The organism is Pseudomonas sp. PD9R (genome assembly GCF_019200975.1).
Classification (GTDB): domain Bacteria; phylum Pseudomonadota; class Gammaproteobacteria; order Pseudomonadales; family Pseudomonadaceae; genus Aquipseudomonas.
Genome location: NZ_JAHTMR010000005.1, coordinates 197501 through 253329 on the forward strand (window position 1 = coordinate 197501; position 55829 = coordinate 253329).

The 55829-nt window shown below is 57.7% G+C and carries 57 protein-coding genes, 2 tRNA genes, 2 rRNA genes and 2 pseudogenes (2 of these 63 running past the window's edge); 33 read left to right on the top strand and 30 right to left on the bottom strand.

The features are described 5' to 3' along the window. The 5 genes from KUF73_RS12865 to KUF73_RS12885 all read left to right on the top strand — a co-directional run. Window positions 1-2054 (top strand): 23S ribosomal RNA (locus KUF73_RS12865); it begins 838 nt to the left of the window's first position. Between the two features lie 159 nt (window positions 2055-2213). Further along, window positions 2214-2329 (top strand): 5S ribosomal RNA (gene rrf / locus KUF73_RS12870). 146 nt (window positions 2330-2475) lie between these two features. After that, window positions 2476-3135 carry a paraquat-inducible protein A gene (locus tag KUF73_RS12875; RefSeq protein WP_218438410.1) on the top strand — a complete coding sequence of 220 codons (660 nt, stop codon included), beginning with the start codon at window positions 2476-2478 and terminating at the stop codon, window positions 3133-3135. Then, entirely contained in the window at window positions 3122-3745 is a 624-nt protein-coding gene (locus KUF73_RS12880) for a paraquat-inducible protein A (protein ID WP_218438411.1), read from the top strand. The genes KUF73_RS12875 and KUF73_RS12880 overlap by 14 nt, the downstream gene beginning before the upstream one ends. After that, a complete protein-coding gene (locus KUF73_RS12885) occupies window positions 3738-6041 on the top strand; it encodes an intermembrane transport protein PqiB (protein ID WP_218438412.1) in 2304 nt (767 codons plus the stop codon). The genes KUF73_RS12880 and KUF73_RS12885 overlap by 8 nt, the downstream gene beginning before the upstream one ends. Window positions 6042-6156: 115 nt before the next feature. Here KUF73_RS12885 and mksF read toward each other — a convergent pair whose 3' ends face one another. From mksF to mksB, 3 genes are read right to left on the bottom strand one after another with little or no spacing between them, the layout of a single operon-like run. Continuing rightward, a complete protein-coding gene (gene mksF / locus KUF73_RS12890; protein ID WP_218438413.1) occupies window positions 6157-8997 on the bottom strand; it encodes an Mks condensin complex protein MksF in 2841 nt (946 codons plus the stop codon). After that, window positions 8994-9695, bottom strand: coding sequence for an Mks condensin complex protein MksE (mksE, locus tag KUF73_RS12895; protein ID WP_218438414.1), 702 nt, complete (start codon window positions 9693-9695; stop codon window positions 8994-8996). Before mksE ends, mksF begins: the two co-directional genes overlap by 4 nt. Further along, window positions 9685-10962 carry an Mks condensin complex protein MksB gene (mksB, locus tag KUF73_RS12900; RefSeq protein WP_218438415.1) on the bottom strand — a complete coding sequence of 426 codons (1278 nt, stop codon included), beginning with the start codon at window positions 10960-10962 and terminating at the stop codon, window positions 9685-9687. The genes mksE and mksB overlap by 11 nt, the downstream gene beginning before the upstream one ends. A 236-nt stretch (window positions 10963-11198) precedes the next feature. Between mksB and KUF73_RS12905 the strand changes: the two genes are divergently transcribed. After that, the gene (locus KUF73_RS12905) at window positions 11199-11945 is read left to right on the top strand and encodes an energy transducer TonB (protein WP_218438552.1); all 747 of its coding nucleotides are present in this window, start codon (window positions 11199-11201) and stop codon (window positions 11943-11945) included. Next, window positions 11938-12390, top strand: a complete 453-nt coding sequence (gene rimI, locus KUF73_RS12910; RefSeq protein WP_218438416.1) for a ribosomal protein S18-alanine N-acetyltransferase — start codon at window positions 11938-11940, stop codon at window positions 12388-12390. Before KUF73_RS12905 ends, rimI begins: the two co-directional genes overlap by 8 nt. 101 nt (window positions 12391-12491) lie before the next feature. Here rimI and KUF73_RS12915 read toward each other — a convergent pair whose 3' ends face one another. Further along, window positions 12492-12896 (bottom strand): serine kinase/phosphatase, encoded by a 405-nt coding sequence (locus KUF73_RS12915; protein ID WP_218438417.1) that lies wholly within the window; start codon window positions 12894-12896, stop codon window positions 12492-12494. Between the two features lie 170 nt (window positions 12897-13066). On the opposite strand from KUF73_RS12915, the gene can reads away from it, so the two are divergent. Next, the gene (gene can, locus KUF73_RS12920) at window positions 13067-13711 is read left to right on the top strand and encodes a carbonate dehydratase (protein ID WP_218438418.1); all 645 of its coding nucleotides are present in this window, start codon (window positions 13067-13069) and stop codon (window positions 13709-13711) included. A 105-nt stretch (window positions 13712-13816) separates the two neighbouring features. Here can and KUF73_RS12925 read toward each other — a convergent pair whose 3' ends face one another. From KUF73_RS12925 to KUF73_RS12935, 3 genes are all read right to left on the bottom strand, one after another. After that, window positions 13817-15493, bottom strand: coding sequence for a J domain-containing protein (locus KUF73_RS12925; RefSeq protein WP_218438419.1), 1677 nt, complete (start codon window positions 15491-15493; stop codon window positions 13817-13819). 11 nt (window positions 15494-15504) lie between these two features. Further along, window positions 15505-17202 (bottom strand): molecular chaperone HscC, encoded by a 1698-nt coding sequence (locus tag KUF73_RS12930; RefSeq protein WP_218438420.1) that lies wholly within the window; start codon window positions 17200-17202, stop codon window positions 15505-15507. 229 nt (window positions 17203-17431) lie between these two features. Continuing rightward, window positions 17432-18850 carry a short-chain fatty acid transporter gene (locus tag KUF73_RS12935; RefSeq protein WP_218438421.1) on the bottom strand — a complete coding sequence of 473 codons (1419 nt, stop codon included), beginning with the start codon at window positions 18848-18850 and terminating at the stop codon, window positions 17432-17434. A 199-nt stretch (window positions 18851-19049) separates the two neighbouring features. Here KUF73_RS12935 and KUF73_RS12940 point away from each other — a divergent pair, with 199 nt between their 5' ends. The 4 genes and pseudogenes from KUF73_RS12940 (at window position 19050) to KUF73_RS12950 (ending at window position 22533) form a co-directional block, all read left to right on the top strand. Further along, window positions 19050-20363 carry an MFS transporter gene (locus tag KUF73_RS12940; protein ID WP_218438422.1) on the top strand — a complete coding sequence of 438 codons (1314 nt, stop codon included), beginning with the start codon at window positions 19050-19052 and terminating at the stop codon, window positions 20361-20363. A 219-nt stretch (window positions 20364-20582) separates the two neighbouring features. Next, a pseudogene (locus KUF73_RS31700) lies at window positions 20583-21221 on the top strand (PAS domain-containing protein); the annotation flags it as partial. Between the two features lie 150 nt (window positions 21222-21371). Beyond that, window positions 21372-21809, top strand: a pseudogene (locus KUF73_RS31705) (methyl-accepting chemotaxis protein); the annotation flags it as partial. A 124-nt stretch (window positions 21810-21933) separates the two neighbouring features. Continuing rightward, entirely contained in the window at window positions 21934-22533 is a 600-nt protein-coding gene (locus tag KUF73_RS12950) for a flavin reductase family protein (RefSeq protein WP_218438424.1), read from the top strand. Window positions 22534-22544: 11 nt separating this feature from the next. Here the strand turns inward: KUF73_RS12950 and KUF73_RS12955 are convergent, their stop codons facing one another. Together KUF73_RS12955 and KUF73_RS12960 are read right to left on the bottom strand one after the other, a co-directional pair. After that, entirely contained in the window at window positions 22545-22913 is a 369-nt protein-coding gene (locus KUF73_RS12955; protein WP_218438425.1) for a cupin domain-containing protein, read from the bottom strand. Between the two features lie 76 nt (window positions 22914-22989). Next, window positions 22990-23799: an AraC family transcriptional regulator gene (locus KUF73_RS12960; RefSeq protein WP_218438426.1), complete on the bottom strand. Its 810-nt coding sequence runs from the start codon at window positions 23797-23799 to the stop codon at window positions 22990-22992. Between the two features lie 141 nt (window positions 23800-23940). On the opposite strand from KUF73_RS12960, the gene ddlA reads away from it, so the two are divergent. Beyond that, complete coding sequence (gene ddlA, locus KUF73_RS12965) at window positions 23941-25035, top strand: D-alanine--D-alanine ligase (RefSeq protein WP_218438427.1); 1095 nt, start codon at window positions 23941-23943, stop codon at window positions 25033-25035. Window positions 25036-25121: 86 nt separating this feature from the next. Continuing rightward, window positions 25122-25550 (top strand): molybdopterin-binding protein, encoded by a 429-nt coding sequence (locus KUF73_RS12970; protein ID WP_218438428.1) that lies wholly within the window; start codon window positions 25122-25124, stop codon window positions 25548-25550. A gap of 24 nt (window positions 25551-25574) precedes the next feature. Here the strand turns inward: KUF73_RS12970 and KUF73_RS12975 are convergent, their stop codons facing one another. Then, window positions 25575-25946: a type II toxin-antitoxin system HigA family antitoxin gene (locus tag KUF73_RS12975; RefSeq protein ID WP_218438429.1), complete on the bottom strand. Its 372-nt coding sequence runs from the start codon at window positions 25944-25946 to the stop codon at window positions 25575-25577. A 162-nt stretch (window positions 25947-26108) separates the two neighbouring features. Next, the gene (gene ggt, locus KUF73_RS12980) at window positions 26109-27941 is read right to left on the bottom strand and encodes a gamma-glutamyltransferase (protein WP_218438430.1); all 1833 of its coding nucleotides are present in this window, start codon (window positions 27939-27941) and stop codon (window positions 26109-26111) included. 166 nt (window positions 27942-28107) lie between these two features. Here ggt and KUF73_RS12985 point away from each other — a divergent pair, with 166 nt between their 5' ends. The 5 genes from KUF73_RS12985 to KUF73_RS13005 all read left to right on the top strand — a co-directional run bounded on the left by KUF73_RS12985 (window position 28108) and on the right by KUF73_RS13005 (window position 31413). After that, window positions 28108-29238, top strand: coding sequence for a DUF2817 domain-containing protein (locus KUF73_RS12985; protein WP_218438431.1), 1131 nt, complete (start codon window positions 28108-28110; stop codon window positions 29236-29238). Between the two features lie 387 nt (window positions 29239-29625). Then, window positions 29626-29886, top strand: coding sequence for an AlpA family transcriptional regulator (locus KUF73_RS12990; protein ID WP_256345641.1), 261 nt, complete (start codon window positions 29626-29628; stop codon window positions 29884-29886). Between the two features lie 16 nt (window positions 29887-29902). After that, window positions 29903-30196 (top strand): helix-turn-helix domain-containing protein, encoded by a 294-nt coding sequence (locus KUF73_RS12995; RefSeq protein WP_371135467.1) that lies wholly within the window; start codon window positions 29903-29905, stop codon window positions 30194-30196. 72 nt (window positions 30197-30268) lie between these two features. Then, complete coding sequence (locus KUF73_RS13000) at window positions 30269-30436, top strand: hypothetical protein (protein WP_187602413.1); 168 nt, start codon at window positions 30269-30271, stop codon at window positions 30434-30436. Then, the gene (locus tag KUF73_RS13005) at window positions 30433-31413 is read left to right on the top strand and encodes a hypothetical protein (protein WP_218438433.1); all 981 of its coding nucleotides are present in this window, start codon (window positions 30433-30435) and stop codon (window positions 31411-31413) included. Before KUF73_RS13000 ends, KUF73_RS13005 begins: the two co-directional genes overlap by 4 nt. A 498-nt stretch (window positions 31414-31911) precedes the next feature. On the opposite strand, the gene KUF73_RS13010 is transcribed toward KUF73_RS13005, so the two are convergent. The 6 genes from KUF73_RS13010 to KUF73_RS13035 all read right to left on the bottom strand — a co-directional run bounded on the left by KUF73_RS13010 (window position 31912) and on the right by KUF73_RS13035 (window position 33794). Further along, window positions 31912-32181 (bottom strand): hypothetical protein, encoded by a 270-nt coding sequence (locus KUF73_RS13010; protein WP_218438434.1) that lies wholly within the window; start codon window positions 32179-32181, stop codon window positions 31912-31914. Beyond that, window positions 32178-32696, bottom strand: a complete 519-nt coding sequence (locus KUF73_RS13015; protein ID WP_218438435.1) for a hypothetical protein — start codon at window positions 32694-32696, stop codon at window positions 32178-32180. The genes KUF73_RS13010 and KUF73_RS13015 overlap by 4 nt, the downstream gene beginning before the upstream one ends. Continuing rightward, on the bottom strand, window positions 32693-32989 hold the full coding sequence (locus KUF73_RS13020; RefSeq protein ID WP_218438436.1) for a hypothetical protein: 297 nt from the start codon (window positions 32987-32989) through the stop codon (window positions 32693-32695). Before KUF73_RS13020 ends, KUF73_RS13015 begins: the two co-directional genes overlap by 4 nt. Continuing rightward, entirely contained in the window at window positions 32986-33171 is a 186-nt protein-coding gene (locus tag KUF73_RS13025; protein WP_218438437.1) for a hypothetical protein, read from the bottom strand. Before KUF73_RS13025 ends, KUF73_RS13020 begins: the two co-directional genes overlap by 4 nt. A 98-nt stretch (window positions 33172-33269) precedes the next feature. Continuing rightward, window positions 33270-33440, bottom strand: a complete 171-nt coding sequence (locus tag KUF73_RS13030) for a hypothetical protein (protein ID WP_218438438.1) — start codon at window positions 33438-33440, stop codon at window positions 33270-33272. Between the two features lie 153 nt (window positions 33441-33593). Further along, the gene (locus KUF73_RS13035) at window positions 33594-33794 is read right to left on the bottom strand and encodes a hypothetical protein (protein ID WP_218438439.1); all 201 of its coding nucleotides are present in this window, start codon (window positions 33792-33794) and stop codon (window positions 33594-33596) included. Window positions 33795-33985: 191 nt separating this feature from the next. Between KUF73_RS13035 and KUF73_RS13040 the strand changes: the two genes are divergently transcribed. The 10 genes from KUF73_RS13040 to KUF73_RS13085 all read left to right on the top strand — a co-directional run bounded on the left by KUF73_RS13040 (window position 33986) and on the right by KUF73_RS13085 (window position 38476). Beyond that, window positions 33986-34435, top strand: a complete 450-nt coding sequence (locus tag KUF73_RS13040) for a DUF2280 domain-containing protein (protein WP_218438440.1) — start codon at window positions 33986-33988, stop codon at window positions 34433-34435. Window positions 34436-34888: 453 nt separating this feature from the next. Then, window positions 34889-35083: a hypothetical protein gene (locus KUF73_RS13045; protein ID WP_218438441.1), complete on the top strand. Its 195-nt coding sequence runs from the start codon at window positions 34889-34891 to the stop codon at window positions 35081-35083. Window positions 35084-35092: 9 nt separating this feature from the next. After that, window positions 35093-35284: a hypothetical protein gene (locus tag KUF73_RS13050; RefSeq protein ID WP_218438442.1), complete on the top strand. Its 192-nt coding sequence runs from the start codon at window positions 35093-35095 to the stop codon at window positions 35282-35284. After that, entirely contained in the window at window positions 35269-35457 is a 189-nt protein-coding gene (locus tag KUF73_RS13055; RefSeq protein WP_218438443.1) for a hypothetical protein, read from the top strand. The genes KUF73_RS13050 and KUF73_RS13055 overlap by 16 nt, the downstream gene beginning before the upstream one ends. Window positions 35458-35478: 21 nt before the next feature. Beyond that, on the top strand, window positions 35479-36306 hold the full coding sequence (locus KUF73_RS13060) for a hypothetical protein (protein ID WP_218438444.1): 828 nt from the start codon (window positions 35479-35481) through the stop codon (window positions 36304-36306). 3 nt (window positions 36307-36309) lie between these two features. After that, a complete protein-coding gene (locus KUF73_RS13065; RefSeq protein ID WP_256345643.1) occupies window positions 36310-36753 on the top strand; it encodes a DUF5681 domain-containing protein in 444 nt (147 codons plus the stop codon). Then, window positions 36750-36977, top strand: a complete 228-nt coding sequence (locus KUF73_RS13070; RefSeq protein ID WP_218438445.1) for a hypothetical protein — start codon at window positions 36750-36752, stop codon at window positions 36975-36977. Before KUF73_RS13065 ends, KUF73_RS13070 begins: the two co-directional genes overlap by 4 nt. Before the next feature lie 17 nt (window positions 36978-36994). Continuing rightward, a complete protein-coding gene (locus tag KUF73_RS13075; protein WP_218438446.1) occupies window positions 36995-37342 on the top strand; it encodes a hypothetical protein in 348 nt (115 codons plus the stop codon). A gap of 19 nt (window positions 37343-37361) precedes the next feature. Beyond that, entirely contained in the window at window positions 37362-37985 is a 624-nt protein-coding gene (locus KUF73_RS13080; protein WP_218438447.1) for a tail assembly protein, read from the top strand. A 62-nt stretch (window positions 37986-38047) separates the two neighbouring features. After that, window positions 38048-38476 carry a hypothetical protein gene (locus KUF73_RS13085; RefSeq protein WP_218438448.1) on the top strand — a complete coding sequence of 143 codons (429 nt, stop codon included), beginning with the start codon at window positions 38048-38050 and terminating at the stop codon, window positions 38474-38476. Window positions 38477-38568: 92 nt separating this feature from the next. On the opposite strand, the gene KUF73_RS13090 is transcribed toward KUF73_RS13085, so the two are convergent. Next, window positions 38569-39771, bottom strand: a complete 1203-nt coding sequence (locus tag KUF73_RS13090; RefSeq protein WP_218438449.1) for a hypothetical protein — start codon at window positions 39769-39771, stop codon at window positions 38569-38571. Window positions 39772-39970: 199 nt separating this feature from the next. On the opposite strand from KUF73_RS13090, the gene KUF73_RS13095 reads away from it, so the two are divergent. Continuing rightward, window positions 39971-40588, top strand: a complete 618-nt coding sequence (locus KUF73_RS13095) for a recombinase family protein (RefSeq protein ID WP_218438450.1) — start codon at window positions 39971-39973, stop codon at window positions 40586-40588. Here KUF73_RS13095 and KUF73_RS13100 read toward each other — a convergent pair. From KUF73_RS13100 to KUF73_RS13115, 4 genes are all read right to left on the bottom strand, one after another. Then, a complete protein-coding gene (locus tag KUF73_RS13100) occupies window positions 40574-41500 on the bottom strand; it encodes a hypothetical protein (RefSeq protein WP_218438451.1) in 927 nt (308 codons plus the stop codon). The two genes, KUF73_RS13095 and KUF73_RS13100, sit on opposite strands and share 15 nt — an antisense overlap. Further along, complete coding sequence (locus KUF73_RS13105; RefSeq protein ID WP_218438452.1) at window positions 41497-42729, bottom strand: tyrosine-type recombinase/integrase; 1233 nt, start codon at window positions 42727-42729, stop codon at window positions 41497-41499. The genes KUF73_RS13100 and KUF73_RS13105 overlap by 4 nt, the downstream gene beginning before the upstream one ends. 167 nt (window positions 42730-42896) lie before the next feature. Then, window positions 42897-42973 (bottom strand) — tRNA-Met (locus KUF73_RS13110). Between the two features lie 116 nt (window positions 42974-43089). After that, a complete protein-coding gene (locus KUF73_RS13115) occupies window positions 43090-45147 on the bottom strand; it encodes a methyl-accepting chemotaxis protein (RefSeq protein WP_218438453.1) in 2058 nt (685 codons plus the stop codon). A 333-nt stretch (window positions 45148-45480) separates the two neighbouring features. Between KUF73_RS13115 and KUF73_RS13120 the strand changes: the two genes are divergently transcribed. Further along, window positions 45481-46698, top strand: coding sequence for an MFS transporter (locus KUF73_RS13120; RefSeq protein ID WP_218438454.1), 1218 nt, complete (start codon window positions 45481-45483; stop codon window positions 46696-46698). 156 nt (window positions 46699-46854) lie between these two features. Here the strand turns inward: KUF73_RS13120 and ychF are convergent, their stop codons facing one another. The 8 genes from ychF to KUF73_RS13160 form a co-directional block, all read right to left on the bottom strand. After that, window positions 46855-47955, bottom strand: coding sequence for a redox-regulated ATPase YchF (ychF, locus tag KUF73_RS13125; RefSeq protein WP_218438455.1), 1101 nt, complete (start codon window positions 47953-47955; stop codon window positions 46855-46857). Between the two features lie 22 nt (window positions 47956-47977). Continuing rightward, window positions 47978-48562: an aminoacyl-tRNA hydrolase gene (gene pth, locus KUF73_RS13130; protein WP_054045702.1), complete on the bottom strand. Its 585-nt coding sequence runs from the start codon at window positions 48560-48562 to the stop codon at window positions 47978-47980. A gap of 169 nt (window positions 48563-48731) precedes the next feature. Then, window positions 48732-49334 carry a 50S ribosomal protein L25/general stress protein Ctc gene (locus KUF73_RS13135; RefSeq protein WP_218438456.1) on the bottom strand — a complete coding sequence of 201 codons (603 nt, stop codon included), beginning with the start codon at window positions 49332-49334 and terminating at the stop codon, window positions 48732-48734. Window positions 49335-49476: 142 nt separating this feature from the next. Beyond that, complete coding sequence (locus KUF73_RS13140; RefSeq protein ID WP_003171603.1) at window positions 49477-50418, bottom strand: ribose-phosphate pyrophosphokinase; 942 nt, start codon at window positions 50416-50418, stop codon at window positions 49477-49479. Window positions 50419-50464: 46 nt separating this feature from the next. Beyond that, window positions 50465-50539, bottom strand: a tRNA-Gln gene (locus KUF73_RS13145). Between the two features lie 36 nt (window positions 50540-50575). Further along, entirely contained in the window at window positions 50576-51427 is an 852-nt protein-coding gene (ispE, locus tag KUF73_RS13150) for a 4-(cytidine 5'-diphospho)-2-C-methyl-D-erythritol kinase (RefSeq protein ID WP_218438457.1), read from the bottom strand. 1 nt (window position 51428) lies between these two features. Continuing rightward, window positions 51429-52046, bottom strand: a complete 618-nt coding sequence (gene lolB, locus KUF73_RS13155; protein WP_218438458.1) for a lipoprotein insertase outer membrane protein LolB — start codon at window positions 52044-52046, stop codon at window positions 51429-51431. Window positions 52047-52050: 4 nt separating this feature from the next. After that, window positions 52051-53775 carry a tetratricopeptide repeat protein gene (locus KUF73_RS13160; RefSeq protein WP_218438459.1) on the bottom strand — a complete coding sequence of 575 codons (1725 nt, stop codon included), beginning with the start codon at window positions 53773-53775 and terminating at the stop codon, window positions 52051-52053. Window positions 53776-54077: 302 nt separating this feature from the next. On the opposite strand from KUF73_RS13160, the gene hemA reads away from it, so the two are divergent. Continuing rightward, window positions 54078-55367: a glutamyl-tRNA reductase gene (gene hemA / locus KUF73_RS13165; RefSeq protein WP_218438460.1), complete on the top strand. Its 1290-nt coding sequence runs from the start codon at window positions 54078-54080 to the stop codon at window positions 55365-55367. Further along, window positions 55364-55829: the 5' end (the start) of a peptide chain release factor 1 gene (gene prfA, locus KUF73_RS13170; protein ID WP_218438461.1), read on the top strand. Its footprint extends 617 nt past the window's final position; the window shows 466 of its 1083 coding nt (coding positions 1-466); the start codon lies at window positions 55364-55366; its stop codon lies beyond the right edge, outside the window. The genes hemA and prfA overlap by 4 nt, the downstream gene beginning before the upstream one ends.

Sequence of the window (55829 nt, forward strand, 5' to 3'; positions counted from 1 at the left end):
ACTGTAGGGGGTAGAGCACTGTTTCGGCTAGGGGGTCATCCCGACTTACCAAACCGATGCAAACTCCGAATACCTACAAGTGCCGAGCATGGGAGACACACGGCGGGTGCTAACGTCCGTCGTGAAAAGGGAAACAACCCAGACCGTCAGCTAAGGTCCCAAAGTTATGGTTAAGTGGGAAACGATGTGGGAAGGCTTAGACAGCTAGGAGGTTGGCTTAGAAGCAGCCACCCTTTAAAGAAAGCGTAATAGCTCACTAGTCGAGTCGGCCTGCGCGGAAGATGTAACGGGGCTCAAACCATACACCGAAGCTACGGGTATCACTTAGGTGATGCGGTAGAGGAGCGTTCTGTAAGCCTGTGAAGGTGAGTTGAGAAGCTTGCTGGAGGTATCAGAAGTGCGAATGCTGACATGAGTAACGACAATGGGTGTGAAAAACACCCACGCCGAAAGACCAAGGTTTCCTGCGCAACGTTAATCGACGCAGGGTTAGTCGGTCCCTAAGGCGAGGCTGAAAAGCGTAGTCGATGGAAAACAGGTTAATATTCCTGTACTTCTGGTTATTGCGATGGAGGGACGGAGAAGGCTAGGCCAGCTTGGCGTTGGTTGTCCAAGTTTAAGGTGGTAGGCTGGAATCTTAGGTAAATCCGGGATTCTAAGGCCGAGAGCTGATGACGAGTTACCCTTTGGGTGACGAAGTGGTTGATGCCATGCTTCCAAGAAAAGCTTCTAAGCTTCAGGTAACCAGGAACCGTACCCCAAACCGACACAGGTGGTTGGGTAGAGAATACCAAGGCGCTTGAGAGAACTCGGGTGAAGGAACTAGGCAAAATGGCACCGTAACTTCGGGAGAAGGTGCGCCGGTGAGGGTGAAGCATTTACTGCGTAAGCCCACGCCGGTCGAAGATACCAGGCCGCTGCGACTGTTTATTAAAAACACAGCACTCTGCAAACACGAAAGTGGACGTATAGGGTGTGACGCCTGCCCGGTGCCGGAAGGTTAATTGATGGGGTTAGCTAACGCGAAGCTCTTGATCGAAGCCCCGGTAAACGGCGGCCGTAACTATAACGGTCCTAAGGTAGCGAAATTCCTTGTCGGGTAAGTTCCGACCTGCACGAATGGCGTAACGATGGCGGCGCTGTCTCCACCCGAGACTCAGTGAAATTGAAATCGCTGTGAAGATGCAGTGTATCCGCGGCTAGACGGAAAGACCCCGTGAACCTTTACTATAGCTTTGCACTGGACTTTGAATTTGCTTGTGTAGGATAGGTGGGAGGCTTTGAAGCGTGGACGCCAGTTCGCGTGGAGCCAACCTTGAAATACCACCCTGGCAACTTTGAGGTTCTAACTCAGGTCCGTTATCCGGATCGAGGACAGTGTATGGTGGGTAGTTTGACTGGGGCGGTCTCCTCCTAAAGAGTAACGGAGGAGTACGAAGGTGCGCTCAGACCGGTCGGAAATCGGTCGTAGAGTATAAAGGCAAAAGCGCGCTTGACTGCGAGACAGACACGTCGAGCAGGTACGAAAGTAGGTCTTAGTGATCCGGTGGTTCTGTATGGAAGGGCCATCGCTCAACGGATAAAAGGTACTCCGGGGATAACAGGCTGATACCGCCCAAGAGTTCATATCGACGGCGGTGTTTGGCACCTCGATGTCGGCTCATCACATCCTGGGGCTGAAGCCGGTCCCAAGGGTATGGCTGTTCGCCATTTAAAGTGGTACGCGAGCTGGGTTTAGAACGTCGTGAGACAGTTCGGTCCCTATCTGCCGTGGACGTTTGAGATTTGAGAGGGGCTGCTCCTAGTACGAGAGGACCGGAGTGGACGAACCTCTGGTGTTCCGGTTGTCACGCCAGTGGCATTGCCGGGTAGCTATGTTCGGAATAGATAACCGCTGAAAGCATCTAAGCGGGAAACTAGCCTCAAGATGAGATCTCACTGGGACCTTGAGTCCCCTGAAGGGCCGTCGAAGACTACGACGTTGATAGGTTGGGTGTGTAAGCGCTGTGAGGCGTTGAGCTAACCAATACTAATTGCCCGTGAGGCTTGACCATATAACACCCAAGCAATTTGCTTGCTTCGAGCCCAAAAGCGAAAGAGCACCAGATTGCGGTGTGTGAAGACGCAATGAACCGAAAGTTCGAGAGCAACACACAAATCTATTACATACCCAATTTGCTGAAACGTTGAAAGACGCTTCAGTACCCGAATTTCTTGACGACCATAGAGCCTTGGAACCACCTGATCCCATCCCGAACTCAGTAGTGAAACGATGCATCGCCGATGGTAGTGTGGGGTTTCCCCATGTGAGAGTAGGTCATCGTCAAGATTAAATTCCGAAACCCCAATTGCGAAAGCAGTTGGGGTTTTGTTTTGTCCGCAGGAAAAGCAAGATGAACCTGCGCACAAATTTGCAAAGTTATTTTCGACTCAGGACACTAGAATAGGTCTAACTTTTTCGGAGTCAGAGCCTTTATGCCAGATCCGGTTGACGCCTCCGGGCTGTCAGAATTACCACTGGACGATTTGGTGGCGTGTCATGAGTGCGATCTGCTGATGCGCAAACCCAAGCTCGCTCATGGCGAGAAAGCGCTGTGTCCGCGCTGTGGCTATGAGCTCTACGCCCATCGGTACAATGTCGTGCAGCGCAGCCTTGCCTTGGTCATCGCGGCGCTATTGTTATATGTGCCGGCGAACTTTTTACCCATCATGCAGCTCAATCTACTCGGGCAGTCATCGCAAGATACTGTCTGGAGCGGCGTTGTCGGCCTGTTCAACACGGGGATGCAGGGCGTTTCCGTGATTGTGTTCCTGTGCAGTATGGGTATCCCGCTGCTTAAGTTGCTTTGCCAACTGGTCGTCTTGCTGAGTATTCGTTTCGATATCGGACGCAGTTACGGCTTGCTGCTCTACCGGATTTATCACCATTTGCGAGATTGGGGAATGCTCGAGGTTTACCTCATGGGCGTGCTGGTGGCGATCGTCAAGCTGGCAGATATGGCAGCAATGACCATAGGTCTTGGGTTGGCGTGTTTCGTTGGGTTGTTATTGATTCAGGTGTGGTTGGAGGTCGTGATGTCGCCTCACCAGATCTGGCAGGCATTATCAGGAGAGGATGCCCATGCGGGCGATTGATGCAGGCATTCTGATTTGCGCTGAATGCCATGAATTGAACAAGCAGGAAGCTGACACCGACGAGCAGGTCTGCACCCGCTGTGGAGCACTGGTGCACGCCCGGCGGCCGAACAGCCTGCTACGCACCTGGGCGTTACTGATCACCGCCGCGATTCTCTACATACCGGCCAATGTGCTGCCCATCATGACGGTGAGCTCTCTGGGTAAGGGCGACCCCAGCACCATCATGTCCGGTGTGATCCAACTGGTTCAGCACGGCATGATCCCCATTGCAGCTGTGGTTTTTATCGCCAGCATCCTGGTGCCCACCTTCAAACTGGTGGGTATCGCATTGCTACTGTTTTCAGTACAGCGGCGCCAGCCACTCTCGGCCCGTCAGCGGATATGGATGTATCGCTTTATCGAGTTCATTGGCCGCTGGTCGATGCTCGACATCTTTGTGATCGCCATTCTGGTGGCGGTCGTGAATTTTGGACGGCTTGCCAGCGTCGAAGCCAATCTCGGCGCCATCGCCTTCGCCAGTGTGGTGATTTTGACCATGCTGGCCGCAGTAACTTTCGATCCCCGACTGATTTGGGATAACACGGAGTCGGACGACGACCATGACTGATTTGCCTGTAGCGAAAACCCGACCTGCTTCGAACTGGTCTGCCATTTGGGTGTTACCCCTGATCGCCTTGATCATCGGCGGATGGCTGGGCTGGCGTGCCTATAACGAGACCGGCATCGAGATCGAGGTGCGCTTTGAAAGTGGCGAAGGCATCCAGGCCAACAAAACCGAAGTCGTCTACAAAGGCATGCCAGTCGGTAAGGTGAAGACTTTAAAGCTCGATGACGAAGGTGCCTCCAAAGGAGTAATCGCGACCGTTGAGATGAACAAGGACGTAGAGCAATACCTGCGGACCAGCACCCGTTTCTGGCTGGTTAAACCGAGTGTTACCCTGGCCGGGATCACTGGCCTGGAGACGCTGGTCTCGGGCAACTATGTCGCGATCAGCCCCGGTGAGGGCGAGCCCACCCGCAAGTTCAAGGCGCTGGCCGCAGAGCCGCCGCTATCCGACGCGCAACCGGGGCTGCACCTGACGATCAAGGCTGATCGCCTGGGCTCACTGAACCGTGGCAGCCCGGTGTTCTACAAGCAAATCAAAGTTGGTCAGATCAAAAGCTACGTATTGTCCGAGGACCAGAGTACCGTTGAGCTCAAAGTGTTCATTGAGCCAACCTACGCAAAACTGGTGCGCAAACACACACGGTTTTGGAACGCCAGCGGCATCAGCATCGACGCCAACTTGTCAGGCGTGAAGGTGCGCAGCGAATCCCTGGCCAGCATCGTCGCGGGCGGTATCGCATTCGCCACGCCGGAAAACCGCAAGGACAGCCCGCCTACCGATCCGAGCCTGCCATTCCGCCTCTATGAAGACTTCGATGCCGCTGCGGCGGGTATCAAGATCAAGGTCAAACTCAGCGACTTCGAAGGCTTGCAGGCCGGTCGCACGCCGGTGATGTACAAAGGCATCCAGGTCGGCACGTTAAAAGCACTTAAGGTCGATCCGGACCTGTCCGGCGCTACCGCGGAGCTGACGCTCGATCCGCTGGCCGAGGATTACCTGGTGGACGGCACCCAGTTCTGGGTGGTCAAACCGTCGATCTCCCTCGCGGGCATCACTGGCCTGGAGGCGTTGGTAAAAGGTAACTACATCGCCGTGCGCCCAGGGGACAAAGGTGCGGCGCCTCAACGGGAGTTCGTTGCGCGACCCAAGGCGCCGCCGCTCGACCTTCGTTCACCGGGCCTGCACCTGGTGTTGTTCACCGAGAATCTTGGTTCGCTGGAAGTCGGCAGTCCGGTGCTCTACAAGCAGGTCAAGGTCGGTTCGGTACAGAGCTACCAGTTTTCCCGCAAAACGAACCAATTGGTGATCGGTGTCCATATCGAGAAGGAATACGAAAACCTGGTCAATGCCTCGACACGGTTCTGGAATGCCAGCGGCATTACGCTGACAGGCGGATTGACCGGCGGGATTCAAGTCAAAAGTGAGTCGCTGCAAAGCCTGATGGCTGGCGGTATTGCCTTTGAAACGCCGCAGGCCAAAGCGCCGCTGCAGAAGCGGATTCCACGGTTCCGCTTGTTTGCCAGCCATGATGACGCGACGCAAAAAGGCGAGGTGATCACGATCAGGCTCGACCGCGCCGATGGCTTGCGTGCCGGTACACCGATTCGGTTCAAAGGCCTGGATGTCGGCAAGATTGAGGGCGTTGACCTCACGGATGATCTGCAATCGGTGCTGCTGACTGCGCGGATTACTGAAGTCCCGGAGCGCATTGCGCGGGTTGGCAGTCAGTTCTGGGTGGTCAAGCCAGAACTCGGGCTGATCAAGACTTCCAACCTTGAAACGCTGGTGACCGGCCAATACATCGAAGTACAACCGGCAGCGAAAAACCAGGGGCCGCAGAAAAACTTCGTAGCCCTGGCCAGCCCACCGGAAACGGCCAAACCGGAAGCCGGTTTGAGTCTGGTGTTGAGTGCGGCGCGACGTGGTTCGTTGAAGACCGGTGTGCCGGTCACGTATCGCGAGGTCACCGTAGGCAAGGTGACCGGGTATGAACTGGGTCAGACCGCGGATCGTGTATTGATCCACATCTTGATCGAGCCCAAATACGCGCCGCTGGTGCGCAACGGTACTCGCTTCTGGAACACCAGCGGTTTTAACCTGGATGTCGGCCTGTTCAAAGGCGCGACGGTGCGGACAGAGTCGCTGGAAACCATCATTCAAGGCGGTGTTGCGTTTGCCACACCGGATGGGGACCGCATGGGCATTGCTGCGCGGGCCGAACAGACATTCCCGTTGTTCGACAAGTTTGAAGAGGAATGGCTGACCTGGGCGCCGAAAATTTCGCTCGGCAGATGACGGCGTTTGGTTAAACGTCTTCGCGGGCAAGCCTCGCTCCTACAAGAGGCACGAAGACAAAAAAGGCCGCGATCCATTGGATCGCGGCCTTTTTGTTGCCATCAACTAAAGCGCATTAAACGGCATCCAGCTCTGGTTCATCCGCTTCGACATTGACGGTCGCCTTCACCTGATCGTGACGACGGATGTACTTCCAGTCCGCCTCGTCGATGTAGATGCCGGCCGGGCCGCTGCCGCCTTCCAGGTCGATGGCGACACTGGCACAAACCTGCGGTTTCACACTCGCCAGAATCGGCACGAAGCCCAGTTGCAGGCTGGTTTCCAGCAGTGCTGCCTGGTTCTTCTCGTCGATGTCCGCCGCTTCGTCGAGGTAGTACGGCAAGCGCACACGCCCGGCCAGGTCGCGATCCATCAAGTGCAGCAACAAGTACATGTTGGTCAGTGCCTTGATGGTCATCGTGGTGCCGTTGGACGCGGCGCCGTCGATGTCGGTGTGGATCACCGGCTGACCGTTGACCTTGGTGATCTCGAACGCCAGTTCGAACAAGTCCTTGAGACCGAGTTGGTTGTGATTCGCCGCCACCAACCGCGCCAGATATTCCTTGGCCTCTTCGTTCTTGTTGTCCTGCTCGGCGCTTTGGCTCAGGTCGAATACCGACAGGGTTTCGCCTTCTTCGTACTGACCGGCGCTGTGGATGATTTGATCAATGTGCTTGAGCGCTTCCTTGTTCGGCGCCAGCACGATGCGGAAGCTTTGCAGGTTGGACACCTGACGCTTGTTGATCTCGCGGTTGAACAGCGCCAGTTGATGTTCGAGGCTGTCGTAGTCGCTGCGGATGTTGCGCAGGGTCCGCGCGATGTCCGTCACGGCGGCGCGACGTGCCTTACCGAGGGTCAGAGCCTCATCGGTACGGTGCGCATACGCGTTGATCAGCAGTTGCAGGCGACGCTCCACGTCGTCCTCGCTGTCGAACTTGGCCACGCCCTTGAGGCGTACCTGAGCGTACAACGCCTCGATCTGACCGTCTGCGCGCAACAGACCTTGCCAGCTGTCCTGGTAGTCGTTGAGCAGCGGCAGCAGGTTGTCCATGGAATCGTCGACCGGGTCCATGAATGGCGTGCCGAACGGCAAGTCGGCGGGCAACAACTGACGACGGCGCAAAGCGTCGTCGAGCGTGCGTTGCTTGGCTTCCATGTCGCCGATCTGCCGGCCGACCAGTTGCAGCTTTGCCGACAGTTGCTGGACGCGTTCGGTGAAAGCATCGCTGGAGCGCTTCAATTCGTCCTGTGCGGCTTCCATTTGGGCCAGCTGTTCGAGCTTGTCGCCTTCTTCTGCGCTCAGGGTCTGCGAGCGACGGAAATCTTCCAGCGCCTTTTGCGCATCCAGCACTTGCTGGTACAGCGCTTCGGTCTGGGTCTTGCTCGCGGCGCGGTCCGCGGCCACGGCAGCTTGAGTTTTCAGTTGCTTGAGTTCTTTTTCCAGACGCTCTTTCTGGTCGCGCAGTGCCGCACGGTCGGCCAGGGCTTGCAGGGCAGGCGGTTCGATGTGCGAGATGTCGATGGACAGCCCCGGCACTTCGAATCGCTCGCCCTTGAAGCCGTCGAGGATCAGCTCCACGGACTTCACCCACTCGCCGTCGTCGTCGAGGGTGATGCCGTGCTCGCCCAATGGCAGGCTGAACAGTGCGCTGTTGAACAGGCGCATCAGGCGTTCGACGTCCTGTTGCGAGAACTCTTCGCGCAGGCGGGCGTAGCTGTTGTTGTCGGCGTGATCGAGTTGCTGCTTGACCGACTTCAGGCGTTTTTCCAGATCCCGCAGGCGTTCTTCCAGGTCTTCGGCGCTGAACTGGCGCGACTGCGCGAGGGCACCGGCCAATTCATCGTGAGCGTCCTTGGCTGCGAGCAATTGTTGCTCCAGCACTTTGACGTCGTCGACCAAGGCAAAACGATGCTTGAGCACCGACAACTCGCCGAGCCAGCGCTGGATACCGGTGATTTCCCGTTCCAGACGCATCAGCTCCTGAGTGCCGCCGCGCTGATCGTTTTGCAGGGTGTCCTGCTCATTGCGGTAGTGCTCGGCCTGAAGGGTCAGCTCTTCCTTGCGCGCACCGGCATAATCCGACCAAGTGCCGAGCAGCGAGTCGAGCAGCGGTGACAGGCGATGCAGTTTGCCACGCAGGATGTCGCGTTGCTTCACGCCATTGGCCAACGCTTCGACCAATGGACCCGCGGCGACCAGCGAGTTGTAGTCCTGCTCCATGCGTCGTACATCGCGGAAAGCTTCTTCGCACGCGGCAATGTAGTCCACGCTACCGGAGCGCAGGCTGTGCTCGAAGGCATCGAGGAACAACTGCTTGAGCTTGGCCGCAGTGATTTCGCGCATGTGCAGCAGGTTGATGAACAGGGCCCGGAAAGTCTTCAGGCTCTGTTCACTGGTGGAGCGCAGCGGGATCAGCGTCAGGTCCAGCGGAATCGACGTATGACCACCGACCAGCAAACGACGCAGTTCGTCCGGCTTGAGTTCATAGGCTTTCAGGCCTTCGCGCTCAAGGTTGGTGAACAGTTCTTTCTGGCGCAGGCAGGTGTCGTTTTTTTGGTAATGGGCCAGGTCCAGTTTGCCGGCATAGGCAAAGAACTGGTGGCCGAAGCCGCCACCCGGACCGCGACCGACCACGCCGATCACATGCGGGCCGTGGGGCAAGTTCACTTCGACCAAGATGTAACTGGTGTCCGAGGCGAAGTAGAAACGCCGTGATTGCTCCAGGCTGTACTTGCCGAAGCTCATGTCCGACATGCGTGCCAGGATCGGGAACTGCAAGGCGTTGATCGAGGCGGATTTACCGAGGTTGTTCGCGCCGTAGACCGACAGCGGCTCTTCCAGCGGGAACAGGCCAAGGCTGTAACCGGCGGTGTTCAAAAGGGCAAAGCGGCGGATGCCGTAACGTTCCTTGCTCATGCGTCGAGCTCCTGTTCTTCGGCAATAGCGCGGGCCATGGCGTCTTCTTCGCTTTCTTCCTCGAAGTCACTGAGGTCTAGCGGGTCATCGGTTTCCAAGAGCTTTTCGTCGCTGTCGTCATCGATCAATACCGGCACCGGCAACGGCAGCACGCTGTGCAGGCTGGCCGCCAAGTCACGGTCCTGCTGAACCGACAGGCAAACATCAAGGAAACGGTGCATCGGCGGCAGGAAACGGTAGATGCCGTTTTCTTCGCCAGCGAAGCCGAGTTGAGTCATGCGCCGCATGATTTTTTCTTCGAGCTCTTCGACGGTCTGCACTTCGGCCTGGATAAACAGGTCGCGATACTTTTCCAGCAGCGACGGCAGTTCATCGCGGCCGAGGCTGCCACCATCAAGCACGGCGATCGGGTCGCGGCCCTGATCGGCCAGGTGCTCTACAAGGATGAAGGTAAACAGTGCCAGACGCTGTGCGGTTTTGTTTACCGCCGCAGCAGCAAGGTCCGGCACGAAGTAGTAGAAGCCACGGGTGTCGCACACCAGTTCAAAACCCAGCGCCTTGAACAGCGTTCGGTACTGATCCTGAAAGTTCGACAGCTGGGCGTACAGTTCCGGATCGCGGCGGCTGACGTGGTAACCCTTGAACAGCTCGCGAAAGATCGGCGCCAGCTGGGACAGTTCGGAAAGATCAAGATGCATATGGGGTGCTCGCAGAATTCTCGGGGGCGTCATCACCGGCCGAGAGCAGGGCGAAGGAGCGCAGGCTGACCTGGTGCTCGTGTGTGTGGTAATCGCGGCGCTCCAGACGCTCGCGTTTGAAGCGTTTTTCCCGGGACAGGCGCGAGAACCAGTACAACAATTCGTCGGTGGCACCGTCCGGTTCCTGTTCCAGCAGCCAGGTCATCAGGTCCGGCATCGGCAGTGCGTCTTCGCAGCGGTCAAGCATTTCCCTGACGGTGCGTGGTGCGCGTGGGGCTTCGCCTTTCTGAGTCTTGTGCGCCTTGGGGAATCGCGCCGGTTTCGGCTCGAAGCGGGCCAGGGCGTAAACGTAGGCTTCGACCTGACTGGCGCTGCCAAGGAAGGTGCTCTGCGGGCGGGTAAACATCGGCATGGCGGCTTGTGGCACGGCGTCGATGCCTTTTCGGCGGATCATCGACAGCGCCAGCGCCGCGCCACGGGTCACGGCGTTATGGCGTCGCGCTTCTTCACGCAGCGGCAGCAGCAGCTCGCGGGCGTGGCGCAAGGTCAGCTGGGCGCTGGTCTGCATTTCGAGGATGCGTGCGTGGGTGCGCAGCAGCATGTCATCGTCAACCAGATGGCCGAGGCGCTGCTGTTCACTGAGCATCTTCAGCAGCACGGTTTCGACCTTGCGTACGCCTTGTTCGAAGGCGCCGTCGGCGTTCACCAGATCGATCATCGGCTCGACGTATTCGTCCCAGGTCGCCAGGACTTCCGCATAACGCTGACGCAGCGGAATCTGCCGGTCGCTGGTCTTGGCCCGTTCGGCCACGGCCACCAGCGCCTGTTCGTCGTTATCGAGTTTTTTCAGCACGTCACGCACGCGCATGTCGAGCAGGCGCAACTGGCGAGCCAGGTCATTGCCGTCGCGGATGTCGAAGGCGTCCTGGATGTAGCCGGCCAGGCGTTCGAGATGGCGCAAATAGGCTTCGATCTCCAGGCACAGGCCCAGACGGTGTTCACGGCGCAGATAGGCGAGAAAATCGTGGATCTGCGCATTGAGCTCGAAACGGTTCGGGCTTTTCGCCACGGGAACCAGAATGTCGAGGCGAATCCACACGTCAAGCAGGCTGGTGATGTCCTGCGGCGTACTGTCGAGTTGCTGGGCGGCCAACTGTGAACGCAGTTCGTTGAGGCTCAATGTGCCTTGGTCGAAGTGCTCGCACAGTGGCTCCAGAAGTGCCCAGTGTTCAGCGAGGGCGCGCAAGACGCGCTTGGGTTCGATCATCGGAATGGCCGGCTGGTTGGCGATTAAAAGCGGCGATTGTACTGCATCGGGGGCGATGCGATTCACTCTCGGGACGGGCTGTCGCCATTTTTCGCAGGTGGAAAGACTATCGGTGAAGTCTTTCGATCAACAGCAGGCGATCTTGAGCGAAGGGCGGTAGAATCCCTCCACTTTTGTTATCCACAAGTGGCCGACCCTTGCTAATCGAGTCCCGTCGCCGCGCTTATTTGACCGCCATGCAGGTGGTCAACTGGCTGCCGCGCACCGAATTGCCCTTTGCTGCGCCGTCACGGCCCGAACTGTTGGCGCCGCTGGAACCGTTGGTCGCCGTCCCGGTAGCGCCGGCTCCGGTGGCCGATGCGCCAGCGGAACCGCTGGTCAAACCGGCCGAGCGGATGAAAATCGAAGTGCCGCGACCATCGCTGTCGAGCATGCGTACCGGGGCCAAACCGGTGGAAGAGGTCGAAGAAGCACCGGTCGTCGCCAAAGTTGCTCCAGTACCGCCACCCCGTTTCGCCCTGCAATTGCTGCGGGCCGGGCGTTGCCTGCTGCTGGTGGAGTTACCCACAGGCGAAGCCTTCCAGACCCGCGATCCTGCTTATTTGCTGCTCAAAGACATGTTGCGCGCCGCCGGTCTGCCGGACAGCCCGCAGATCGTCGGCGAACCGGTACGCTGGCCATTGCTGGCCCGGGGCACCATGGATCAAGGCCCGGAAGCGGCGCGTGACTTCGTGCAGGGCTTTCTTTCGGCCCGATTGGAGGATGCGCCGTGCGTCTGCCTGTGGCTGATCGGCCTGCCAGCGGTGCGTTTTGCCGGTGAGGCGAACGCCGAATCGTTCAATCGCGAACTCCAGGTCGAAGGCCTGGGCTCGGTCTGGGCCTTGCCGGGCCTGGAATTATTAATGGAAGAGCCACAGCGTAAGGCTGATGTCTGGCAAGCCATGCGTCGGCTGATGGCGCGCTGGAAAGAATCGAATGAGTGACGCTGTAACGTTTCGCCCGATGACCGAGGCGGACCTGGAACCTGTGCTGAAAATCGAATACGCGGCCTACAGCCATCCCTGGACCCGCGGGATTTTTCTCGATGGCCTGGGCAAATACCAGATCTGGTTGATGTTCGAAGGCCAGCAGCAGGTGGGGCACGGTGTGGTGCAGATCATTCTTGATGAGGCGCATCTGCTGAACATCACCGTCAAACCGGAAAACCAGGGCCGTGGCCTGGGTTTGACGTTGCTGGAGCATTTGATGTCGATTGCCTACAAAGCAGAGGCCAGGGAATGTTTTCTGGAAGTGCGCGACAGTAATCGGTCAGCGTTTCGGTTGTATGAACGGTATGGCTTTAACGAGATTGGCCGTCGGCGGGATTACTACCCGGCGGTGGGGGGGCGCGAAGACGCGGTGGTCATGGCCTGTACCCTGGTGGATTGATGATCATGTAGGAGCTGCCGAAGAATACGATCCTTTGATTTTGTTTTTTATAAGCAAGATCAAAAGATCGCATTCTTCGCCAGCTCCTGCATGAAGACTGATCAACGCTTGCGGTCCAACGGATCGCGCTGCGCCATCTCGGCCTCATCCAGGCCATCGCCACCGCCAATGTCGTCTTCATCGACGACACTCAAGTCCCAATCCGACGGGTCACCGTCACCGGCCTCCTGGGCATCCCGCGCACCGTCTTCACGGATCAGGGTTTCCGGGCTCATATCATCGTCGGTAGACTGATGGTCATCGGTCGAAGCGCCGGTCATGCCTGCTTCACGCACGCGCCGACGGGACATCAACTGCTCGCGCTCCTTGTCCGGCAATTCGTCACCGATTTTTGCGCTGGGTTCATCATCATCAAAATCCAGCTCATGCATCGAGCCCATGCGGTCTTCGTTGTCGTCGATGGGTTCCGGTTGCACCGCATCGTACGGACGTCGTGAATCAGTCATGGCAATTCCTCATACTGTGGGCCTTACTAGGGTGGACCCACTGGGCCACCGGGAATTCCACCGGCGTGGAGCGTCGTATGCAGGTATCAGGAAAGGAACAGCATTAAGCGCGTGACCTCGACGGACGGTTGTCAGTCAAAGCAGCGCATCATTCTTGAGGCTTCTAAAGCATGAACGAATTACAAGATCTGATTGATAACAACGGGCGCTGGGCTGACGCGATCACTAAAAAAGATCCTGACTTCTTCGCCAAGCTGGCCCGCCAACAGACTCCGGAATTCCTGTGGATTGGCTGTTCCGATGCGCGGGTGCCGGCCAACGAGATCGTCGGCATGCTGCCCGGCGACTTGTTCGTACACCGCAACGTGGCCAACGTGGTGCTGCACACTGACCTCAACTGCCTGTCGGTGATTCAGTACGCAGTGGACGTGCTCAAGGTCAAACACATCCTGGTAACCGGCCACTATGGCTGTGGCGGCGTACGCGCCTCGATGCAGGACCGCCAGCTGGGCCTTATCGACGGCTGGTTGCGCTCGATTCGCGATCTCTACTACGAAAAACGTGAAGAGCTGGCCAAGTTGCCCACTGAAGAGGAGCGAGTCGACCGGCTCTGCGAACTCAACGTGATTCAGCAAGTGGCTAACGTCGGTCACACCAGCATCGTGCAAAACGCCTGGCACCGTGGGCAGAGTCTGTCGATCCACGGCTGCATTTACGGCATCAAGGACGGTCGCTGGAAAAGCCTGAACGCCACCATCAGTGGTTTCGAGCAATTGCCACCGCAATACCGTTTGCGTCCGATCGAGCCGCAATAACTGTGCTCAACTGAGATTTGGCCGACGCCAGTGTTGCAAAAACACCTGGCCGTCGGCGTTCGGCGGATCACCCTGGTCGGTGATCCAGTGCCGTATCGGCTTCGCTCATCTGAACTTCAGATTTGTCAGGTGGTACTCCGGGAGATAGATCTGGCATGCGAGGGTAATGCAGACCATCACCAGCAAAAATACCAGCTGCAGTGGACTGAAGTGTGCCCAGTGCAGAGCGGTCAGCCATGGACGACGGGCACTGAGTTCAGGGTTGAGCTGGCCAATTCGTCGCTTGTGAAAAAGCCCGATCAGAATAAAACCGACGTACGTCACAACACCCAGCCAGCCGAGCAAGATCCCGAATAGCAACGTCAGGACAACTTGCGCAGCGCCATGCCGAAGCAACAACCAGCGCGTACCCGGGTTGAAGCGTCGGGGCACGATATTTTCGGTCAACCAAAGGTCGAAGACGATGAAATGCGAGGAAATCGGTACCCACCAGCTCAGGCCAAACCGTAAGAAACCGATCGGAACCCATGCCAACAGCAACGGCATGCTGAGGCTGTAGCCCAATGATTTGTGTTCGGCAGGGAAGTAAAACAAATACATCGCCAGAGCGATGCCGGCCCAGACGCGTATCCAGGTTTCGTCGGCGATGGGCCGAGGCAGAAAGCGTCGCCAGAGAAACACATCGGCGTTTGGCAATCGGGAGAGCAATTGCGGATAGCGCCACGTCAGTGTTTGTCCGAGGTCATGACAGGCTTGCCATTCGTTTTGGCCAAATCCGTCGATCATCTGCTTCTGCTGGCTGGTCGTTAGCGGATTCATCAGCAAATGCGCGGCCTGAACGTCGGCAGCCCAGGTTCGGCGATCCTGCGCCTTGGCCCGCAGGTTTTCGTAGAAGCTTTCCTGATTGCAGCGCTCGATCAACGCTTGCCAGATCGATGCCGGTTCCGGATGAATACCTTTCTTTTCGTCCCAGCCAAATACGTCACCCACTCGGTCGAACAGCGGCAGGCTCCATTCGGAGTCGTTGAACAGTTGCAGGATGATTCGCTGCCACTCCTGGCGTCGATCGAACACCTGCAGCCAGGGCTGTGCGGTGTAACTTTTCAGGCGCGTGAGGAACTCTCGCTCCTTGCCGGCTTCGAGCAGTTCCTGCAAAGCCTGCCGGTAGTCCTGCAGTAAGCCGCTGGCGAGGGCGTCTTGCTGCCAATTGGTCATGGCGACGTTTTGCCAGGGCGCAAGCCAACCCAGGTGCTGAACGGCCCACCCGGCGATTGAATTACGCAGGCCCGGATGGTCGAAACACAACTGCAACAGCAACTTCTCGAACGCCTGGGCACATTGCTGTTGTTGCGCCTGCTCCCAGCGCTCGGCCAGGTTTTGGTCCGAGAGCCCATCGAGTAGCACCCGCGCCGCTTGCTCGTCCGGCGCAATGACCGGTTCGTGGTGTCGTTGCGGGGAATTCAGGGGTGCAAGGTTCAGAGATTGAAGGCCAGGCTGTTTTTCGAGGTTCAAAGGTCGAAGATCCAGCGTCTCGGACCAGGCTTGCAAGTTGGCCTGATTCGACTCTTCAACGACTTCTGTCGTTGCAACTTCAATGTCATCCGCGTCGTATTCGGCTCGCCACCGGGCAACACTCAGCGCGTGCTCGTAGGCTTCACGCAAGCGTTGGAAACCTTCGGGATCTTCATCGGGCCGGAAGGTTTTCAACAGCCGCGCATAACTTCGTTTGATCGTACGCGCGTCGGCGTCTTCGCGAAGTTGCAGCACAGACCAGCAATCCATGTTGATACTCCTCAATGCCAAAGGCCGTTGTCCAGCGCACTCAATTGTTGCGTCAGTTCGCTGCGCGCTTCACGGATCCGCCGCTCGTCCTGGGACTCCAGCACGTGCTGAAACTGTTTGGCCCAGTGAGCGATCTGTTCACGCATGTGCCCCAGGCTTTCCTGATAGAGACGCTCAAGGCGCGCGGTCAACACGGTGTTGACCTGCTGATCGCGCGGATGAATTTTCAGTAAAGCCAGGCCTTGCAAACGCTGATGAATTTCCTCGGGCGTGAGCACGCCGGGGTTGTTCTCGATCACCAGTGAGTGCAAGTCCCCCGTCAGCGGCACGACCACTTGGGCTTCCAGCAAACCGTTGTTGTCGTAGGTGAAACGCACATCGAGGGCGACTTCGCCAGCCTTGCGTTTCGGGACCTTGATGTCGAGTTCACCCAGCGCCACGTTGTCTTTGACCAGCCGGCTTTCGCCTTGATAAATCTTCAGCAGCACCTGCTCCTGGTTATCGTGCAGGGTGTAAACGGTCTTGACCCGGCTCACCGGCACGATGCTGTTTCGCTCGATGATCGGGAGATAATGCCCGCCCTCGAAGTGCTGGCCCATCTGACTGGAAGTCTCGATGCCCAGGGTGTAGGAACAGACGTCCGTCAACACCACTTCTTCCAGCGCAGCGGAGCGGGCTTTCAGGGCCGCTTGTATCGCGGCGCCGTGAGCAACCACTTCGTCAGGATCCAGGCTGATTGAAGGGAAGCGTCCAAACAGACCGGCCGCCAGTTTACGAACCAGCGGCATACGCGTCGTTCCGCCCACCAGCAGGATTTCATCGAGATCACTGACCCGAATCCGCGCGTCTCGCAACGCCCGTTCGATGGGCGCGCGCAGGCGTTCGAGCAGGGGCGTGTAGAGCGTGGCCAGTTGCTGCTGGGTGATGGTTTGTGTCCATTGCTGGCCATCGAACCGCAGAGTGAACTCGGCACTGCCCTCCTGGCCCAGGGCTTTGCGCACGCGTTCGGCTTCGCGACGAAGTGGCTGAAGGATGCTGTGGCGGTCAGGGAAATGGTCGGTGTTGCGATGGTGCTGGACGAAGTGCTCCAGCAACACGCTGTCGAAATCTTCGCCGCCCAGGAAGTTATCGCCTGCGCTGGCTCGCACTTCCATGACGCCATCGAACAGCTCCAGGATAGACACGTCGAATGTGCCGCCACCGAGGTCGAACACCAGGAACGAGGTTTCCTTGTCCCGTTGATGCAGCCCGTAAGCCAGCGCCGCCGCAGTCGGTTCGTTGATCAGCTTTTCAACTTTCAAGCCCGCCAGTTCGCCAGCGATGCGCGTGGCTTTACGCTGGGCATCGCTGAAGTAGGCCGGCACGCTGATGACCGCTTCACGCACCGTTTCACCAAAGGCGCGTTCGACGTCTTCCTTCAGGCTTTTCAGCACCAGTGCCGAGAGTTCTTCGGGGCGGAATGCCCGGTTGCCAAGACGCACTTCCGTGGCGCTTCCCATGTGCCGCTTGAACAGCGAAGTGGTCTGCAGCGGATGGGTGTGCAATCGCTCGCGCGCGGCCTGACCGACCAGGATGCGACCCTGATCGTCGAGACCGACAACGCTTGGCGTCAGGAACTGGCCCAGCGCATTGGACACCAACTCGCTGGACTCTCCACGCCATACGGCGACAAGGCTGTTGGTGGTCCCGAGGTCAATCCCTACGATCATTTAATGAACTCCCTTTCCGCGTGCAAAAAATTGAAACAGATAATTTTCGCGCAAGGATATTACCGGAGCAGCGGAGGGGTAAAGCAGAGTAGTGGCACTGAGCTATTATTTGCGACGAAGCGCAATCAGAGCCACAGGGTTTGGGCAGCATTGCACTGTCAAACATCCTTGATGTGGGAGAGGACAAGGCCGCTCCCACACAGGATTTGTGCGGTTCTTTGGCTCGGCGTTACGGCATTACCGGCGCTGTGTATGCCAGCGTCGTCCCCAGCGCCCATAGCAGAAACAGTACCAGCGGCGTGTGCACCAGCAACTGCACGAACGAGAAGCCGATCAAGTCTCGCGCTTTCAACCCCAGCACGCCCAGCAGCGGCAGCATGTAGAACGGGTTGATCAGATTGGGCAAGGCTTCGGCGGCGTTGTAGATCTGCACGGCCCAACCCAGGTGATAGTTCAGGTCGGTGGCCACTTGCATGACGTACGGCGCTTCGATGATCCACTTGCCGCCGCCGGACGGAATGAAGAAGCCGAGGATCGCCGAATACACGCCCATCAGCAGTGCGTAGGTGTCGTGGGACGCGATGCTGACGAAGAACGTCGAGATGTGATGAGCCAGGGTTTGCGCGTCGGCGCCTTTGACCGTAGTCATCAATGCGGCGATCGAGCCGTACAGCGGAAACTGGATCAGCACGCCGGTCGTGGTCGGCACCGCACGGGCCACCGCGTCGAGGAAACTGCGCGGGCGCCAGTGCAGTAGAGCGCCGAGCATGATGAACAGGAAGTTGTAAGTGTTGAGGCCGGAAATCGCACTGATCGCCGGTTTGGTCGAGAACTCATGGAACAGCCATCCAGCGGCCAGCAACACCAGCAGGATGGTCAGCAGCGGGCTGTGTTCCAGCCATTCACCAGGACGAGTACGCGGTTGCAGCGGTGGCAGGTTGAAACTCGGGTCGACGCCGCAGTCCTTGGCGTCACGTGCCGAATTCGGGCCGGGGGCGGTGGCGTAGGCAATGATGATCGAGACCACCACCAGCGCCAGCAACATCACGCCGGACTGCCAGAGAAAGATCGTCTGGGTGAAAGGAATCACCCCGGTGATCGACAGAATCGCCGGTGGCAGGCTGGCCGGGTTGGCCTGCAATTGTGCCGCGGACGATGACAGGCCCAAGGCCCATACCGCGCCAAGTCCCAGATACGCAGCAGCGCCGGCGGCGCGGTAGTCCATCTTCAGATCGGTACGGCGGGCGAGGGCACGCACCAGCAAACCGCCGAAGACCAGCGACAAGCCCCAGTTCAGTAACGATGCGACCATGGAAATCAGCGCCACCCAGGCCACGGCCGAGCGACCGTTTTTCGGGATCTTCGCCAGACGATCGATCAGCTTCACCGCCGGCGGCGAACTGGCCACCACATAACCCCCGATCACCACGAAAGCCATCTGCATCGTGAACGGGATCAGGCTCCAGAAGCCGTCACCAAATGCCATGGCGGCGTCGGTGGGTTTGGCACCCATGGCCATGGTGGCCAGGGCCACGATAATCACGGCCAGCGCGGCAAACACCCAGGAATCGGGGAACCAGCGTTCGGCAAAACTGGAGCAGCGCAGGGCAAAGCGGGCGGAGCGGCTATCTTCGATATCAGCGGCCACGGGAGTACCTCGAATTTTTATGTTTATTGTGGTCTTCGGGGCGGCGGAGGCCCGTCTGGACAGATGCCAACATTAATTCAACCTGAGGTTTTTTGCGGGGCTGTTTTGCGGCTATGGGACTTTGGTCTAAGGGTTGTCCACAGGCGCGTTTGCGTAGACCATGGGCGCCTTGGTTTTTGCCTGTTTCAGAGTTTTTTTCATGACTGCCAACATCGATTCGCGCCCGACGCCGTTCAATCGCTCGGACTACAAGACCCTGGGGCTCGCGGCCCTCGGCGGGGCACTGGAAATCTACGATTTCATCATTTTCGTATTCTTCGCCCTGACCCTGAGCCAGCTGTTCTTTCCGCCGGAAATGCCCGAATGGCTGCGCTTGCTGCAAAGCTTTGGCATTTTCGTCACTGGTTATCTGGCGCGGCCACTGGGCGGCATCCTGATGGCGCATTTCGCCGACCGTTTGGGGCGCAAGAAAGTCTTCAGCCTGAGCATCCTGATGATGGCGCTGCCGTGCCTGCTGATCGGGATCATGCCGACCTACGCGCAAATCGGTTATTTCGCACCGCTGCTGCTGTTGCTGCTGCGAGTTCTTCAAGGCGCGGCGGTGGGCGGTGAAGTGCCGAGTGCCTGGGTGTTCGTTGCCGAGCATGCGCCGGTCGGCCATCGCGGCTACGCCTTGGGCTTTTTGCAGGCGGGACTGACCTTCGGCTATCTGCTCGGTGCGTTGACGGCAACGTTTCTCGCACAGGCCTTCACGCCGGCAGAAATCCTCGATTACGCCTGGCGATACCCGTTCCTGCTCGGGGGGGTGTTCGGTGCGATTGGTGTCTGGTTGCGCCGCTGGCTCAGCGAAACCCCGGTGTTCATGGCCATGCAGGCCCGGCGCGAGGACGACGTCGAACTGCCGCTGCGCGCGGTTTTGCGTGAACATCGCCTGGCCATGTTCCCGGCGATGATCCTCACCTGCGTGCTGACTTCGGCGGTGGTGGTGTTCGTGGTCATCACCCCGACCATGATGCAAAAAACCTTCGGCATGACCGCCAGCCACACCTTTGCCCTGAGTGCATTGGGTATCGTTTTTCTGAACATTGGCTGCGTGCTCGCCGGATTGCTGGTCGACCGTATTGGTGCCTGGCGCACGGTGATGGTGTACAGCCTGCTGCTGCCGGTGGGGATCGGCGTGCTCTATGCCTGCCTGATCAGCGGCGGCAACTGGCTCGGCCTGGCCTATGCAGTGGCCGGGCTCAGTTGTGGGGTGGTCGGCGCGGTACCGTCGGTGATGGTCAGCCTGTTCCCGGCACGGATTCGCGTGTCGGGTATTTCCTTCACCTACAACATTGCCTACGCCGCGTGGGCGAGTATCACACCGCTGTTGTTGATTGGCCTGATGCCGTGGAGCCCTTGGATCTGTGTGATTTTTTGCGCGGTAATGGGCGCGGTGGGCGCAAGCAGTGCGGTGTATTTTGGAGCACGGATGCCGAGAACCTCCTGCTGTTCGACCGCTGACGCGATGTGAGTACGGGGGACGACCTACAGGGTGTAACTATTTTTGTAGGACAAAGCTGAAACACTCTTCAGAAAAGATCCTCAAGGCCGATGGCTTGGCTGTAAACCGCTTTTCATCCCAGTCCATCGGTGCGTCCCCATGTTCAATAAACGCTTGAAGCAGGAGCTGTCGGCTCTTCGCGAAGAACTCTCCAGCCTTCAGCAAGTGAGGGACAGTCTGGAAAGCGAGATGCTCGTACTGACCCTTGATCCTGATGGGCGGGTGCAATCGGTCAATCAGAACTTCCTCAGCGAAATGCACTACAAAAGCAACGAACTGGTCGGCCGGCACATTGATGAAGTCGTCCCGGATCATGTGAAGAAAGACGAATTCCAGCAGCGTTTCAGGAATGCGCTGACCCGTGGCGAGCACTTTGCCGGCACTGTGCGCCTGTTGCGTGGCACTGGCCAGGAAGCGTGGTTGCGTTCGATCGTGCAGCCAGTGCGGTGCCCAAATGGCCGAATCAAGCATTTCTCGATTTTCTCCAGTGACCTGACCCGCACCATTGAAGCCTCGCGTGAGCATGAAAACCTGATCGGCGCGCTGGTGCGTTCGACGGCGGTGATCGAGTTCGACCTCAATGGCAACGTGCTGACAGCCAACGACCGCTTTCTCAGCGGCATGGGTTACAGCCTGGTGCAGATCAAAGGCAAGCATCACCGCACCTTTTGCCTGCCGGAGGACTACAACAGCGCCGAGTATCAGAACTTCTGGCGCCGCCTGAATGCGGGCGAGTACGTGGCCGAACGTTTCAAACGCGTAGACAGCCATGGTCGTACGGTCTGGCTGGAGGCTTCCTACAACCCGGTGGTTGATGCCAACAACAAGCTCTACAAAGTGGTGAAGTTCGCCACGGTGATTACCGATCAGGTCAATCAGGAAGCTGCTGTGTCTGAAGCCGCGAACATCGCCTACAGCACCTCGCAACAAACCGATCAGAGTGCCCAGCGCGGGACGGCCGTGGTGACTCAGGCGGTGGACGTGATGCGCGACCTGGCCAAACACATGCAAACCGCCGGTGATGGAATCGAAGCCCTGAACGAACAATCGCTGGTGATTGGCACCATCGTCAAAACCATCAGCGGGATCGCCGAGCAAACCAACCTGCTGGCGCTTAACGCTGCCATCGAAGCGGCTCGCGCCGGAGAGCAGGGCCGAGGGTTTGCCGTGGTAGCAGACGAGGTCCGGCAACTGGCTTCGCGCACCAGCCAGGCCACCGATGAAATCGTCATCGTGGTGCGTCAGAACCAGGACATGGCCCGTAACGCCGTGGCCCTGATGACCGACGGCAAGCTTCAGGCAGAACAAGGCCTGGCACTGGCGGCGGAAGCGGGCACCGTGATCGTCGAGATCCAGGACGGTGCGCAGAAAGTAGTGAATGCGGTGGGGCAGTTTGCCAATCAGTTGGCGACTTAATGTCTTGACCGTTAAAAGATCGCAGCCTTCGGCAGCTTCTACATAGGTATCCGTTCTCTGTAGGCGCTGCCGAAGGCTGCGATCTTTTCGCTACAATCGGCTCTTTTCCCAGGAGCAGACATCCATGAGCGTTTCCCACCGCCGTCCGGTCCCTTTGCCCAAGGCTTACCGTCTGCTCAATCACGGGCCGACCGTGCTGGTCAGCGCAGCCCATGGCGGGCAGCGCAATATCATGGCGGCGGCCTGGGCCATGCCGCTGGATTTCGAACCGCCGAAAATCGCCGTGGTGCTCGACAAGTCCACCTGGACCCGTCAACTGCTGGAGGCCTCGGGCACCTTCGTGTTGAACGTTCCCTGCGCAGCACAGGCCGATATCGTACAAACCGTCGGCTCGACGTCTGGCCTGGAAATCACCCGGGACCAGGGACGCGACAAGTTCGAGGTCTACGGTTTACCGACCTTCAGTGCCGAGCTGATTGATGCGCCGATGCTCGACGGCTGCGTTGCCTGGCTCGAATGCCGACTGCTGCCAGAACCCAACAACCATCAGCAATACGACCTGTTCCTGGCCGAAGTGATTGCCGCTCAGGCCGACGAGCGCGTATTCAGTGACGGGCGTTGGCACTTCGAAGGCCAGGACGCGCTGCGTACCCTGCACCACGTGGCTGGCGGGCATTTCCTGAAAATCGGTGATCCGGTGGACGGCAAGTCCCTGGCGTCGTAAGCCGGCGGCGTTCACACCCAGACGTCATTCTGCGCCGTACGTTCGCCCCCTTCGCTGCCGGTGTTCAATACGCCCTTGGGTTCGATCAGCAGGAGTTTTACCTCCTGCTCGGCGAACGGTTTGTGTTCGGCACCCTTTGGCACCACATACATTTCTCCCGCGTTTACCAGCACGTGGCCATCGCGGAAATCGATGCGTAATTGGCCTTCGAGAACGATGAAGGCTTCGTCGGTATCGAGATGGTCGTGCCAGATGAAATCCCCCAGCAGTTTCACCACCTTGAACTGGTAATCGTTCATTTCGGTGATGACCCGAGGCGTCCAGTGCGCGTCGATCCGGGAGATTTTTTCGGCGAAGTTGAGGCTTTCATAAGCTTTCATGGAACGGCTCTCGTGGTTGATCGTGAACCCACGATAACCAGTGCTTCGCGGCGCTTCTTGTACGATTGTGCGTGACTCAGCGACGGTGCATTTTCATCCAGCGCGCCGGTGAGAGGCCGTAGGTTTTGCTGAATTGCCGAGTCATGTGGCTTTGATCGGTGAAGCCTGCGATCAGGGCTGCGGTGACCAGCGGCTGGCCCTGGATCAACAACGAGCGGACCAGGTCCAGGCGACGCATGGTCAGGTAGCGATAGGGGCTGGTGCCGAACAACAGGCGAAAGTCCCGCGACAGGCTCCAGCGATCCCGGCCGCTGTGCTGTGCCAGTTCCTCCAGAGTCACGGTGCGATCCAGTGCGCTGTGCAGATATTCCCGTGCACGTTCCGCCGCCACATAGTCGAAGCTTTGGCGCGCGACAGGTACGCCGCCAGCGCCGTTCAGCGCTTGCGCCAGATCGAACAGCGCGTCCTGTTCCTCCAGCGGATCGAGCGGTGAGTCGAGGCTGCGCAGCAGCACGTCAGTGGCGGCGAATAAACGCGGGTCGTTCGATAGCCCGTTCTTGATGAATGGCAGCGGCTTACCGCCGAGCATCTGCTGGATCAGCGCCGGTTCGATGTACATCATGCGGTATTTGAAACCGGCCTCGGTGCCGGCCTCGCCGTCGTGGGCTTCGTCCGGGTGCAGCACCAGGGTCCCGCCGGGAAGGCTGTGGCGCCAGGCGCCGCGGTACTGAAAACTCTGCACGCCGGCCAGGGTTCGGCCGATGGCATAGGTGTCGTGGCGATGCAGGTCATAACCATGCCCGGCAAAAAACGCCTCGAAACGCTGGAGCCCGCCGACGTCGGGCGCGCGATGGAACCAGTCATTGTGGAGAGGGGGGCGGACCATGGTTATCGTTGCCTCAAGCTCGATGCAAAACAACTTACCCCAGTCACCCGCCGCCTGTCTTCTGCCTGATGGATGGACTCGCGCGAGTAGAAAGCCGTGGGTAAATGTTGCAATGTGTGGCGCATCGTTGAGGAATTTTGAATGAGCAAACTGCGTGTAGGGATTATCTTTGGCGGGCGTTCCGCTGAGCATGAAGTGTCGTTGCAGTCGGCGAAAAACATCGTCGATGCGCTGGATCGCTCGCGCTTCGAACCCGTGCTGATCGGCATCGACAAACAAGGCCATTGGCACCTGAACGACCCGTCGAACTTCCTGTTGAATCAGGAAAACCCGGCCCTGATCGCCCTCAATCAGTCCAACCGTGAGTTGGCCGTCGTGCCGGGCAAGACCAGCCAACAACTGGTGGAAACCGCCAGTCAGGAATTGTTGGGTCATGTTGATGTGATCTTCCCGATCGTCCACGGCACCCTCGGTGAGGACGGCTGCCTGCAAGGTTTGTTGCGCATGGCTGATTTGCCATTTGTCGGCTCCGACGTGCTCGGTTCGGCCGTCTGCATGGACAAGGACATCAGTAAGCGCCTGCTGCGCGATGCCGGGCTGGCGGTCACGCCGTTCGTGACCCTGACGCGCAGCTCCGCCGCGCGTACCGGGTTTGCCGAGGTCTCGGGCAAATTAGGCCTGCCACTGTTCGTCAAACCGGCGAATCAGGGTTCTTCCGTCGGCGTGAGCAAAGTGACCGATGAAGCGGAATATTCGGCGGCAATCAAACTGGCGTTGGGCTTCGACGAAAAAGTGCTGGTCGAGTCCGCGGTCAGTGGCCGTGAAATCGAATGCGCGGTGCTCGGCAATGAAGACGCCATCGCCAGTGGTTGCGGCGAAATCGTGGTGAAGAGTGGATTCTATTCCTATGACAGCAAGTACATCGACGACAAGGCGGCTGAAGTGGTGGTCCCGGCGCAGATCAGCGTCGAGGCCAGCGAACGCATTCGTGCCATGGCCATCGAGGCGTTTCAGGTGTTGGGCTGTTCCGGGCTGGCGCGGGTTGATGTGTTTCTGACCGACAGCGGCGAAGTGCTGATCAACGAAATCAATTCGCTACCAGGGTTCACGCGCATCAGCATGTACCCGAAACTGTGGCAGGCCGCTGGAATGACCTACAGTGAATTGGTCACGCGGCTGATCGATCTGGCGCTGGAAAAACACCAGGCTCGGCAGGCGCTGAAAATCAGTCGTTAGATGGGGTGCGACATCGCGTCATGCCCGCTCAGACAGAATGATGTTGTAGGTTGTATACAAAAATAACCATCAGAGGCTACAAATTCATGAAGGTCAGCGCGCGTAACGTGTTCAAAGGCACCATCAGCCAAGTGCAGTCCGGCGCCGTCAATGCAGAGATATCCCTGAAACTTCCTGGCGGCAACGAACTGGTGGCCGTTGTCACCATGGAGAGTGTGAAGAGTCTCGGCCTGGCTGTCGGCAAGGAGGCGGTCGCGCTGGTGAAAGCCCCATGGGTCATGCTGATGACCGACTCCAGCGACATCCGCCTCTCGGCCCGTAACTGCCTTGAGGGCAAGGTCACCAGCGTTACTGACGGCGCGGTAAACGCCGAAGTGGTCATCCAGCTCGACGGCGGAGCCGAGGTCTATTCGATTGTGACGCGCGATGCCGTGGCCGAACTGGGCCTGGCGCCGGGTGTGAGTGCGACGGCGGTGATCAAGGCATCGCACATTATTTTGGGTGTGCCGGCCTGATTTCAGGATTTAGTTGGCGCTTGATCAAGCTTGCTTTACCGGCTTGATCAGGCTCTGTGCGGGTATCCCGAACAGTTCGTGAAGTTTCCATATCATCGGAAGCGTCAATGCGCGCTTCCCATTGAGTACTTCATAGACGCGGTTTTTTCGGCCAATGGCTGGCGCAAGGTCGGCAGCGGAAAGACCGGATTGCTCCATGCGAAATTTGATTGCGTCGATTGGATTGGGCAAGTCCAACGGAAACTGCTTCGATTCGTAGGCTTCGATGAGCGTAATCATGATTTCGAAATAATCACCCTCAGGGGTGCCTGGTTCTGGTTCGTTGTCGAACAGGGCTGACACGCTCTTGAGGGCTTCACGGTAATCCTCGTCGGTGTGGATCGGACGAATGTTCATGGGTTACTCCATCTCAACGGTTTCGGCGTCGATTGCGTCGTATTGTTGGTGAGTGCCGACAAATTCGGGTAGGAAAAGGCTGAATGAGGTCACGATCGTGCGTTTATATCGATAAAAAAAGGCCTACCTCCCGGTAAGCCCTTTCTCACGCCGTCGTACGATTCAATCCCCTAACGCTTCCCCCTCCCGCCGAGGATCGGCACCGCCCGTCAGCGATGCCTTACCCTGGGCATCCTTGACCCGAACAATCGCCTGGGTGCCGCTGGTCATGTCGATTTCGTTCACGCTATGCCCTTTGTCCTTCAGCGCCTGAATCAATGCCGGGCTGAACTGCCCACGCTCCAATTCGGTCGGGCCGTTGCGGCTGCCGAAGTTGGGCAAATTGATGGCTGATTGTGCATCGAGGTTCCAGTCGAGCAGGCCGACGGTGGATTTGGCGACGTATTCGATGATTTGCGAACCGCCGGGTGAACCAATGGTGGCGAGGAACTCACCGCTCTGACGGTCGAAGATCAGCGTCGGGGCCATGGACGAACGTGGGCGTTTGCCTGGTTCGACGCGGTTGGCGACCTTCTGCCCGTTCTCTTCGGGGATGAACGAGAAGTCGGTCATCTCGTTATTGAGCATGAAGCCTTGAACCATCACGTGCGAACCGAAAGCGGATTCAATGGTGGTGGTCATGGACACCGCGCCGCCCTGGTCATCGACCGCCACCACTTGCGAGGTGGATATGCGCAGCGGCGAACGGTCCGGCGCATAGGCGACCTCAATACCTGGCGGAGTGCCGGGGCTGGCGGTGCCCATGCTGCGGTCACCGATCAGCGCAGCGCGGCTGGCCAGGTAAGTCGGGTCCACCAGGCCTTTGACCGGAACCGGGACGAAGTCGGTATCGGCGACGTACTGCGCACGGTCGGCATACGCCAGGCGCTCGGCTTCCGATATCAGGTGCACGGCTTCCGGGGAAGGTTCGATGCCGGCCGGAGCGCTGGTTTTGAGCGGTTTCATTGACGCCAGTGCAAAATGCTTCTCGCGCGTCTCCAGCGCTTGCAGCGTACCGAGGATCTGCGCCACGGCGATCCCGCCTGATGACGGTGGCGGCATGCCGCAGACCTGCCAGCGTTTGTAGTCGGTGCACAGTGGCGCGCGTTCCTTGGCCGTGTAGTTTTTGAGGTCGACGAGCGACAGGCTGCCGGGGTTGCTGTGCCCTTGGACCTTGCTCACGATCTCTTGGGCGATGGCACCTTTGTACAGCGCATCCGGCCCTTCGTTGGCGATGCGTTTAAGCACGGCGGCCAGCGCAGGGTTCTTCAAAAGGGTGCCGACGGCTTTCGGGCTGCCGTCGGCGTTCAGGAAGTAAGCCACCATATCGGGTGAACTTCGCATCGACGAATCCGAGGCGATCAACAGGTGCAGGCGTGGCGAAATGGCGAAACCTTGTTCGGCCAGTTTGATTGCCGGTTCGAACAACTGTGCCCAAGGCAGGCGACCGTGTTTTTGGTGCGCCAGTTCGAGGGCTCGCAATACTCCCGGCGTGCCCACCGAACGACCGCCAATCTGCGCCGGGGTAAACGACATCGGCGTGCCATCGGCTTGCAGGAAAAGCTTCTCGGTGGCGCCGGCCGGTGCGGTTTCGCGGCCATCGTAAGTGCGTACGGACTTGCCATCCCAAAGCACGATCAACGCGCCACCGCCGATACCCGACGATTGCGGCTCGACCAGCGTCAACACCGCTTGCATCGCAATCGCCGCATCGATCGCCGAGCCACCGCGACGCAGCATCTCCCGCCCGGCCTCGGCCGCCAATGGGTTGGCGGCTGCCGCCATGTGCTTCGAAGCGTGCCGGGTTTGCAGGTCAGTGCGAAAACCGGAAGCGCTTTCCGGCGCGACCGGGAGCGTTGATACCGACGGAGCATTACAAGCGGTCAGGGTTAAAGCGGCAGCGATCAGCGACAACGCTGGCAGGCGAAAGCGGCTCAAGTGGAAGGCTGAGAACACGTTGGGCACTCCGTCCGTTGGATAAAGGTAGCGTGGACTGTATCGACCACCACGAAGTGACGCAAACCGGGTCCCAAGACAAACTCGCTTTTGTCCTTCATCAACGGGCGGAATTTCTGTAGGGTCATTGGCAATAGGCAGGCCAGAAAATCAACAAGAGGCAGACATGCACACTGAGTTCCCCACCCAGCCAAGTTACCGGTCCCAGCGCGAACAATTCCTTGCGACGGCAACCGCAGCCGGTGCAACGCTGACCGAATACCCGCATCCGCTCAAAGGCCCATTTGGCGAGCCCTTGAGCACTGATGTGGCGGTGCTCGGCGATCCTGGCGCCAAACGCCTGCTGATTGCGCTCAGCGGTACCCATGGGGTCGAAGGCTTCTATGGCTCGGGTTGCCAGATCAAATGGCTGCAAGAACTGGGCAAACGCTCGCTGCCCGCCGATGTTGCCGTGGTGATGATCCATCTGATCAATCCTTGGGGCACGGCGTGGCTACGTCGGGTCAACGAAGACAACATCGACCTGAACCGCAATCACCTGAACTTCGAGCGTCCGCTGCCGGACAATCAGGCCTATAACGCGTTACACGACATCTATGCCTGCACCGAGCTGCTCGGCCCCGAACGGGATCGCACTGATGCCTTGCTTGAGGCGCAAATTGGCGAGCATGGCTGGCCAGCGGTAATGTCAATTGTCGAAGGCGGGCAGCATGCGCATCCCGATGGCTTGTTCTACGGTGGGCTGGCGCCGAGCTGGTCGAATCGCACCTTGCATCAAATCATTCAGCAACATGCCGCTCACGCCGACGTCGCCATGTGTTTCGACTTGCACACCGGTGCTGGCGAGTACGGTCATCCGATGTTGCTGACCATCACCGAATCGGCCTATCCGGGGTTGGCTGATGCGCAGGCGCTTTATGGTCCGTGGCTCTATACCTTGCACACCGGTGCCGACACGCTGAGTGAAACCGGCGTTGCGGCCACCGCTACCGGCTACACCTCGCAGGCATTGATCAATGCGTTGCCGCAGGTGCGGATGATGCCGTTCGTCATCGAGTGCGGAACGTATCCGGGGGCGGACGTGCATCGCCATCTGCGCGATGATCATTGGTTGCATCTGCACGGCAATCCAAGCGATGCGGTAGGGAAGGCGATCAAGCTGAATCTGCTCGAACAGTTCTATCCCGCCGACAACGACTGGCAGGCGATGGTCTGGCTGCGCACGTGGCAGATATGGGAGAAGGCGTTGTCGGCGCTGCCGACGATTTTTCGCGAGCAGGCTCGCTCCCACGATTGACCGACTACTCGGGCGTTGTAGGAGCTGTCGAGTGAAACGAGGCTGCGATCTTTTGATTTGTTTTTCAAAAGCAAGATCGCAGCCTGCGGCAGCTCCTGCAGGGAGTCGAAAGGAGGCTTTTTTTCGAGGCATAAAAAAACGGCCTACCTTTCGGTAAGCCGTTTTTAGTACTTGGTGGCTACACAGGCATTTGAACCAGTTTCGCAAGCTGTTGTTTTTTATGGTTATGTTTTGGCGTGTATTTTCGAGGGATACACGTGGGGATACAAGGCGCGCGCTGCTGGCCCCGGTATACCCCCCGAAAAAGAGGCACAGGGTGACACTTGCGAGGGGGCATACCTCACCCAAGAGCATCAACCCCGACGTTATCAACATCGGGATATTGATATGCACAGCCAACGCTCCAACAGCTTCGACATCCGCACATTTTGCGATCCGGCGACCACCCTCATCCGAATGCAGGAGCTTGAGGCCCTCACGGGCTACAAGCGGCCCACCGTTTACAAGCGCCTGAAAGACGACCCCACCTTCCCAAAACCGGTTCCATTGAGTGACAGCAGGCATCGCGGCGCTCCGGTCGCCTGGGTTTTGGCCGAAGTTCAGCAGTGGGTGCTTCAGCGCATCGCCCTTCGTGGGGAGGCGGCATAAAATGACCACAAAAAAAATGGCCGACCAACAGGCCAGCCACAACAACTCTAGTATCAATGATAACAGTCGCAATGCACAGAATACACGACTCGTTTCGCGTCTTCGTGCTGGATCTGCGGACACCTTCATGATCATGCGAGAGCTGAATATCTGTCGCCCGGGCGCCCGTATATGCGATCTACGCAGTGTGGGCTATGTCATCTATACGCAGCTCATAACGCTTGAGGACGAGTGGGGGCGCAAGCACCCCAGAGTTGCGTTCTACACGTTGCTGGCTGAGCCTCAAGAGTCATTCGCTCGACAAGCTTAGCGTGGTGACACATTGTTAATTTTGTGGCACAAGCGTAGAGTTTGTGCCACAACGTAACACAAGGTTGCAGCCATGAAGCAACATGTAACGATGCGTCTTCCTACGGATTTATTGGACCGTATTGAGGCGTTCTCAAAGGCCTTGTCACAAAAAACTGGGCTCGACGTAAAAAGGTCGGATGTCGTCCGGCTGCTGCTCACAGCAGGCCTCGATCAAAAGGAAAAGGATTTAGCCAAATGAGCCATGGCAACTTTTTTGCGATAGGGGCGGATGAGTTTGCGGCCGCCTGTGATTTAGGAATAAAGCCGGCAGTCTCCCTGCTTGTCATGGCTCGAGGTACGGGGAAGGACAACTCCACTACCTCATGGAGCGCCCAGGCTATTTTTGAGAAAGCCGGCATAGCATGGCGGCGCGCAAAGGAGGCGATTGAGGCTCTCGTAGCGGCCGACATTGTCAAAGTGCTCAAGACTGGGAAAAAGCCGCGCTACAAAATCAGTAAGCCCAAGGACGATGCTAAGCTCATCTGGCTCCCGAACGAACTGATCGACGGCGCCGGAGGTGAGGTCCCGCCAGTGACCAAGCTCCGTGAAACCGGAGAACTGGTTCTGCTTCAGAAGTTTGTCGAGCTATATGCCGAACACGACATCGACAACGACGGTGGCCTGCCAAGAAGCTTGGTTTGGCAGACGTATTCCCGCGAGACTATTTGCCCGATAGGCCCATTCATCCTTTATGGCTTTGAGTCGGAAGAGATGAGAGCGAGACCTTCCGGTCCGTTTGCCGAGTTCAGCGGGGTTAAGGATGCCGCAGGTAATGAAGGCGCTTGGGTTGTTCTTTCGCCTCTGGCGAGCATGGGGCTTCTTCAGAAGGTCAGTTACATAGCTGAATCTGATGAGTGCGACTCTGAGTTCATATACCCGGTTAACGATGAGACAAACCAGGCTATCGGAGTCATTCACAGCTGGCTCGAAGAAAACGGTGGTGATGGATTTGCGCGACAGATTGGCGTCTATGGCGCGATAGGGCTTGCCCCGAAACATATTGGGAAAGCTGCCATGGTCGGCTTATATCGCATGACCTATAGGCCAAAAACCGGCAAGACATCACGCTGGTGGGCGCTTGAGCGGGATCAGACCGAGGCGATGGTGGCGAATGTTGAGGCGATCTGTAGGCCAAAAGGCGTTGTTGTTGATATCAAGGCTTATAAAGGCTTTTAAAGGGATCTCAAGGTTGGTCAAGTAGCCTAAGTGTTGATATCAAGGGATATCAAGTGGAGTAAGTACAGTCACGACGCGCAGCGGAATCCGAGGTATCAACGAATGAGCTCATTGATCATCATGTGGAAGGCGATGAAGAATCGGGAAGAGCAAAAGCGCGTAATCAGTGAGCGCAAGCCGGACGCCCGAGTACTGTCAGGAGGATGTGTGTTGATTCAATTCCCGAAAATCAAAAACGAGTAACCAGTACAGCGTGCAGGCGTCAACACCCACGATGCAGTCCGACTCGGATCATATGGTCCGACTCACTTGCTCGGTACCGCGCCCGAACTATCCCGAGCGCCCAAAGAGCAGGACTTGTTCTACCCGGGCGGCACAACTGGCGAGTGAGACCGAAACGTCTCAGTGAGACGAAAAGGGCGCAGTCCTCGCGGAGAGCGCCCTTTAAACCCAGTGATAACCCAGCCGGTTATCACAATGTTTTCGCTGCTTGCCGGCTTACACCTTTACCTCTATCCGGCAATCGCCGCCCGGATCGTCCGAACCGAATAGTGCCTGATTCAGCGCCTTCCGGCTCTCGCACCATAGGTCGTGGTCGTGTGAGCTGCCTACGTCCTTTCCTTTCGCCCAGTCGGGTAACTCGTTCCGTCGCCGCAATTCGTTCATATGCGTCCACCAGCGGGTAGCGTGGCGTTGCTCCGCGGTGATCAGTTCAGCCAGCACGGCGCGCTGGGTTTCCGAAAGAATGAGAGTGTCGACAGTGCTCATTTTGCACCTCTCGACTCAATGGCAGCCATCAGCGCCGCATCCGTTCTGGTGAGGTGCTCATTTGCCTGTTGGACAAACGACTGCTCAGGAATGGCGTCAAGGTTCGACCCAAGCCGGTCCACCGCCGTTTCAATCCAGTTCGAAAGCTCGCTCAAAAAGCCCGTGCGCTGCCCCTTTAACGCGTATTCCTCGTCTTCCGTAGTCGGTTGTTTTGCAGCCAGAGAAGCGAGCATTGAAGAGAGCAGCGTTGACGATAGGGCGACAGGATTGCCGCGTTCGGTCCTGACATATTTCAAATACATCCGAGCAATTGACTCTCCAACCGCGATCCCGCCGAAGAATCCACCCGACATCGGGACATCCCAGCAGGAGGCGTACTTGCTGTGATCCTTGCCTACAAATGGAAGCCTATCCCACGCCAGTTTTCCTTCTGGCTTCGACCGCAGGCCAATCTGCTTACCCTTTGCCAGTGAGCGTTTTGACTTGGGGATGGCTTTGAGAGATGGCTTGCTCATTGGGCACCTCCCGCGCGCAGCGCTTCACGGCGCAGGTTCTTCGCGATGTAGGCATGGGCTTGCTCCGGGAAGCCATCTAGCTCGTCATCCAGGCAGTCAGTCCACTGAGCCACCGTTGAGGACCAGTGCTCATTCCTGGCCAGCCCCAATTGAGCGATGTCATTGGCAAGGATGCCGGCCGGATAATTTTTTGCGAGCAGGGTAAACAGAGCGTTCATTTCGCTGAATGCGCCCTGTAGTTCGTACAGGTCATCGAGAGACGCGTAAGCGATGTCAAACAGAGTGCGGCTCATTGCACACCCCCGGCACTGATTCCGTTGAAAGGGGTGGAGCAAGGAACAACTTTCACGCTGATTGCGCCCAGCATTTTCAGCGAGGCCAGGTCGTTCAATTTGATGTTGGAGGGCAGCACCATGGTGCCGATGATTTCCCCACGCGCATCGAGGATTTGGATGGTATTCTGTTTAAATTGCATGACGTTTACCTCTAGTTTCCGTCGTGTGATCGCCTTCCCGGTGTTAGCGCACCGGGTTGGCACCTCTTCTGAGTAGCGGGAAATATTTCCCTGTACCGTTACTTCTTCCGCTTTTCCTTCGACTCTAGGCCTGCAATCACAAGCGCCTTGAGTGCTGCTGTCCTAGTCACCTCCACACCTGTCTCCGCCTCCACGCTCTTGGCGTAGGCATCGACGCGGGCGGTTATGTCTGCCGGCAACCTGAGTGTGACTGTGGGTGTGTTTGCCATCTGTTCCCCTCCTTCGTTTCGATGAATCAAATGTAAGACAGTGTCTTACATATAGCAAGGGAGAGGTACAAAATAATTGCAGGTGTCACGGCAACCCATCACGCACCGGGCACGAAGCGTGGGCTCCAACTCCCTCAAATTGAGGAAGCTCCTTCACAGGCACAACTGGCGATAGATCACCTGGGCGTCAGTGCCACGTCGCAGCTCGCGGAGTGCGTCATTGGTCAACTGGTCAAGGGCCTGCTCCTCGAAGTCAGCGGCGAGCTTTGTAGCCTTGCGCACGATCAGCAGCGCCAGCTCTGGCGGCACCACCACTTTCGCTTCATCCAGGTACGGGCAATCGATAACGGACATAGGCACTCCGGGAGATGTACTCAGGTTTGAGTGTATCTGCGAAGTGCAGGTAAAACCCCTGCTAAGGCACGATAATGCAGTGAAATATCTCGACTCAGTGAGCCTTCGCGCCACTTATTCGATTGCCTTTGCCCAGTTTCCGCGCAACCATGAGGGCACATTCTTGACAGACCCTAGACAGATCCAAGCCCATGGCCGCGCTCAACAACGAAATCAAAGCCTTTATCGTCCAGGCCCTTGCCTGCTTCGATTCCCCCACCCAGGTCGCAACCGCGGTGAAACAGAGCTTTGGCGTTGTGGTATCGCGCCAGCAGGTCGAAGCACACGACCCGACCAAGCGTTGCAGCAAAGGCTTGGCCAAGCGCTGGGTGACGATGTTCGAGGACACTCGGGCAGGATTCCGCGAGGCGATGATTGAGATCCCCGTTGCTAACCGATCCTATCGCCTGCGCGCACTCGGGCGAATGGTTGAGGAGGCCGAGGAGCGCGGCAATTTGGCGCTGGCCGCTCAATTGATCGAGCAGGCAGCCAAGGAGTCTGGCGATATGTACGTCAAGCGCCCGCCACAACTCAACTCCATCACGCCGGCTGCCAGGGTCGCGGTGGAGTTCGTTCACGCTCGCGACTACACACTCAGGTAACGCTCCTAACGTTACCCAACCGTTATCTAACGTTAGACAACACCTGACAGCAGGCCGGAACAGGCAATTCAACTCCCGCCATTGGTGGAAGTTAAAAATCATCTGCAGCAGCTCGTCGAGCAGTACCAAGTCTACAAGCGGGACAGCTTCGTAGTCGTCGCGCAACTTCCCCCATTGGGGAGACTTCCCCATCGACGTCCCCCCCCCCAGGCAACTCCCCACCTGCGATTTGCGAACTCAGCTGAAAACCCAGCCCTGTATCACTTTGCCTGCCAACGACTTACTGCAACAAAACCATCTTCGATTGAAGCCTCTAGGCCTAGTCTTTTTCGTCTATATCAATCTATATCTGTGTATCACATAAAGTGCACCCAAAAAGCGCTGTACGAATACACAAATAAGCGCAAATCTACTCCTCGAAAAGCCAATTTCATCGCTTGAGAGGGCGCATCAATGTCTTTTTCCGCAACAGCACAACCACCAAAGGGGCGCGGCCCGAGCCGCAGCCTCACAAAGGCCGAGCTGAAACTCGCCTGGGATCGAATCCGGTCAGCCGCCGCCAGTGGCGACCTGCAGGCCAGCGCATTGCTGATCGCCTTGGCCGAGCAACGTCCCCTCATGACCACCGCCACAATCCTTGCCGCATAGGTGACCAACTTGGCTACAGCTATCGATGACATGAAATACGCCCTGGACCTGCTCCAAAAAGTGGACGCGACCCTGGACCAATACAGCGGCGACCCGCAACTGAAGTCTGTCCGCCGTGAAGTGGCCACCGTCGCCGGCGCAGTCAAGAAGCGCATCAGCACCGAAAAAGGCGAAGAGGTTTACGGATGCTCAATCCAATGAAGGAGGAAAAGCGCGAAGTAGTCCGCCAGCGCGCCGCCCGGGCCGGGATTCAAATCGATCATCTGCCCACTGGCGGCTATCGCATCCACGGCCGCAACAGGTTCATCGACTTTCTGGTCAATGATTTGGCCGACGTTCACCTTGAAGACCTGGCGCCGCGGCGCTGGGCCTGACCCCATCAGGAGAATTCTGTAATGGCAATTAAGCAACTTCGAGCAAATATTGGCGGCCGTGAGCGCATCATTGGGCTCTGGCCAACCCGCGAGGACGGGCCATTCAAGGATCTGTTCTCGATCGCCCGCGAAGCTCGTAACCACGTCGAAGGCTTGAGCATCGCGACAGATAACATCCGCAACGATGCCCGCCTTTCAGATCAAGCGAAAAAGCAGGACACCTATGCCACCGCCAAGGATCGTCTGTACTTCCTTGGGCAACTGCAGCGCAATTTCGAAGTGTTCAAGGGGCACGTAGACGAACGCGCCAGCAAGATGACGGCGGTTAAGTCCTATCGCGACAGTGACCCGGCCGCGGTACACATCGACATTGCGCTGGCAGCCCAGCTTCGCGCGATGGGCCCAGCCGAACGAAACGCCACGCTGCTAATGGGCACTGAAAAAGCATTCGTCGACGCGGCGCTGCGCCTGCCCAGGGAGCTCACCGGCATCAGCGGCGAGTGGTATGCGCGTATCGTCAAAGAGGCGGTGGCGCGTTCCAATCCTCGCGAGGCCGATGAGCTCGAGGATCTCTACCAAGCTGTCGGCGCTGCGCAGGAAACACTTCAGCACGCCTTCGAGATCATCGGTAAGGAGGCAGGCATTACCCTTGATGAGCGAGTTGAGCTCGCCGGGGAAGGCGCCAAGGAACTTGTGAAGGGGCCGGCTGAATCGACTATTGAGCGCATTCAGGATCGTTTGGCGCGCGCTCAAGAGGAGGCGGACGGGGAAGACGACAAGCGCAAGGCGGAAATCCTCGGCAGCCTGGCGAACACTCCGGACGGCGATCGACTGGCGGCAGGGGCATAACCATTGAAAGAGCCAGCCCTGCCAAAGGTGGTACCGGGACGCGCAGCAGGTGGCAAGTTTGCCCCTGGGTACTCGGGCAACCCTGGCGGTCGCTCCGGCCAAACCCAGGCCATTCGCGCGCAGCTGGCGGCCGGTGCTGATGCTGTCACACGAAAGGTTCTGGCGGCGGCCAAGAAGGGTGATATGCAGGCCTGCCGCCTTATCCTTGAGCGCCTGGTGCCGCCGCTCAAGCCCACCTCCGAACCCGTGCAATTCGAACTAGACGACACCGACCTTCCCAGCGCCGCCCAGTCAATCATGCGTGCGATCGCCGGCGGGCACCTCGCTCCCGACCAGGGCAAATCTCTCATTGAGGGCTTGGGCGCAGTTGCCCGCGTAATCGAGGTGGCGGAGTTGCAGAAAGGTATCGAAGAGCTCCGTCAGCAGGTGGAGGCAATGACGCGATGAGCAAGCGCGAACAACTCCGCAGGATTCGCAAGAACCTTGACGAACGTCAAGGTAACCCAATCGAAAGGGCTATCGAGGAAGTAATGGATTGGTGCGAAGCCATGGCTTTTGAGCCGAAAGCGCACATGACATGGGATGAGCTTGAGGCAGCGGAGGCGGAGACTATCGAGCTTTTAGCGCTGCTTGAAGGCTTCAAATCACCGCAAGCTAAGCCCGGGAAGTAGGGCATGGAGACCACAAAGTGACCTATCAAGAACGCTTCGCCGAGGCGTGCAAGACAACTCAGTTTCAATCACATCACATGGCCCAGGGACCTGATTCCGGATACTTGGTGTGGGATGTCCGGCACGTCCGCGACGGAGAGAAGGTGAGCATCGACGGTCCTTTCCTCACCGAGGAAGAAGCGCGGGTATCGGCCGACCTGCTCCGCGGTACGTTCCGCGGCGCTAGGGCCTACCAAGGAATCTATGACCGGATATGGAACTACGACCCCAAGCGTGAACAACTGCAGCTCGATCAGGCGCTGATGTCGCGAGACCTTCTGGCTATCCGCCTGGGCGTGACAGTTCCCACACCCAGCCACACGTAAATACTCTTGAGGTGCAGCAATGAGCGATATCGTCAAACGACCCATGACACGCATTCTCCTATCCGGCAGCCTGGCTCAAAAATTTGGACGTAAATACGATCGATTACTTGAAAGTGGTACGACACGCGAGGTGTTCAGTGCATTGCAACACACGGTCGAAGGCTGGACGGATGAGATCATGCGAATGTCACGGGCGGGCATACGCTTCGCCATCTTCCGTAACCGCGTGAATGTCGGAAAGGACGAGTTCGCCCTGAGCGGAACGACCGAGATCCGCATCGTTCCGATTATAGCCGGGAGCAAAAACGGCGGCCTGCTCCAAACTGTCGTAGGGGTTGTGCTGATTGCGGTCGGGGCGGTGATGACAATCGCAAGCGGCGGCACAGCCTCGCCGCTGGCTGCCGGCCTGATCTCAATGGGCATCGCCATGACCATCGGAGGCGTCGTACAGATGCTCTCTCCTACCCCTAAAACCCCTAACCAAGAAGACCAAGCCAGCACCGAAAACAAACCCAGCTACCTCTTCAACGGCGCGTTTAACTCCACTCAGCAAGGCCTCCCCGTGCCCATCGTTTATGGCCGGATGCTGGTCGGCTCCAGTGTGGTTGCTGTCGGCACCTGGGCGGAGGTCGTTGCGGTATGAGCGAAGGCCGGCATTGATCGGCGGCCAGTGCTACATTCGCCCTTTCCCAGGAGAGAAATACCATGCAAAGGATTATTGCGGCGGGGTTAATCGCACTGGCCTTGGGCGGATGCGTATCTGCACCAATGCCGTTTTCTGAAGCGAAACCAGTTCCGGCCGATGAGGTTTATGGCTTCAACGACACAGGAGCGAAAGAGTCTGGAAGCGTAACCGTGTTCAGGGATAGCGGCTTTGTCGGATCTGGCTGCGACGTCGTGTTTTACATCGATGGCCAGCGTGCGGCAAAGATTGGCCCGGGCCAGAAGGCTACTTTCAACCTGCCGGCTGGCGAAGTGAATCTTGGTACAGGGCTCGTCGAGTCATGGCTATGCGCGGGCGCAGCAATCAAAACAGTGGCGGCCAACGTCAAGCCCGGGAAGGAATCCATCTATCGAATCAATGGGGATATGCAAGGCTTCTACCTGGGCCCCTACGTCGACTACGGGCGTTGAACCCGCAACATGATCGTCACCTGCCACCGTGTCGAAAACAACACAGTGTGTTGAAACCTACACACTGTGGCGTTTCCCCCCAGACTACTTTCTCAACTTGGCTTCACCGCCTTCAACATCTCAACCAGATTTTTGAAGTGCTCCGGATCAAGAGGACTGCTGACTGTATGAGCCTCTGTGGCCCGACCAAAATAGCTTGATGTAAGCCCCGTACGGATCGCCACTTTGCTTTCTTCTGGTAGAAGCTCAATGAACGGCCCAATCGAAGCGAGTTCAAGCTCTGTCTGCCTGGCTCTATCAGCATTAGTACGATGCCGAGCAGATTCACGCGCGGTATAGATTGCTGGTGACGTTATGACGATGGCGTAGAACAAGCGAATGAGTACCGATACGGCAGTATCTTGCGAAAATGGCTCATGCCAGAACTTGTAGAATGTGGCCATCGCGAGCGCAATGCCTGTTCCAAAAATTGCCACCGTAATCCATCGCCAGAAATTTGCACTTTCACCCTCACTGGTCGCAATGCGTTGATAGTTGCCGGTTACGCCGATATTGCCCACCACCTGTACAATCTTCGCAGCTTGTTCTTTGAATACATTTAAGTCTTCGAGAGTTTTCGAGGCAGCAATGGCCTGTATATCCAGCTCATTTTTGGCGAAATTGTGTTGAGCTTGGATTGAAGTGTCGAACGTTGCTTGTCTCTGGCTCTCGTTCAATGAAAATGACTGATCGAGCTTTGCCACAGCCGCCGCAGACTCTCCTCTCTCTCTAGCAACGCTCTCTGAGAGGTCGTCGATTTTTGCTGCAAGAGCCTTCGTATGATCCTCTACGACATTAAGCATATTTCGAAGTGAGTCACGTTGTTCCGCTATTTGCTGTATGGATTTCGCCGCAAACTCAGACTGACTCTCAGCTAAGTAATTAGACCCTTCGCTGACTCCGCGCGGCCCTTGGATGAAAGCCCAAAAAAATGGAACTACATTTCGCTCCATAATGTTGCTGGCATTAACAATATGCTCAGGGTTTTCGTCCCCCAAGAACGACGTAAGCGCGGATACCACCGCATCTAAATGCGGCTGCATCGTATCAATGGCGGAGATGACGACAAGCTCTGGAGGCGTTTGCTGAATGAATTCATTTAATACATGCGCAATCGCAAAACACTTGTCGCGAGCAAGAGCGTATGGAGGGGTCGAAGAAACACTTTCCTGAGTCAGTTTTTTGCTTTCTTGGATCGCCAGCAAACGGAGCACCGATGAATGAATGGGGTGCTGCCGGTAAGCGTTGAGGTCCATCGCGGGCTCCTATTCCATATAAGGTAATGATGCAACGCTCGGACGCTACTGGCAGTCCGAGCAGATGTCCATGTGATTCGATGAGTATGCCTGAGCTGATACGCGCAAATTTGCGTTTATTTGCCCTTTCCGCTTGATAAGTAACACTCAAAGTGCAACAGTATTAGTGAGACACCTCAACTGATACGGGACGCACATCATGTTCATCCGCGCATACCTCAGAGCATCGACCGAAGAGCAGGACGCCGGACGCGCCCGGGCATCACTCGAGCAATTCGCCACCGACCATAACAAGGTCATCGCGAGTGTTTACCTGGAGAACGCCAGCGGCGCCACCGCTGACCGGCCTGAGCTGCTGCGCCTGCTCAAAGATGCGCGTAAGGGTGACGTGCTGCTGGTTGAGTCGATAGACCGGCTCTCCCGCTTGCCGGTGGAGGACTGGCAAAAGCTCAAGGCTGCGATCGACTCCAAGGGGTTGCGCATCGTCGCGCTCGATCTGCCAACCAGTCACCAGGGAATGCAGGACACCAAGGGAGACGAGTTCACCGGGCGGATGCTGGGAGCGATCAACTCGATGTTGGTAGAAATGATGGCAGCGATTGCGCGCAAGGATTACGAGCAGCGTCGAGAGCGCCAGGCGCAGGGTATTGAGAAAGCCAAGGCTGCTGGAAAGTACCAAGGCCGACCAGTCGACGCCGATCTACATAAGCGGGTCACTGAGCTACTCAAGGCAGGCTTGGGCATACGCGCTACTGCCCGGCACGCGGACTGCTCAACGACGACGGTGCTCCGGATCAAGGAATCACTGGGTGGCTGACTTGCCATCGGCAATCTCGCCGGAGGACCTCAGGTCTTCCCAAGCCCTCTTGAATGAACTGGTGGTGAATAGATCGGGCCGTTGTTCTTTCATGACGTTCGAGACTTGGGCGCGTACACCTGGTTTCCCCGGACTACCCAGAGGCAAGGCTTTGGGATCGTGACCAAGCCTAGAAATTTCAGCCAAGATTGCGGCCGCTTGGGCTTTCATGCGGGGTACGGGCTTTGTTGCATCGTGATCTGAGGTCGAGGGGGGAGAATCAGCTTCTCCCTGAAAGCTTTTTTGGGCTGCTTCCAATGCCTTTGCCGATGTCCATGGGATCAGCAAGTCCGATACTCGGAGCCTTCCTTTCCACGCTCCGGTGATATCCGGCTCTAGCGTCATCATCCGACCTTCCCAAACCGTCCTGCCATCGATGTTTACCAATTGAACATCCGAAATAGGATGGAATGCCAGGTGAGGAAAAGGGGTGTCGTCGTTCTGCATCAACTCCCAAAGTACCCGCGGGGGCGCTCGCATATAACCCATGAATCGGTAATCGAGGCGAGCACGATCTCGTTGCTCAAGGCGATCGCTTAGCTCTCGTATTCGATTATGGTCCGCATTTATCGACTGGCGTAAAGCGACCACCTCGTCTTGATCCATCCGACTGAACTCGTCGACGTTGCCAGCGGCGTTCCTTCGCAGATGAGCCTCGCTACTTGCAACCGATTTAGTTTTGGCTTCCAACTCCATAGCCTCGTCGTGCGCTCCGTGGCTCATCAGCCACCTATCTGCTTGGTCGAAAGCCAGGCCCTCGAATGCAAAAAGAATCGGGAGTGCACGGCTGATTCCGTGCTCAAGGATCTGGCGTGAAGAAGCGCCCCAGCGTTCCGCTAGTTCCGGGACGCTGAGAAATGTCGGCTCGATCATGCTCGCTTCCTCTCGGCCAAATTGCCGGCTGAAATCTCATCGAGATAGTTGGCGTACCATTGCATCATCGTCGTGCGCTGCGGCAGGTACTGGGCTTTGTTGTAGACGCCAGCAACGCCCGGCTTCTTGTGCGATAGCTGAGCCTCGACATGATTCTCGTCGAACCCGTTTTCATTGAGCACCGTCGACGCGATATGCCGGAAGCCGTGGCCGGTTTGCCGGCCTTCATACCCCATCCGGCGCAGCGCCATCAGAAACACGGTGTCACTCCGCGGCTTTGTGTGGTCACTGCGGCCCGGGAACAAAAGTGGATATCTGCCTGTGTACTGACGCAGCTCCTCCAGCGCCTCGATCGCTTGAGATGAAAGCGGTACCAGATGCTCAAGGCCTTTTTTACGACCTTTGCGCTCTACGGGAATTGTCCAAACCTTCTTCGCGAAATCGAACTCCGACCACTGCGCCTCGCGCAGCTCGCTGGGCCGCACGGCGAACAGGCTTAGGAGGCGCAGGCCGAGGCGCACATCGTGAGCGTGAGGATAGGCCACGATGGCGCGTATTAGGCCCGGGAGTTCATCAGGGGAGACGTGAGCGTAGTTCTCGGCCTTGCCGGACTGTAGGTATTTTTGCAGGCCTTCAAGTGGGTTGTGAGTGGCTCGTCCAGTCACCCTGGCCAAGTCGTAGGCGTCTCTGCAGTACGAGCGAACCCGGCTCATCTGTTCAAGAATCCCTTGCAGCTCCATGCCGCGCAGAAATTCCATCCACTCAAGCGGGGTGATTTCCGCATAGGGGCGCTTACCGAACACCGGGAAAACGTGACGCTCCAGGGCGCCAATGATTCGCTTCGCTGTGCCTGTGTCCCAGTTGGTGAGACGTGAGGCGTACCACTCCCGCGCCAGCGGCTCGAATGTTTCGCCGGCGGTGCTACTTTCGGCTTTCTTGCGGGCCTGCTTTGTGACGATTGGGTTCTTTCCGTCTGCCGCGTCGGCGCGTAGCTCGGCAGCTTTCTGTCTGGCGACCGATCCGCTTACATCGGGGTATCCGCCCAACCCAAGCCACGACCATTTTCCGTCAGGTTTCTTGTATCGAAGCTGCCAGGATTTTTGGCCATCAATTTTCACTCGGAAATAAAGGCTGTTCCCGTCGAGTTCGCGGTATTCCTTGGCGTCAGGCTCTAGCCCGGCTAAAGCCGTGTCGGAGAGAGGTCGGCGCTTTATTTCGGACCGTTTCATTAGGCGTGTATCCCCGGTTCAATTACTTTTCGAGGATACACTGGGGGATACAGGAAGGGTAGAGATAGATAGAGACGAATAGAGACAGGTAGAAACAAGAAAGCCCGCACGAGGCGGGCTTCTTGAGGTGATTTATAGACTGCTGTAGACATCTATAAATCGGTACTTGGTGGCTACACAGGGACTTGAACCCCGGACCCCAGCATTATGAATGCTATGCTCTAACCAACTGAGCTATGTAGCCAAGTGGCGCGCATTATTCACCGGTAATGCAGATGCGTCAAGCGTAAATCTAAAATATTTCTCTACACTTTCAACCGCTTATCCTCCTGACCCGAAAAAACGGGTCAGGGGAGGGCATCATCTGAGCTGAAATCTGCCGGTATTGGCGCTCAAGGCCTTGCTGCCGTGGCTCAAGGTGTCTGCCGCGAGGTTCACTGCCCGTGCGCCTTCGAGCAAGCGAACTGCCGCCTGATCCACTTGCTGGATGTTGCCGCTGACTTCGTCGGCAGTGCTCGCTTGCTCGTCGACCGCCGTGGCGATCTGCGCCAGGGTATCGGTAACGCCCTGCACGGCGCTGGCAATTTCCCCCAACCGTTCACCGAGACCGGTGACAGCATGCGCATCGGATTGTGCCTGGCCGCACGCTGCTTCCATCAGGCTGACCGCTTCATTCACCGTACTGCGCAGGCTGTCGACCGTACCGGCGATCTGCGCCGTCGAGGACTGTGTGCGTTGCGACAGGCTGCGCACTTCATCGGCCACCACCGCAAAGCCGCGCCCCTGTTCGCCCGCGCGAGCAGCCTCAATGGCAGCATTGAGTGCAAGCAGGTTGGTCTGCTCGGCGACACCGCGAATGGTGTCGACCACCAGTTGAATCTGCTGGCCTTGCTCGCTGACGCGGCCCAGCGCCGCCGCAGTGTCGTTCAAGCGCTGATTGAGCTGCTGAATACTCGCGGTCGTGCGCTGACTGTCGCGGCTGCTGTCGGCGGCGATGCGCTGAGTGTGCTGCGCACTGCCAGAGGCTCGTACGCAGCTCTCGGAGACACCTTGGGAGGTCGCGGCCAGTTGCGTCGCGGCAGCAGCGATCTGGCTGATCTGCAATTGCTGGGCTTCGACTTCACCCAAGGCATCTGCGGAGTGATGGTTGAGGGTTTGCACCGCGTTGCTCAGTTGCAGGGTTTCGTGATCGACCCCCAACAGGCTGGCGCGCAATTGCACCACGGCGACGTTGAGGGCGGTACTGATCGCCGCCAGTTCGTCCCGGCCTTGAACCGGTACTTGCAAGCTCAGATTGCCGTCGCGCAGGGCCTCGGCCAGCAAGGTGATGCCGCTGGCACTGCGACGGATCGACGCCTGCAAACAGATGAACAGATACAGCGCGGCCAGCAGCAGGCAGCCAAAAATGGTCGCGACGATGATGAACTGGCGTATAGCCGAATCGTGGTAGTAGTCCAGGCGCTGATCCAGCGACAGCAGCGATTGTTGGCGCAACGAGGCGAGGTCGGTAAGCAGGGCGTCCAGGCTGCGCTCGAAGTCGTCCGGCTTGAGGTTGATGCTGCCGCCGAATACACCGTCATCCAGAACCTTCAAGCCTGCGTCGAGGCGTTTGAGGCTGTCATGGTATTGCCCGGCCCAGTTTTGCAGGGCGCTGGGTAACCGCGCTTCGAGCAAGCCGGCGGTTTTCACAAGCTGCTCTCTGGCGTCGCCGATACGGCTGCGCAAGTCGCGCAATTGCAGGCGGCTTTGCAGGGTGAATTGCCCGGACACCACCGAAGCCTGACCGACGCTGGCCAAGCGGCCCACGCGCTCGATAAGGTCGGGTGCATGTTGAGTGGAAATCTGCGTCAGTAGATAAGTCTCAAGCCATGGCGCGAGGGTCAGGCGATTGTCCATGGCGATCTGTTCGCGCAGAGCCTGCAAAGCGCTCAACGCGTTGGTAAAGCGATCGTAGCCGTCTGGCCACCAGCCAACGCTGCTCAGGCTCTTCGAGTCGAGCCCATTGAGGGCGGTTTGCAGTGCTTGAAAGCGCGCGAGGGTTTCACCTTCGGCGTCCTCTTTTTGCAGGGCGCTATTCAGGTCCGAGGCGGCCTGGGCGACGGCAGGCTGAACCGCGTCGAATGCGGCCATGGCGGCCAAAGTCGCCGGTGTCGGCTGGCGATTGGTTTCGGTCGCGCGCCAGCGAGCCGCGCGATCACGCTGGGCTGCAAGCAGGTTATCAAGAGCATCCAGCGCGAGCAGTTGACGAACCCCGGCACGTTCGCCGGAGATCAGGTTCAATTTGTCGCGATACTCCTGGCCGATCATCAATAGACTGCCGGCCAGTGGCAGGATAAACAGCAGAAACAGCAGCTGAAATTTACGTGCGAAGCCAAAACGCCCCAGCAGCCCGATCCCCGGTGATAAAAAAGCCTGCATGCCCCATGACTCCTTTGGGCACCACGCACCATCGGCGTGCGTCGAGGTCTTTGCGACCCCGATCTGTGCCCTTGTAAAAGGCCTCGAAAGGTCACCTTTGTCAGCTCTGTAGGCCGACTCTGTGGTGAAACTTCCCATTCCGGTCCCCTTTGTAAGGGGGCCGCGTTGAAGCGGATAAGCAAGGCAAGATTCAGACCATGGCTTTGCGCTATCAACTTTTCCATGGCAAAAAAACGATGTCGTTAGCAGGCTAAGGGGATGGCGCGATCGCACCGAAAAATGGCACATTGGCGCACCTGCCCGTTTGTCCCCATCCGCTGTACGGAAAACCTCATGGCTATCAGCAATGCCCAGACCGGCGCTACGTCGGCGTCCGCACCTCCACAAAGCAGCCCCTTGGTCATGCGCATCATCGGCGCGGTGGCGCTGGCGCATTTGATCAATGACCTTATTCAGTCTGTGTTGCCGTCAATTTATCCGATGCTCAAGGCCAATTACGGCCTCACATTCACCCAGGTCGGGCTGATCACGCTGACCTTTCAGCTGACAGCTTCGCTGTTGCAGCCTTGGGTCGGTTATTACACCGATCGCCATCCCAAGCCATGGCTGTTGCCAACGGGCACCATCTGCACCCTGATCGGGATTCTGATGATGTCGGTGGTCGGCAGTTTTCCGCTGATTTTGCTGGCGGCGGGCTTGATCGGTGTTGGCTCCTCGACCTTCCATCCGGAGGCCTCTCGGGTGGCGCGGCTGGCCTCAGGCGGGCGGTTCGGCCTGGCGCAATCGACCTTTCAGGTCGGTGGCAATGCGGGCTCGGCGTTTGGTCCGTTGCTGGCGGCGGCGATCATCATTCCTTATGGGCAAGGGCATGTGGCCTGGTTCGGTTTGTTCGCCGTGTTTGCGCTGTTTGTGCTCTACCGGATCAGCCGTTGGTACGCCAATCACTTGAACCTGTTCAAGCTCAAACAGGGGCAGGCAGCGACTCACGGTTTGTCCAAGGGGCGCGTAATCAGTGCGCTGGTGGTGCTCGGGTTGCTGGTGTTCTCCAAGTATTTCTACATGTCCAGTCTCACCAGTTACTTCACCTTTTACCTGATTGAAAAGTTCGACCTGTCCGTGGCCAGTTCGCAACTGCACCTGTTCCTGTTTCTCGGTGCGGTCGCCGCGGGCACCTTCTTCGGCGGACCGATCGGCGACAAGATCGGGCGTAAGGCGGTGATCTGGTTCTCGATCCTCGGCGTTGCACCGTTCACCTTGATCCTGCCGCACGTCGACCTGTTCTGGACCAGTATTCTCAGCGTGGTCATCGGCTTCATCCTGGCCTCGGCGTTCTCGGCCATTGTGGTGTATGCGCAGGAACTGGTGCCGGGCAATGTCGGGATGATTGCCGGGGTGTTCTTCGGTTTGATGTTTGGTTTTGGCGGGATTGGCGCTGCACTGCTGGGGCATCTGGCGGATATCCACGGCATTGAGTACGTGTATTTCCTGTGTTCGTTTTTGCCGTTGCTGGGTGTGTTGGCGATCTTTTTGCCACGAACCAAAAAAGCATAAGATCAAAAGATCGCAGCCTTCGGCAGCTCCTACAGGGTATTGCCTGTTTATGTAGGAGCTGCCGAAGGCTGCGATCTTTTGGCAATCTGACAGGTACAAAAAAGCCGCGTATCAAACGCGGCTTTTTCTTGGGCAGGTGCTTCGTCTTGAGAAAACTTAGACGTTAAAGCGGAAGTGCATTACGTCGCCGTCTTTGACGATGTAGTCCTTGCCTTCGAGGCGCCATTTACCGGCTTCCTTGGTCCCGGCTTCACCCTTGTACTGGATGAAGTCGTCATAGGCGATCACTTCGGCGCGGATGAAGCCTTTTTCGAAGTCGGTGTGGATCACGCCAGCGGCTTGCGGTGCGGTGGCGCCCACGCGGACAGTCCAGGCGCGGACTTCTTCGACGCCGGCGGTGAAGTAGGTTTGCAGGTGCAACATCTCGTAGCCAGCGCGGATTACGCGGTTCAGGCCAGGCTCTTCGAGGCCCAGGGCTTCGAGGAACATGTCTTTCTCTTCGCCATCTTCCAGTTCGGCGATTTCGGCTTCGATCTTGTTGCAGACCGGAACCACCATGGCGCCTTCTTCTTCGGCGATGGCTTTGACGATGTCCAGCAGCGGGTTGTTCTCGAAACCGTCTTCAGCGACGTTAGCGATGTACATGACCGGCTTGGTGGTCAGCAGGTGGAAGCCTTTGATCACCGCTTTATCGTCGGCACCCATGTTCTTCATCAGCGTGCGCGCAGGCTTGCCGAGGGTGAAGTGAGCGATCAGTTGCTCCAGCAGGCCTTTCTGGACCACGGCATCCTTGTCGCCACCCTTGGCGTTGCGGGCGACTTTCTGCAATTGCTTCTCGCAGCTGTCGAGGTCGGCGAAGATCAGTTCCAGGTCGATGATTTCGATGTCGCGTTTCGGGTCGACACTGTTGGAGACGTGAATCACGTTCTCGTCTTCGAAGCAGCGGACCACGTGGGCGATGGCATCGGTTTCGCGGATGTTGGCCAGGAATTTGTTGCCCAGGCCTTCACCTTTCGACGCGCCGGCAACCAGGCCCGCGATGTCGACGAATTCCATGGTGGTCGGCAGGATGCGCTTTGGATTGACGATGGCTGCCAGAGCTTCCAGGCGCGGGTCCGGCATCGGCACGATACCGGTGTTGGGCTCGATGGTGCAGAAGGGGAAGTTCTCGGCCGCGATACCGGATTTGGTCAGGGCGTTGAACAGGGTGGACTTGCCGACGTTAGGCAGGCCGACGATGCCGCAATTGAATCCCATGGTGTTTCCCCTCGGATAAGAGTCAGGCCTTCTGGCTGTGCAGGTTTTTCATCGCGCGGTTCCATTCACCGGCGAGGATATCCGGCAGCACGCCGAGGGCAAAGTCGATGCTGGCATCGAGTTTTTCCTGTTCGGCGCGTGGCGCACGACCCAGGACGAAATTTGAAACCATACTGGCAACGCCCGGGTGGCCAATGCCAAGCCGCAAGCGGTAGAACGTATTCTGATTGCCCAATTGCGCAATGATGTCGCGCAACCCGTTGTGACCGCCATGGCCGCCGCCCAATTTGAGTTTGGCAACGCCCGGAGGCAGGTCGAGTTCGTCATGTGCCACCAGGATTTCTTCGGGCTTGATGCGGAAGAAACCGGCGAGTGCCGCTACGGCCTGGCCGCTGCGGTTCATGTAGGTGGTGGGAATCAACAGACGAACATCCTGACCTTGGTGCGAATAGCGCCCGGTCAGGCCGAAATATTTGCGATCGGCTACAAGGTTCACACCTTGCGCGTTCGCGATGCGCTCAACAAAAAGGGCCCCTGCGTTATGCCGGGTCTGTTCGTATTCAGCGCCTGGATTTCCCAGGCCAACGATCAGTTTAATGGCAGTCACGATAGGGGCCCTTCCTTGGAGTGGTGGATAACATCGCCGCAATCAGGGTGTGCGGCGAAAGTGGACGAAAATTGCTCATTTACCATTATGTAAACTCCGCGTTCTCGCCCGCTTTCTCGCTACGCTCTAGTCCGCGATGTTTCCGGTCACTCCGGCGTACAGAGTGAAATTACTCTGCAGCGCCTTCAGCTGGAGCTTCTGGAGCAACACGTGGAGCGTGAACGTTGGCAACAGCCAGGTCGTTACCGTGAGCCAGAGCAACAAATTCAACGCCTTTAGGAGCGCTGATGTCGGACAGGTGAATGATCGAGCCGACTTCGGCGTTAGCCAGGTCAACTTCGATGAATTCAGGCAGGTCTTTTGGCAGGCAGGACACTTCGATTTCAGCAACAACGTGCGAAATCTCGCCGCCTTTCTTCACTGGAGCAGCTTCGTTGATGAAGTGCACAGGAACGATAGCGGTCAGCTTCTGGCCGGCAACTACGCGTACGAAGTCAGCGTGCAACACGTGGCCTTTGGCCGGGTGACGCTGCAGAGCCTTGATGATTACGTTTTGCTTGGTGCCGCCAACGTTCAGCTCGATGATGTGGCTGTAAGCCGCTTCGTTTTCGAGCAGTTTGGTAACTTCTTTAGCCAGCATGCTGATGGATTCAGGGGCTTTTTCGCCACCGTAAACTACAGCTGGAACCAGGCTTGCGAGACGACGCAGGCGGCGGCTCGCACCTTTCCCCAGGTCGGAACGCACTTCAGCATTCAGAGTAAAATCGTTCATGTTGTATCTCCAAAATAACCACATTCGCCCCAGCGTTTGCGACCAGCGCTAAAGGCGATATGGGCAAAAAAGCCCCGCCCCGACAGGAATGCCGGGGCGGGGCGCTTTTCGTCAACGAGACATTTCGAGAAGGGCAGGGCCCTTAGCGGAACATCGCGCTGATCGATTCTTCATTGCTGATGCGGCGGACCGCCTCGGCAACTACCGGTGCGATATCCAGTTGACGGATACGTGCACAGGCTTGTGCTGCAGCGGACAGAGGAATGGTATTGGTTACCACCAACTCGTCCAGCACGGAATTTTCAATGTTTTCGATCGCCCGACCCGACAACACAGGGTGCGTGCAATAAGCGAAAACCTTGGCTGCGCCATGCTCTTTCAAGGCCTTGGCCGCGTGGCACAGAGTGCCGGCGGTATCGACCATGTCATCGACCAGAATACAGGTACGCCCTTCGACATCACCGATGATATGCATCACTTCAGAGTGATTGGCTTTCTCACGGCGTTTGTCGATGATCCCGAGATCCACGCCCAGGGATTTGGCAACAGCACGTGCACGCACGACGCCACCAATGTCCGGGGACACAATCATCAGGTTTTCGAAGCGCTGATCTTCAATGTCATCCACCAGAACCGGGGAGCCGTAGATGTTATCTACCGGAATATCGAAGAAACCCTGGATTTGGTCAGCATGCAGATCAACCGTGAGAACACGGTCGATGCCGACTACGGTAAGCATGTCAGCAACGACTTTCGCGCTGATAGCCACACGTGCGGAACGCGGACGGCGATCCTGACGGGCATAACCAAAGTAAGGAATAACAGCAGTAATACGAGTAGCCGAGGAGCGGCGGAAGGCGTCAGCCATCACTACCAGTTCCATCAGGTTATCGTTGGTCGGAGCGCAAGTCGGCTGAATAATGAAGACATCTTTACCGCGGACGTTTTCATTGATCTCGGCTGTAATTTCGCCGTCGGAAAACTTACCGACAGAAATGTCACCGAGAGGGATATGCAGCTGACGTACAACACGCCGAGCCAGATCGGGGTTAGCGTTCCCCGTAAAGACCATCATCTTGGACACGCGCAGTACCTGAAGGCTGAGGGTAACCTGGATGAGTATAGGAAAATGGCAGGGGCGGCTGGATTCGAACCAACGCATGGCAGGATCAAAACCTGCTGCCTTACCGCTTGGCGACGCCCCTGTATCTGTTGCAACGATTACCCAGTAATCGGTTCCTTTAGAGCAGACTTTGCAGCTTGCGGTGCAACATCGAGATGTTGCTTCCTTTTGCTACAAACCCTGTAAGGGTCTCTGTAAGAAGGGCCGAGACTTTATCAGCTTCAGCTTTGCTTGGGAAGCCCCCAAACACACAACTTCCAGTGCCAGTAAGTTTTGCTTCGGTAAATTTACCTAACAAATTCAATGCGTTACGTACCTCTGGATAACGCCTTGCTACTACTGGCAAGCAGTCGTTTCGACTGTTTCCCTTGGGAACGGGGCGCACTTTAATGGGCGGTGAGTTACGTGTCAACAACGGATCTGAAAAAATTTCTGCCGTACTTACAGAGACTTGCGGTACGAGCACCAGATACCACGGTTCTTCCGGCTCTACAGGGGTCAGTTTCTCCCCCACACCCTCGGCGAAAGCCGCGTGGCCGCGTACGAAAACCGGAACGTCAGCACCCAGCGTCAAGCCGAGCGTAGCCAGCCGATCTTCATCCCAACCCAGCTGCCAGAGATGATTGAGGCCCAGCAGCGTCGTTGCTGCATTCGAACTGCCACCACCGATTCCGCCGCCCATGGGCAGGATCTTGTCGATCCAGATATCGATGCCGAGCGCGCAGCCGGATTGTTCCTGAAGTTTTTTGGCGGCCTTGACGATCAGGTTGCTGTCGTGCGGGACACCTTCGAACGCGGTGTGTAATCGAATGACGCCGTCATCGCGCACGGCGAAAGTGATTTCGTCGCCATAGTCGAGAAACTGAAACAGCGTCTGCAGCTCGTGATAGCCGTCTTCACGGCGACCGAGAATGTGCAGCATCAAATTGAGTTTGGCCGGTGAGGGCAGGGTCAGGCGATTGACTGGCATGTTACTGCCCCAATTTGCGCGGTTGCCAAGCCTTGATCACCAGGGTGACATCAAGGTCGGTGCCGTGCAGTTTGATCCGCTCGGGCAACCAGTAGCCATTTTGCTCGGTGTAGGCGGTGTACTCGACCTGCCAACCATCCTGTTCCAGGTTGGCCAGACGGCTATCGGCGTCCAGCGTCAGACGGCTTTTGCTGTCTGGGGCCGGGAGCCCGCGGACCCACCAGGCCAGGTTGGACACCGGCAATTTCCAGCCCAGTTGTTCTTCAAGCAGGATTTCCGGGTTCGGTGCTTCATAGCGTCCCTGATTGGCAACTTCCAGCGAAACCTTGCCGGGACGCCCGGTCAGGCGTGCAGCACCACGACCCAAAGGGCCGGACAGGCGGATATCGTAGTAATCCTGGCGCTGCAACCAGAACAGCGTGCCGCTGCCCGAGTCCTTTGGTGCGCGGATGCCGATCTTGCCGTCGATCTGCCAGCCGTCGAGGCCGGTCAGTTGCTGCTTGTGTTCACGCCATTGGGCAGTGTTGCCGTGACCCTCGACGGATTCGCGGGCGCCGAAACCTGCGCAACCGGCGAGCAGGGCGATGAAACTGAAAACGATAACGTGGCGCAAGAACATAATCTTAAAGAGTCTCTGATCCGGTCAGGCGTTTGATGGTACTGCGCAGAGCTGGGCTATCAGGCTGTTCCTTGAGGAACTTGCCCCAGACTTGTTTGGCTTCGCGTTGCTTGCCGCTGGCCCAAAGGACTTCGCCCAGGTGTGCGGCGACTTCCTGATCGGGGAACCGCTCCAGTGCCTGACGCAGCAGGCGTTCAGCTTCGTCGAGGTTGCCCAAGCGGTAATTCACCCAGCCAAGGCTGTCGAGCACCGCCGGATCTTCCGGATTGATGTGATGAGCCTGTTCGATCAGGGCCTTGGCTTCAGCGTAACGCGTCGTACGATCAGACAAGGTGTAGCCGAGCGCGTTCAGCGCCATGGCGTTGTCCGGATCGCGCTTGATGATCTGCCGCAAGTCTTTTTCCATCTGCGCCAGGTCATTGCGTTTTTCCGCGAGCATGGCCCGGGTGTAAAGAAGGTTCAGATCGTCCGGATATTGCTGCAGGGCTTTTTGCAGGACATTCCAGGCCTTGTCGCCCTGATTGTTGGCGGACAGGGTTTCAGCTTCGATCAGGTACAACTGGATCGCATAATCCGGTTGCTCGTCGCGCTGAGCCGCCAGTTTGCTTTGGGCTTCAGCGGTCTTGCCGTTGTTCATCAGAATGTCGGCCTGGCGCAATTGTGCCGGCAGGTAATCGTTGCCCGGTCCGACTTTGGCGTACTCGATCAACGCGCCTTGCGGATCATTTCGCTCTTCGGCAATGCGACCGAGGTTCAGGTGTGCTGAGTCGACATGGCTATCCCGGGCGATCAGGTCTTCCAGATAACCCTTGGCCTCGTCCCAGGCTTTGGCTTCCAGGCAGACCAGCGCCAGGGAGTAACGCAGTTCGTCGTCTTCCGGGTATTGCTGAACCAGGCTCGAGAACTCGGCTTTGGCGTCGTCCATGCGGTCTTGTTCAACCAGCATCCGCGCGTAAGTCAGGCGCAGACGTTTGTCGTCCGGGTATTTCTTGATGCTTTTTTGCAGCAATGGCAATGCTTCGCCACCGCGATCAAGTGATTGCAGTAACCGCGCGCGCAGCAGAATCGGTGCGATTTCGCCGTCCTCCGGCGGATTGTTTTCCAGCAGGGTGAGCGCGCCTTTGGTGTCGCCATCCTGTTGCATCAGCAACGCCTTGCCAAAAATCAGCTGGCTGTTGTTCGGATGGCGCTGCAGCAAACGGTCGAAGCTTTTCATCAAACCGTTGCGCGTGTCCTGGTCGGTATCGGCGGCGGACAGGGCGAGGAAGTCGAAATGGGTGTCGCCCTTGCCCTGCAGGACTTTCTCCATATAAACCATGGAGTCGTCATAACGACCGGCCCGGGCCAGTTGCACGGCGGCAGCCCGCTGCGCTTCGAGGTCGTTCGGCGCGTTTTTTGCCCAGATCAGGGCGGTATCCAGGGCGGCTTGATCGGCGCCCAGGTATTCGGCGATGCGGAATGCCCGCTCCGAGATGCCCGGATCCTGAGTATTGATGGCCTGGGTCACATAGTTGTCCAGGGCAATGTCGAAACGATTGCGCTGGCCAGCCAGTTCGGCGCTCAACAGGCTGAAGACTGTGTCTTCACTGAACGAGCTGTAAACCTTGGGCTTTTCAGGGGCCGGAGTGCTGTCTTCGACCGGCGACGTGCCGTCCGACGAAACGGGTGCCAAGGCCTGGCAGCCGCTGAGGAAGACAAAAGCGAGGAGCAACGCGGAAGATCTATTCATATAGGAAGAGGACGACTAACCTGCGGTCGGATCATCATGACACAAGCCTTCGGCCAAACATAACCGGCCCCGAAATTTACCCCGTCACCCAGTCCATGTAGGAGCCGCCGAAGGCTGCGATCTTTTGATTTTGTTTTTCAAGATCAAAAGATCGCAGCCTTCGGCAGCTCCTACATGAAGGCTGAACGAGAACTGCTCGCAATCTGCGGCAGCACCTACCACGCCAATAGATATCGAGTAGTTGTTCTGAATCTGGCGAAGTAGGACAATTGCCGGCTTCACGTCACCATCAGCGACTTTGAATGGCCTTCCTTGCACTCGGTATTAACCACAAGACTGCTTCAGTAGACGTCCGCGAGCGCGTGGCTTTTACTCCTGAGCAGCTGGTGGAGGCCTTACAGCAGCTCTGCCGACTTACCGACAGCCGCGAAGCTGCGATCCTCTCCACCTGCAATCGCAGTGAACTCTATATAGAACAGGATCACCTGTCGGCTGACATCGTGCTCCGCTGGCTGGCCGAATATCATCATTTGAGCCTCGAAGAACTGCGCGCGAGCGCTTATGTGCACGAAGATGATGCGGCAGTTCGTCACATGATGCGGGTGGCTTCCGGGCTCGATTCGCTGGTGTTGGGTGAGCCGCAGATTCTCGGTCAGATGAAATCGGCCTACGCCGTGGCTCGCGAAGCCGGCACCGTGGGTCCGTTGCTCGGGCGCTTGTTCCAGGCCACGTTCAATGCGGCCAAGCAAGTGCGCACCGACACGGCCATTGGTGAAAACCCGGTGTCCGTGGCGTTTGCCGCGGTGAGCCTGGCGAAACAGATTTTCAGCGACTTGCAACGCAGCCAGGCCTTGCTGATCGGTGCCGGTGAAACCATCACCCTGGTCGCCCGTCATCTGCATGAACTGGGGGTAAAACGCATCGTCGTGGCCAACCGCACGCTGGAGCGCGCGAGCATGCTCGCTGAGCAGTTCGGTGCCCATGCTGTGCTGCTGTCAGATATTCCGGCGGAGCTGGTGCGCAGCGACATCGTCATCAGCTCCACGGCCAGCCAGTTGCCGATTCTCGGTAAAGGCGCCGTGGAAAGTGCGCTGAAACTGCGCAAGCACAAACCGATTTTCATGGTGGATATCGCCGTTCCACGGGATATCGAGCCTGAAGTCGGCGAGTTGGACGACGTTTACCTGTACAGCGTCGACGATCTCCACGAAGTGGTCGCCGAGAACCTCAAGAGCCGTCAAGGCGCCGCACAAGCGGCGGAAGAAATGGTCTCGGTGGGCGCCGAAGATTTCATGGTGCGCCTGCGCGAGTTGGCGGCGGTCGACGTGCTCAAGGCCTATCGTCAACAAAGCGAGCGCATGCGCGACGAAGAGTTGCAAAAGGCCCAGCGCATGCTGGCTAACGGCAGCAACGCCGAAGAAGTGCTGGTGCAACTGGCCCGCGGCCTGACCAACAAACTGTTGCACGCACCGAGCGTGCAGTTGAAAAAGCTCTCTGCCGAAGGTCGCCTTGATGCGCTGGCGATGGCCCAGGAACTCTTTGCCCTCGGTGAGGGCCCATCGGAAAGCTTTTCGGATAAGAAACCGCAATGAAAGCGTCACTGCTCAATAAACTGGACATCCTCCAGGACCGTTTCGAGGAATTGACTGCGTTGCTTGGCGACGGCGAGGTCATTTCCGATCAGAACAAATTCCGCACCTATTCCAAGGAATACGCGGAAGTCGAACCGATTGTCGAAGCCTATAAACAGCTGCTCAAAGTTCAGGGCGACCTCGAAGGCGCTCAGGCTCTGCTCAAGGACAGCGACCCGGACATGCGTGAAATGGCCGTGGAAGAAGTCCGCGAAGCCAAGGAACGTCTGGTTGAACTGGAAGCCAGTCTGCAACGCATGCTGCTGCCCAAAGACCCGAACGATGGGCGCAACGTGTTCCTCGAAATCCGCGCCGGCACCGGTGGCGACGAGGCGGCAATTTTCTCCGGCGATCTGTTCCGCATGTATTCGCGTTACGCCGAGCGGCGCGGCTGGCGAGTGGAGATCCTTTCGGAAAACGAAG

Bases quoted from the DNA above. Each gene is read 5' to 3' on its own strand.
- KUF73_RS12875 (WP_218438410.1), top strand. From the start codon at position 2,476: ATGCCAGATCCGGTTGACGCCTCCGGGCTGTCAGAATTACCACTGGAC.
- KUF73_RS12880 (WP_218438411.1), top strand. From the start codon at position 3,122: ATGCGGGCGATTGATGCAGGCATTCTGATTTGCGCTGAATGCCATGAA.
- KUF73_RS12885 (WP_218438412.1), top strand. From the start codon at position 3,738: ATGACTGATTTGCCTGTAGCGAAAACCCGACCTGCTTCGAACTGGTCT.
- mksF (WP_218438413.1), bottom strand. From the start codon at position 8,997: ATGAGCAAGGAACGTTACGGCATCCGCCGCTTTGCCCTTTTGAACACC.
- mksE (WP_218438414.1), bottom strand. From the start codon at position 9,695: ATGCATCTTGATCTTTCCGAACTGTCCCAGCTGGCGCCGATCTTTCGC.
- mksB (WP_218438415.1), bottom strand. From the start codon at position 10,962: ATGATCGAACCCAAGCGCGTCTTGCGCGCCCTCGCTGAACACTGGGCA.
- KUF73_RS12905 (WP_218438552.1), top strand. From the start codon at position 11,199: ATGCAGGTGGTCAACTGGCTGCCGCGCACCGAATTGCCCTTTGCTGCG.
- rimI (WP_218438416.1), top strand. From the start codon at position 11,938: ATGAGTGACGCTGTAACGTTTCGCCCGATGACCGAGGCGGACCTGGAA.
- KUF73_RS12915 (WP_218438417.1), bottom strand. From the start codon at position 12,896: ATGACTGATTCACGACGTCCGTACGATGCGGTGCAACCGGAACCCATC.
- can (WP_218438418.1), top strand. From the start codon at position 13,067: ATGAACGAATTACAAGATCTGATTGATAACAACGGGCGCTGGGCTGAC.
- KUF73_RS12925 (WP_218438419.1), bottom strand. From the start codon at position 15,493: ATGGATTGCTGGTCTGTGCTGCAACTTCGCGAAGACGCCGACGCGCGT.
- KUF73_RS12930 (WP_218438420.1), bottom strand. From the start codon at position 17,202: ATGATCGTAGGGATTGACCTCGGGACCACCAACAGCCTTGTCGCCGTA.
- KUF73_RS12940 (WP_218438422.1), top strand. From the start codon at position 19,050: ATGACTGCCAACATCGATTCGCGCCCGACGCCGTTCAATCGCTCGGAC.
- KUF73_RS12950 (WP_218438424.1), top strand. From the start codon at position 21,934: ATGAGCGTTTCCCACCGCCGTCCGGTCCCTTTGCCCAAGGCTTACCGT.
- KUF73_RS12955 (WP_218438425.1), bottom strand. From the start codon at position 22,913: ATGAAAGCTTATGAAAGCCTCAACTTCGCCGAAAAAATCTCCCGGATC.
- KUF73_RS12960 (WP_218438426.1), bottom strand. From the start codon at position 23,799: ATGGTCCGCCCCCCTCTCCACAATGACTGGTTCCATCGCGCGCCCGAC.
- ddlA (WP_218438427.1), top strand. From the start codon at position 23,941: ATGAGCAAACTGCGTGTAGGGATTATCTTTGGCGGGCGTTCCGCTGAG.
- KUF73_RS12970 (WP_218438428.1), top strand. From the start codon at position 25,122: ATGAAGGTCAGCGCGCGTAACGTGTTCAAAGGCACCATCAGCCAAGTG.
- KUF73_RS12975 (WP_218438429.1), bottom strand. From the start codon at position 25,946: ATGAACATTCGTCCGATCCACACCGACGAGGATTACCGTGAAGCCCTC.
- KUF73_RS12985 (WP_218438431.1), top strand. From the start codon at position 28,108: ATGCACACTGAGTTCCCCACCCAGCCAAGTTACCGGTCCCAGCGCGAA.
- KUF73_RS12990 (WP_256345641.1), top strand. From the start codon at position 29,626: ATGCACAGCCAACGCTCCAACAGCTTCGACATCCGCACATTTTGCGAT.
- KUF73_RS12995 (WP_371135467.1), top strand. From the start codon at position 29,903: ATGGCCGACCAACAGGCCAGCCACAACAACTCTAGTATCAATGATAAC.
- KUF73_RS13000 (WP_187602413.1), top strand. From the start codon at position 30,269: ATGAAGCAACATGTAACGATGCGTCTTCCTACGGATTTATTGGACCGT.
- KUF73_RS13005 (WP_218438433.1), top strand. From the start codon at position 30,433: ATGAGCCATGGCAACTTTTTTGCGATAGGGGCGGATGAGTTTGCGGCC.
- KUF73_RS13010 (WP_218438434.1), bottom strand. From the start codon at position 32,181: ATGAGCACTGTCGACACTCTCATTCTTTCGGAAACCCAGCGCGCCGTG.
- KUF73_RS13015 (WP_218438435.1), bottom strand. From the start codon at position 32,696: ATGAGCAAGCCATCTCTCAAAGCCATCCCCAAGTCAAAACGCTCACTG.
- KUF73_RS13020 (WP_218438436.1), bottom strand. From the start codon at position 32,989: ATGAGCCGCACTCTGTTTGACATCGCTTACGCGTCTCTCGATGACCTG.
- KUF73_RS13025 (WP_218438437.1), bottom strand. From the start codon at position 33,171: ATGCAATTTAAACAGAATACCATCCAAATCCTCGATGCGCGTGGGGAA.
- KUF73_RS13030 (WP_218438438.1), bottom strand. From the start codon at position 33,440: ATGGCAAACACACCCACAGTCACACTCAGGTTGCCGGCAGACATAACC.
- KUF73_RS13035 (WP_218438439.1), bottom strand. From the start codon at position 33,794: ATGTCCGTTATCGATTGCCCGTACCTGGATGAAGCGAAAGTGGTGGTG.
- KUF73_RS13040 (WP_218438440.1), top strand. From the start codon at position 33,986: ATGGCCGCGCTCAACAACGAAATCAAAGCCTTTATCGTCCAGGCCCTT.
- KUF73_RS13045 (WP_218438441.1), top strand. From the start codon at position 34,889: ATGTCTTTTTCCGCAACAGCACAACCACCAAAGGGGCGCGGCCCGAGC.
- KUF73_RS13055 (WP_218438443.1), top strand. From the start codon at position 35,269: ATGCTCAATCCAATGAAGGAGGAAAAGCGCGAAGTAGTCCGCCAGCGC.
- KUF73_RS13060 (WP_218438444.1), top strand. From the start codon at position 35,479: ATGGCAATTAAGCAACTTCGAGCAAATATTGGCGGCCGTGAGCGCATC.
- KUF73_RS13070 (WP_218438445.1), top strand. From the start codon at position 36,750: ATGAGCAAGCGCGAACAACTCCGCAGGATTCGCAAGAACCTTGACGAA.
- KUF73_RS13080 (WP_218438447.1), top strand. From the start codon at position 37,362: ATGAGCGATATCGTCAAACGACCCATGACACGCATTCTCCTATCCGGC.
- KUF73_RS13085 (WP_218438448.1), top strand. From the start codon at position 38,048: ATGCAAAGGATTATTGCGGCGGGGTTAATCGCACTGGCCTTGGGCGGA.
- KUF73_RS13090 (WP_218438449.1), bottom strand. From the start codon at position 39,771: ATGGACCTCAACGCTTACCGGCAGCACCCCATTCATTCATCGGTGCTC.
- KUF73_RS13095 (WP_218438450.1), top strand. From the start codon at position 39,971: ATGTTCATCCGCGCATACCTCAGAGCATCGACCGAAGAGCAGGACGCC.
- KUF73_RS13100 (WP_218438451.1), bottom strand. From the start codon at position 41,500: ATGATCGAGCCGACATTTCTCAGCGTCCCGGAACTAGCGGAACGCTGG.
- KUF73_RS13105 (WP_218438452.1), bottom strand. From the start codon at position 42,729: ATGAAACGGTCCGAAATAAAGCGCCGACCTCTCTCCGACACGGCTTTA.
- KUF73_RS13115 (WP_218438453.1), bottom strand. From the start codon at position 45,147: ATGCAGGCTTTTTTATCACCGGGGATCGGGCTGCTGGGGCGTTTTGGC.
- KUF73_RS13120 (WP_218438454.1), top strand. From the start codon at position 45,481: ATGGCTATCAGCAATGCCCAGACCGGCGCTACGTCGGCGTCCGCACCT.
- ychF (WP_218438455.1), bottom strand. From the start codon at position 47,955: ATGGGATTCAATTGCGGCATCGTCGGCCTGCCTAACGTCGGCAAGTCC.
- KUF73_RS13135 (WP_218438456.1), bottom strand. From the start codon at position 49,334: ATGAACGATTTTACTCTGAATGCTGAAGTGCGTTCCGACCTGGGGAAA.
- ispE (WP_218438457.1), bottom strand. From the start codon at position 51,427: ATGCCAGTCAATCGCCTGACCCTGCCCTCACCGGCCAAACTCAATTTG.
- lolB (WP_218438458.1), bottom strand. From the start codon at position 52,046: ATGTTCTTGCGCCACGTTATCGTTTTCAGTTTCATCGCCCTGCTCGCC.
- KUF73_RS13160 (WP_218438459.1), bottom strand. From the start codon at position 53,775: ATGAATAGATCTTCCGCGTTGCTCCTCGCTTTTGTCTTCCTCAGCGGC.
- hemA (WP_218438460.1), top strand. From the start codon at position 54,078: ATGGCCTTCCTTGCACTCGGTATTAACCACAAGACTGCTTCAGTAGAC.